Here is a 57016-nt window from a genome sequence, read left to right on the forward strand (position 1 = left end):
GGTTACGGCGGTTATGGCGGGAAGGAAACACCCGGTTACATTCCGAACCCGGAAGTTAAGCTTCTCTGCGCCGATGGTACTGCACTCGGGAGGGTGTGGGAGAGTAGGTCGCCGCCGGACAATCTTTGGAGGGGGTTCGACGCCTTGGGCGTCGGACCCCCTTTTTTTTGTGCGCGTTCCATGTCGTCACGGCCCCGGGTCGGGACCGCTTCCGGCGGTCAGTAGGGTTGTGGTGTGGATTATCGTGCGGTTGAACGCGCGATCATGGAGCGCGGCGTCGAGTGGGATTTCGAGCCGACGCTCGACAGGATCGCGGCCCTTCTCGATGTGCTCGGTTCGCCGCAAAGGGCGTACCCGGTCATACACATCGCGGGCACCAACGGAAAGACGAGCACGGCCCGGCTCACCGAGGCGTTGCTCAAGGAGCGCAATCTCAGGGTGGGGCGGTTCACCAGCCCTCATCTGGTGTCGGTGCGCGAACGGATCACCGTGGACGGCGAGCCGCTGAGCGAAGAGCGGTTCGCGGAGGTCTACGAGGAGATCATCCCGTATGTCGAGCTGACGGACACGCAGGGGCGTCGCATCCAGTTCTTCGAGCTGCTGACCGCCATGGCGTTCGCCGCCTTCGCGGACACCCCGGTCGACGTCGCCGTCATCGAGGCCGGCATGGGCGGGTCCTGGGACGCGACGAACGTGGCCGACGGCATCGTGTCCGTGATCACACCCATCTCGCTCGATCACACCGACCGTCTGGGGCCCGACATTCCCAGCATCGCCGGTGAGAAGGCCGGCATCATCAAGCCCGGCACCACCACTGTCCTCGCCCAGCAGGAGCTGGCCGCGGCCGAGGTGCTCATGCGGCGGGCCGCCGAGGTCGGCGCGGTCGTGGCCCGTGAGGGGCTCGAGTTCGGCGTGCTCAACCGGGAGGTGGCCATCGGCGGGCAGCTGCTCACCCTGCGCGGCCTCAAGGGCGTCTACGACGAGGTCTACCTGCCGCTCTACGGCGCGCACCAGGCGAGCAACGCGGCCTGCGCGCTGGCCGCCGTCGAGGCGCTGACCGGCGGCGACGACCCGCTCGACGCCGATCTCGTACGGCAGGCGTTCGCCCAGGCCGCCTCGCCGGGGCGGATGGAGGTCGTGCGGCGGACGCCGACGGTCGTGATCGACGCGGCCCACAACCCGGGCGGCATGCAGGCGACCCTGGAGGGACTGCACGAGGCGTTCGACTTCGCCAAGGTCGTCGGGGTCGTCGCGGTCATGCGGGACAAGGACGTCGACGCGCTGCTCGAGCTGCTCGAACCGATGCTCGACCAGATCATCGTCACGCGTAACTCCTCGCCCAGGTCGATGTCTCCGGAGGAGCTCGCGTCCCTGGCCGAGCCGCTGTTCGGCGAGGAGCGCGTACACGTGGTCGACCGGCTGGACGACGCCATCGACCAGGCCATCGGCGTCGCCGACGCCGAGGGCGAGTTCAGCGGCACGGGCGTGCTCATCACCGGATCCGTCGTGACGGCGGGTGACGCGCGGCAGCTGCTCAAGGCGGATGGTTCGCGATGAATTTCCAGGTGACTCCAGGTATGCGCAGGCTGGGCGCCAGCGTGCTCGGCATGGAGGCCATCGTGGCGGGGCTGATCACGCCCGTGGCGATCACCGTGGGCGGGGTGGCGCCCGCGCTCGCGGTGACCGCCGGCATCGGGCTGGCCGTGCTGTGCGTGGTGGCCGCGGGCCTGCTCAAGCGGCCTGTCGGCTACGTCCTGGGCAGCCTCGTACAGGTGCTGGCGATCGGCACGGGCTTCCTCGTGCCGATGATGTTCTTCCTCGGCGCGATCTTCACAGCACTGTGGATCACGGCGATTATCGTCGCTCGCCGTGTTGAGGGCGCTACTTCCCGCTAAAGTCGGCGCATGACCGTCCCCCCGATTCAGCGGTCGGCAGGGCCCAGGGTCCCATGGCTGCTCGACGTGACGCTCGGGCTGCTCGTCGTTGCCGCGTTGCCGCTGGCGCTCGTCACCGTTCCCAACACGCTCTCCGTCGTCGCCAAGCTGCTGCCCGGCGACATCGACCAGGTCGGGCTGATGCGCACGCACGGGCTGGCCCTGCCCGCGCTGATGCTGACCGTGCCGCTGGCGGCGGTGGTGCTGCGGCGCGTGCAGGTGGTTCACGTCGTGCTGGCGGGGCTGGCGCTGGTGGCCCTGTCCGACATCGCCGGTGGGTACGCGGGCTCGGAGCTCCTCGCCGGAGTGGTGCGGGTGCTGCGCGGCATCGGCGCGGGCCTGGTCGTGCCCGCCACGCTGGCGGCCGTCTGGGACCGCGTGCTGGTGCTGCGGGCGCTGTGGGTGGGCGTGTTCAGCCTGAGCCTGCTCGCTGCCGAGGCGCTGGCGCTGTGGCCGCTCGACAAGGCGACCAGCTGGCGGGTCACGCTGCAGCCGTACCCGATGCTGACGGGCATCGCGCTGGCCCTGGCGGGCGCGTACCTGATCGTCTGGATCCTGCTCGGGCGGCCTGCCGCGCCGATGCTCAACGACGGGGAGCGCAGCCGGCTGCTGCTGGCCGCCGTGCCGGCGGCGGGCATCGCGGTCGTGGCGATCAGCACCGCGACCGAGGGATGGCGGGCCATCCCGGTGATCGTGCTGGCGGTGGTGGCCGTGGCCGGGCTGCTGGGGCTGGCCACGATAGGGGCCGCGGAGAGCCGTACGCTGGCCTACTCCATGGTTGCGGTCGGCGTGGTGCTGCTGCCCAGCGCGGCCCAGATCACCCTGGTGGAGATGGGCGGGCTCGGCGGGCCGGGGCTGCGGGGGCTCTGGGTGCCGTACGCGGTGGCCGGGCTGCTGGCCGTCGGCGCATCCGCGGCGGTGCGGAAGTTCGCGCGGCCTTCCGGGCGGTGGCTGGCGCCTCTGGGGCTGCTCGCGATGGTCGTGGGGCTGTGCTCCGTGCGGCTCGTCGTGCCGTCGGCCGACGGGCTGGTGCTGGCGGTGCCGTTCACGCTGCTCGCGGTGGGGGCGGCGGTGGCGCTGACGTCGGCGCTGCAGGAGGTGGGGGTCGGGACGGCCGTCTTCGGGCTGTCGCTGTGCGTCGCCGGGGTGCTGGCGGGGTTCCTGCTCGGTACGGGCGTGCAGATGGCGATGCTGGACGGGGTGTCGTCGGCTCAGGAGCTGGTCGACAGCTTTGTCGGCGCGCTGCACTCGTGGGCCCTGATCGGCGGCTTCCTCGTGGTGCTGGTCATCGTGCTCTCCACCGTGATGGCCCGGCGGAGTGCCGTCAGGCCCGCGGAGGGCGCCGGCAAAGCGGAGGATGAGGAAGAACCGGCCGGTTCGGTGCCCGCCGTGCCGCCGCAGGGCCAATCGCCCGAGGACACCGCCTCTCCATGAAGCCGTTTCCGTAGGAAAAACGAGGGTGGGGGCGCGGGACGGTAAGCTGAGGCCCAAGCCACGGCGACGCGTGGGCCCGTCCCCCGCGAAGCATCCCGCGGCCGGGCCGGGCGCCCGTGATCGCGATCCTCACTCTGTTCGAAGGAGAACTCCAAGTGTCCGAGCGCACTCTTGTCCTGATCAAGCCCGACGGGGTTAAGCGCGGCCTCATCGGTGACGTGATCGCCCGTGTGGAGCGCAAGGGCCTCAAGGTCGTGGCGATGGACCTGCGCACCCTCGACGCCGACACGGCCAAGTCGCACTACGCCGAGCACTCCGAGCGGCCGTTCTTCGGTGAGCTCGTCGAGTTCATCACGTCCGGGCCGCTCGTCGCCATGGTCCTCGAGGGCCCGCGCGCCGTCGAGGCGTTCCGCGCGCTGGCCGGCGCCACCGACCCGGTCAAGTCGGCCCCCGGCACGATCCGCGGCGACCACGCTCTCGAGATCGGCGAAAACGTCGTCCACGGCTCCGACTCGCCCGAGTCCGCCGCCAGGGAGATCAAGATCTTCTTCCCTGACCGTTTCTAGGCGATTCCGTTCGCCAAAGGGCGCCCGCGCAGCCTGTCGCTGCGCGGGCGCACGTTTTTGTCGGCCGCTTGCCGTAGGGTGACGGGGTCTTGGTGTGCGGGGGCGATTCCTGGGCGAGGCGGGGGCGGGATTTTGTCGGGGCTTCCGCGTACGGTTGGCAAGGTCGATACGTGAGGCCCTGGGTGGATGGGCGTTTTGGATCGTTCCAGCAAGCGATCGGGTGTTGTGGTGCAATCCGGGCAAAATTGCGGTTGAGGTAGGGGCTGGAGATTTTTGTGGGGCGCGAGGGCTCATTGCGCCCATCGGTGGGTACGTCACGTTACGATTCGAATTCGATCCGTAATCATTCGCGAACGACGTTACGGAGGGCTCCGTTCGCCATGGGCAGCAAGCTCGCGTTTCTCGGCCGTGACATGGCGGTCGACCTGGGCACCGCCAACACGCTGGTGTACGTGCGCGGCCGAGGCATCGTGCTCAACGAGCCCTCAGTCGTAGCGATCAACACCGCCACGGGCAAGATCGTGGCGGTCGGCATCGAGGCCAAGCGGATGATTGGTCGTACGCCTGGCAACATCGTCGCCGTCCGCCCGCTCAAAGACGGCGTGATCGCCGACTTCGATGTCACTGAGCGGATGTTGCGATATTTCATCCAGAGGGTGCACCGACGTCGGCATCTCGCCAAGCCGCGCATCATCATCGCCGTGCCGAGCGGCATCACCAGCGTGGAGCAGCGCGCGGTGAAGGAAGCCGGATACCAGGCCGGCGCCAGGAAGGTCTACATCGTCGAGGAGCCCATGGCCGCCGCCATCGGGGCCGGGCTCCCGGTGCACGAGCCGACCGGAAACATGGTGGTCGACATCGGCGGGGGCACCACTGAGGTGGCGATCATCTCGATGGGCGGCGTGGTCACCAGCCAGTCGATCAGGATCGGCGGCGACGAGCTCGACCAGGCGGTGATCGCGTTCGCCAAGAAGGAATACTCGCTGATGCTCGGTGAGCGCACCGCCGAGGAGATCAAGATCGCCATCGGCTCGGCCGGCCCGACCGGTGAGGAGTCGCACGCGGAGATCCGCGGGCGCGACCTCGTCAGCGGGCTGCCCAAGACCATCGTCGTGTCGAGCGAAGAGGTCAGGAAGGCCATCGAGGAGCCGGTCAACGCCATCGTCGACGCGGTCAAGACCACGCTCGACAAGTGCCCGCCCGAGCTGTCCGGCGACATCATGGACCGCGGCATCGCGCTCACCGGCGGGGGAGCCCTGCTCAAGGGGCTGGACGAGCGGGTCAAGGCCGAGACGGGCATGCCCGTGCACCTGGTCGAAAACGCCCTCGACTCGGTCGCCATCGGCTCCGGCAAGTGCGCCGAGGAGTTCGAGGCGCTCCAGCAGGTCCTGGTGCCGGAGTCGCGGCACTGATGAGAGATTCTCGCCATGCGCGGCTGATCCTGGGCGGGCTGCTGACGGCAGCCCTGATCATCCTGACCGTCGACCATCGCACTGGCGACAGCTCACCGCTGCGGCCGCTGCGGACGGCCGCGGCTTATGTGTTCGGCACAGCGGAACAGTTCGGCGGGGGGCTGGTGCGTCCCATCGGAGGGTTCGTCCGGGCCCTCGTCAACGCGCCCAGCGCCCAGGACCGCATCAACGCGCTCAAAGCGGAGAACGCCCAGCTGCGGGCCGGTCTGGTGGCCAGCAAGCTCGACGCGACCCGCTCCAAGGAGCTCAAGCAGCTCCTCGGCCTGTCGGGGGCGGGCGGATACAAGGTCGTCCCGGCCAACGTGGTCGCCCGGCGCGGGTTGCCGGGCTTCGAGGACGCCGTGCAGATCGACGCTGGCGCGAGTGACGGCATCCGTACGGAGATGACCGTGCTCAGCGGCGAAGGCCTGGTCGGGCGTGTCGTCAACGCCGCGCCGCACAGCTCGACGGTGGTGCTCCTCAGCGACCCGGCCTCGGCCGTCGGGGCGCGGCTGGAAGGGGGCAAGGAGATCGGCGTGGTGCATGGGGTGGGGGAGAACGGGCGGCTCGTCCAGTTCCGGCTCCTCGACTCCACGGCCCCGCTGACCAGCGGCGCGCGGATCGTCAGCTTCGGCTCGCAGAACGGCAGCCCATACGTGCCCGGGGTGCCCATCGGGGTGATCGAGCGGGTGGAGTCGACGCCGGGGGAGCTGACCCGTATCGCGTACGCCCGTCCCTATGCGGATCTGTCGGCGCTGGACGTGGTCGGTGTGGTGGTGGAGGCGCCCAAGCGGGATCCGCGTGACGCGGTGCTGCCCGCCAAGGCGCTGCCCGCCGCGGAGGTATCGCGATGATCGGGCGGCGGGCGGTTCCACGGCGCCTGCCGAGCGATGGGCATGGTGATCCGGCCACTCACGGAAGCGGCGACGGCCGCCTAGCGGCGGGATGCGGTGCCGGCCGTCTGGTCGCGGGGTGGGGTGCTGGCGGCCGTGTACGCGCGTGTCAGGGCGGCAGCGGTCGTCTGGAGCGTTCCACCGAGGGTCGGCGTTGTGCGTCTCTGAGGGCGCTTCTGGCGGCATCTGGCGAGGGCTGGGCGTGGGCGGTGCGGAGACCGTCAGGATGGGCCGGCCCTCGAGCGCCTCGCGGAAATTCGGCTTCGGCTCCGGCATGGGAGCCAACGGGGGTGTCGGCGTCGAGCTGGGCGTCGGGCTCTTGCGGAATGAGATCGCCGGTAAAGGTTCGAGCGGCCGGCGGTGGCCGGTGGGCGTCAGCGGCGGCCGGACCGGATCGCCGGTGGGCGTCGGCGACGGCAGGGTCAGATTGCCGGTGGGCGTCAGGCTTGCGCGGGCTGCGGTCGCCGGTGGGGGTTCGAGAGGCGGGCGGTCGCGGGTGGGCGCTGGCTGCGGCCGGTCCAGACGGCTGGCGGGCATCGGCGGCGGCAGGGTGGGATCGCCGGTGGGCTTCGGCGGTGGGCGGGCTGGATCGCGGGTGGGTCTTCGCAGCGCGCGGGGTGAATCGCCGGTGGGGTTTGGCGGCGGATGGGGCGGGTCGTTGGTGGCGGGGTCCGCTGAAACGGGTTGACCGACTTGGCCGGGCTTCGTCCGGCAAGCCGGGAGTGGGGCGGGCATGCGGAGCGGGGCGGATTGTGAGGGATTCCCGGGAGGGGGCGCGGTGATCGGCGGGTTGTCCGTGTTGTTGGCCTTGCTGGCGCAGGTCATGCTGGTCAACCGTTTTCCTCTACCGGCCGGGGGCGCACCCGACCTGGTGCTGCTGGCCGTGATCGGGGCGGCGTTGGGGCGGGGTGCGGCGTCCGGGGCGGTGCTCGGGTTCAGCGCCGGGCTGCTCGTCGATGTCATGCCGCCGACCGCGCACCTCGTGGGGCAGTACGCGTTCGTGCTGGCGCTCGTCGGTTACGTGGCGGGGCGTGGCGCGGGTGGACCGGTCACGACCGTGGTGTTGTGCGTGCTGATGGCGCCGTTGCTGGCTGCGGTCGTGAGCGGGCTGATCGCCGACCCCCGGGTGACGATCTCCACGCTGACCGAGCAGGTGCCCGTCACCATCGTCTACACGCTGGTCGTGTCCCCCATCGTGATCTGGCTGACCACACGGGGCAGGGAGGCGGGGTTCTCAACATGATGCGGATGCGGGCCAGGCTGCTGGTGGTTCAGGTGCTCGTCGTGACCCTGCTCGTCGTACTGGCCGTGCGCCTGTGGCAGGTGCAGGTGGTGCGCGGGAACGAGTTCGTGACGCGGGCGACGGAGACTAGGACACGGGCCGTGATCGTGCCCGCCGTGCGCGGGCAGATCCTCGACTCGCACGGGCGGCCGTTGGTACGCAACAAGACCGCGTTGGTGGTGTCCGTGGACCGGACCAGCCTGACCAGGATGAAGGACGGCGGGCTCAAGGTGTTGAGCAAGCTGTCGGCGGTGCTCGGCCGGCCGGTCGCCGATCTGCAGCAGCGCATCACGCCGTGCGGGCCGGGAGTCTCCAAACCCTGCTGGACGGGGTCGCCGTACCAGCCGGTTCCGCTCGACGAGAAGGTGGACACTCGGGAGGCGCTGCAGATCCTCGAACGGCAGGAGGAGTTTCCCGGGGTGACGGCGGAGATCCACTCCGTCAGGCAGTACCCCGGCGGGCGCGACGGGGCGCAGATGCTCGGCTACCTGCAGCCGGTTACCGAGGCCGAGCTGGAGAAGCGCGAAGGCCTGAAGGCGAGCTTCTCCGGGGTGGACCTGGCTGGGCGTGACGGGCTCGAATACGTCTACGACGAGGCGTTGCGCGGCAAGTCGGGGCTGCGCCGGGTGCAGGTCGACAGGATGGGCAAGGCGCTCGGCGTCGAGGAGCAGATCACGCCGACTCCGGGCGACCACCTGGTGACCAGCATCGACTCGCGGGTCCAGACCGTGGTGGAGAGGGCGCTGGCGAAGGCGATGAAGTCCGCGCCGGGGGCCGACGGCGGCGCGGGGGTGGTGCTCGACGCGCGTACGGGATGGGTGGTGGCGCTGGCCAGCGCCCCCGGGTACGACCCGGCGATCTGGGCGGGCGGGATCTCGACGCGCGGATACCAGTGGCTGCTGTCGGAGAAGTCCGGCAAGCCGCTCGTGTCCCGGGCGATCAACGGACAGTTCGCGCCGGGTTCGACGTTCAAGATCTCGTCGGTGTCCGCGATGTTGCGGTCCGGATACCCGCTGAACGGCACGTACGGGTGCCCCGGCTCCTACATGGTCGGCGACCGGGCCTTCAGTAACTTCCGCGGCATTTCGCTCGGCTCACTCAGCCTGCACACCGCGCTGGTCAAGTCGTGCGACACGATCTTCTACAAGGCCGCGTACGAGCAGTACCTGAAGGACGGCGGGCGCAACCCGAAGAAGGCGACCAAGGAGATCTTCGCCAACACGGCCAGGGCGTTCGGGTTCGGCAGTCCGACCGGGGTGGATCTGCCGGGTGAGTCCTCCGGGCGCATCCCCGACCGGGCGTGGAAGAAGGACCTCTGGAACCGCACCAACGCCGTGAGCTGCGAGCGGTCGCGCAAGGGGTATCCGGAGGTCAAGGATCGGGCGCGGGCCGACTTCCTCAAACGGCTCGCGCTGGAGAACTGCACCGAGGGGTTCCTCCTGCGGCCGGGCGACTCGGCCAACTTCTCCATTGGCCAGGGCGACGTGCTGGTGACGCCGATGCAGCTCGCGCGGGCGTACATGGCGCTGGTGAGCGACGGGAAGGTGCGCAGCCCGCGCATCGGGTGGGCGCAGGTGCGGCCCGACGGCACGGTGGTCAGGACCATCCCGGTGCCGGTGGTGGGCAAGCTGCCGATCAGCGAGAAGGAACGGCTCTACATCAAGAACGCGCTGAGCCAGGTCCCGTCGGACGGCACCGCGGCGGGGGCCTTCGCCGGGTTCCCGATGGACAAGGTGCGCATCGGCGGCAAGACCGGTACCGCGGAGGTCTGGGGCAAGCAGGACACCTCGTGGTTCGCGTCATTCGCGCCTACGAAGAATCCGCAGTACGTGGTCGTGGTGATGGTCTCGCAGGGTGGCATGGGCGCGCAGACGGCGGCGCCTGCGGTGCGGGAGATCTACGAAGGGATCTACGGCATCAAACGGCCTCCCGCCGTGCCCGGTGGGAAGCTCACGACGAGGTTGCCCCGCTTCTCGCCTGACGGAACGGTGGCCGGAGGATGAGCGCCGAGAGCCCCGCGCCGGGTGCGGGCGGTCGGGGGGTGGGCGCCTGCGCCGATGGGTGGAAGGCTGCTGCCGGTGCGTCTGCCACTGGTGCTATCGGTGCTGTCGGTGACGATGGTGTCGGTGGTATGGCTGGTGCCGCTGCGGGTGGCGGTCGCCGGGGCGGGTCTGTGGTGGGCGGCGACCGGACGCGTTGGTCGGCGGTGGGAGATGGCCGCAGGCGTTGGCCCGGGGTGGCTGTTGGCCGGGGTGAGGCTGGACAGGGCGTTGCCGGGACGTCGGTTGGCTGGGGCGTTGCTGGGCCGGCCATTGGGCGGGCGGTTGATGGACCGGGGTTTGGTGCGAGGACGGCTGGTGGGGCTGCCGTTGGGTTGGGGGTTGGTGCGAGGACGGCTGGTGGGGCTGCCGTTGGGCTGGGGGTTGGTGGGACGGCGGCTGGTGGGACGGCCGTTGACCTGGGAGTTGGTGGGACGGGGGTTGCTGGGACGTCGGTTGGGCGGAGGGTTCCTGGGGCGGGCGTTGGGTGGGTGGTGGGCTGTGCCGCTGGGTGGGTGATCGGCTGCGTGGTCGGGTGGGTGGTCGCTGGGATGGAGGTGCGGAGGTGATCGATCGAGCGGTGGCCGTCCGGCGGCCGTCGTTGTTCCGGCGAGTCGCCGGTGAGAACTCGACGGTACGCAGGCTGGACGGCCTGATGCTGGTCGCGGTGGCCGGGCTGTGCGTGATCGGCACGCTGCTCGTCTGGTCGTCCACCAGGACCTGGGCCCCGGGTGCGACGGGGCTGGTGAAGAAGCACATCTTCAACGAGGTGATCGGGATCGTCCTGTGCGCGATCGTCGCGACGGTCGATCATCGCGCCATGCGGGCGTACGCGCCGCTGGTGTTCCTGGTGTCGCTGATAGGGCTGGGGCTGGTCATCACGCCGCTGGGCGCGACGATCAACGGGTCGCACTCGTGGATCCTGCTCGGCGGCGGGTTCGCGGTGCAGCCGTCGGAGTTCGCCAAGGTCGGGCTGTTGCTGATCATCGCGATGCTGCTGGCCCAGCCGGCCGAGGGCAGCGATCGGCCGCGCGGGCTGGACATCTGGCTGGCGCTCCTCGCCTCGGGGGTCACGATGGGGCTGGTGATGCTCCAGCCGGACCTCGGAACGGCGCTGGTGCTGGCGGTGATCACGGCCGCCGGGCTGATCGTCGCGGGGGTGCGCAAGCGGTGGATCGCGGCGCTGACGCTGGTCGCGATCGCCGGGGTGTTCTCGGTGTTCCATTTCCAGCTGCTCGAGCCGTACCAGGTGGCCCGATTCACGGCGTTCGTGGATCCGAGCGTCGATCCGCGCGGGGTGGGCTACAACAGCACGCAGTCGATGATCGCGATCGGTTCCGGGCAGCTCCTGGGAAAGGGGTTGCTGGGGGGCGGGCAGACGACCGGGCGGTTCGTGCCGGAGCAGCACACCGACTTCATCTTCACGGTGGCGGGGGAGGAGTTCGGGTTCCTCGGGTCGGTCACGGTGGTGCTGCTGCTCGGGGTGGTGCTGCTGCGCGGGCTGAAGATCGCCAGGCAGTGCGACGACAGGTTCGGGACGCTGGTCGCGGGCACGATCGTGTGCTGGTTCGCGTTCCAGACGTTCATCAATGTGGGCATGACGATCGGGATCATGCCGATCACGGGGCTGCCGCTGCCGTTCGTGTCGTACGGCGGTACGGCCACATTCGCGAATCTCATTGCGATTGGGCTTCTCCAAGCCATCAGGGTGCGAAGACAGTCGTTTAATTAGAGATATGTTCTTGGCCTATTGCGATGAGTGCGAAGAGCGCTTCCTGCTGCCCGCGAGCCACGTCGTCGGCGTGCACAATCTGTCGAGCGGCGTGATCGCCGTCGAGCTGACCTGCTACGAGGGGCACCACCTCCTGGTGCTCAGCGGAAACGACATCGACATCCCTGGACCTGCCACCGTCTGAGCGCCGCTACGCTGGACCGTATGTCTGTCGAGTCGATATTCCCCCGCCTGGAAGCGCTGCTGCCCAAGGTGCAGAAGCCCATCCAGTACGTCGGGGGTGAGCTCAACTCGACCCTCAAGGACTGGGACTCCGCCGACGTGCGGTGGGCGCTGATGTACCCGGACGCCTACGAGGTCGGGCTGCCCAACCAGGGTGTGGCGATCCTCTACGAGATCCTCAACGAGCTGCCCGGCACGCTGGCCGAGCGCACCTACGCGGTGTGGCCGGATCTCGAGGCGCTCATGCGGGCCGAGGGCGTCCCGCAGTTCACCGTCGACGCGCACCGGCCGGTGCGCGCCTTCGACGTGCTCGGCGTGTCGTTCTCGACCGAGCTGGGCTACACCAACATGCTCAACGCGCTCGACCTGGCGGGCATCCCGCTGATGGCCGTGGACCGGGGCGAGGACGACCCGATCGTGCTCGCCGGCGGCCACGCGGCCTTCAACCCGGAGCCGATCGCCGACTTCCTCGACGCGGCCGTGCTCGGCGACGGAGAGCAGATCTGCATCGCCATCTCCGAGGTCATCCGCGAGTGGAAGGCCGAGGGCAGACCCGGCGGGCGGGACGAGCTGCTCATGCGGCTCGCCGAGTCCGGCGGGGTATATGTCCCGAAATTTTACGATGTGGACTACCACCCGGACGGTCGCATCAAGCGCGTCGCCCCCAACAGGGCCGACGTGCCGTGGCGGGTGCACAAGCACACCGTGATGGACCTCGACGAGTGGCCCTACCCGAAGAAGCCACTGGTCCCGCTGGCCGAGACCGTGCACGAGCGGTTCAGCGTGGAGATCTTCCGCGGCTGCACCCGTGGCTGCAGGTTCTGCCAGGCGGGCATGATCACGCGCCCGGTGCGGGAGCGCTCGATCACCACGATCGGGGCGATGGTCGAAAACGGCATCAAGGAATCCGGCTTCAACGAGGTCGGTCTGCTGTCGCTGTCGTCGGCCGACCACTCCGAGATCGGCGACGTCGCCAAGGGCCTGGCCGACCGCTACGAGGGCACCAACACCTCGCTCTCGCTGCCGTCCACCAGGGTCGACGCGTTCAACATCGACCTGGCCAACGAGTTCTCCAGGAACGGCAGGCGCTCCGGCCTGACGTTCGCGCCGGAGGGCGGCTCCGAGCGCATGCGCAAGGTGATCAACAAGATGGTCACCGAAGAAGACCTGATCCGCACCGTCACCACGGCCTACTCGCAGGGGTGGCGGCAGGTCAAGCTCTACTTCATGTGCGGCCTGCCCACCGAGCAGGACGAGGACGTGCTGGGCATCGCCGACCTGGCCAAGAAGGTCATCCAGGCGGGCCGCGAGGCGACCGGCAGCCGCGACATCCGCTGCACGGTCTCCATCGGCGGTTTCGTGCCCAAGCCGCACACGCCCTTCCAGTGGGCCGGCCAGGCTGACCACGAGACCGTCGACCGCAGGCTCAAGGAGCTGCGCGACTCGGTCAGAGGCGACAAGCAGTACGGCAGATCCATCGGCTTCCGCTACCACGACGGCAAGCCCTCGATCGTGGAGGGCCTGCTCTCGCGCGGCGACCGCCGGGTCGGCGCCGTGATCCGCGCCGTCTGGGAGGACGGCGGCAGGTTCGACGGCTGGAGCGAGCACTTCTCCTACGAGCGCTGGATGGCGGCCGCCGAGAGAGTGGGCGTCGACGTCGACTGGTACACCACGCGCGAGCGGGAGGAGAACGAGGTCCTGCCGTGGGACCACCTCGACGCCGGGCTCGACCGTGAGTGGCTCTGGCAGGACTGGCAGGAGGCCATTTCCGGTGGCGAGGTCGAAGACTGCCGCTGGACTCCTTGCTACGACTGCGGCGTCTGCCCGACGATGGGCACGGAAATTCAGATCGGCCCCACAGGGCGGAAACTCCTTCCTCTTACGGTGGTCTAGCGCGCTCAGTGGGCAGCCGGTGTCTCGGCGTACACGTACACGCGTCGGGGCGGCTTATCCTGAGACGAAGGAACTCTTACAAGGGAAGGACGACAAGCTCTGAAACCTGTTCCCGAAGGGCCTCCGCCCGCGCCCACGGTGCAGCGACTTCGCGTGCGCTACGCCAAGCGCGGCCGCCTGCGCTTCACCAGCCACCGCGACATCTCGCGGGCCGTTGAGAGAGCGGTTCGCCGTGCCGGCATTCCGGTGGCCTACAGCGCGGGTTTCTCGCCCCACCCGAAGATCTCCTACGCGGGCGCGGCACCGACCGGTGTCGCCAGCGAAGCCGAATATCTCGAGATCGGTGTCACCACGCCGTGCGATCCCGAGCAGGTGAGACAGGACCTGGACGGGTCGCTGCCGCCGGGACTCGACGTGCTCGACGTGGTGGCGGCGGGTCCGGGTGGGCTGGCTGACCGCTTGGAGGTCTCCGACTGGGAGGTGCGACTGCCTGGTGCCGATCGCGAGCTCGCCGAGGTGGCGGCGGAGAAGTTCCTCGCGGCAGGCACTGTGGAGGTCGAGCGCCTCACCAAGAAGGGCCCCCGTCGATTTGACGCGCGGGAAGCCGTCCTGGGGCTCACGGTGTCCGAGGGAACAGACAGAACCGCAGCTCAGGTGCTCGGAGGACCGTGTGTCATACTGCGCATGGTTGTTCGGCACATGACGCCTGCCGTTCGACCCGACGATGTGCTCACAGGGCTGCGCCTTGTGGCCGACTTCGCGCCGCCGGTTCCCCCCGAGGTGACCAGGCTGGCGCAGGGGCCGCTCGACGCCAGCACTGGTGCGCTTGCCGATCCGCTCGACCTGGACCGCGATACGACGCGCGGCGGCGAGGCGGGATCGGCGAGTGAGCACGTCGCCGGTTGAGGAGGTGCCCTGCGCGAGCGGGGCACGACCGCTGACAGGACTTGGCGCCGACACCCCCTCCCGGGGGCGTTGGCGGACAACGAGACACGAGGGCTCCTGCGCGGCGCGGCGACGCGCCCGGGAGCTGACGGGAGAGCGCCCGCATGCTCGAGAACGAGCCCAACGCCGGGGCCATTGGCCCTGACGGGGAGACAATTGAACAGCCCGAGGTGACCCCACGTCGCCGCTCCGCCAGCCGTCCCGCCGGTCCGCCGCCGGAGCCGGAGGAGCCTGCCGACGTTCCGGTCACCACTGCCGCGGCGCAGACCGCGCCGTCCGTGGCTGACGTACAACCGGTGCAGAGCACCGCCGCGCAGCGTGCGGCGGGAGAGCCCGCGCCCGAGATCCTCACTGCCGCGCCCGAGCCGGCGACCGCGCCGGAGAGCCCGGTCGAGGCGGTCGTGGCCGAGGCCGTCGCCGAGGAGAAGCCCAAGAGGACCACGCGCACCCGGTCCACGGCCACGACGACGCGGCGCCGTACGACGAAGAAGGTCGCCGAGGACGAGGCAGAGGCCACCTCCCCGGTGGAGGAGCCGCCTGCCGAGGCCGCCGAGCCGGTCAAGCGGCGCAGGACGCGCAAGAAGGCCGAGCCGGAAGAGGCCGTGGCGCCCGAGCCCGTCGAGGAGGCCGTCGCAGGCGCTGTGGGGGCGGTGGCCGACTCCGAGAAGGCCGCCGCGAGCGAGGGCCCGGCCCGTGCGGCCGCGACGACGGCGCCGCAGAGCGCCGAGGCGGCGCCTGCCGGTGATGTCCGGGCGGCCGAGGATGAGGACATCCTTGAGATCCTGCCCGACAACGAGCCCCTCGACGACGAGCCCGCCGGCGAGGACCTCGACGAGGAGCCCGTACGGCCGAGCCTGCTGTCCGACCCGTTCGGGTTCGCCGCGCGCACGCCGGCCGAGCCCGGCACCGCGTTCCAGCGGCCGGCGGCCATCTTCGCGCCGCTCTTCCAGGCGCCCGACCCCAGCCAGGCCAAGCCCGCCGTCTCCCGGCGGGTCGAGGTGCCGCAGCCCGCTCCAGAGCCCGAGCCCGAGGAGATCGAGGAGCCGGTCGACGAGTCCGCGGTAGAGGACGAGACCGACCTCGACGCCTCCGACGAGCAGGAGGAGGAAGAGGGCGCGGGCCGTCGCCGCCGCCGCAGGCGGGGCGGCCGGGGCCGCGGCAAGTCGCGCGAGCGTGACGACGCCGAGGAAGGCGAGGAGCAGGACGAGGAGTCCGAGGAGGAGCAGGCCGAGGAGGGCGCCAACGAAGAGGAGGGCTCTTCCTCGCGTCGCCGCCGTCGCCGTCGCCGCCGGGGCTCCGACGAGGGCGCCGAGCCGGCCAGCGACGACCCGCCGAACACGGTGGTGCGCATCCGCGCGCCGCGTGCGGGCCGCAGCAGCACGCTGGACACCGCGACCGACGGCGTGCAGAGCGTGCGCGGCTCCACCCGGCTGGAGGCCAAGAAGCAGCGCCGCCGCGAGGGGCGCGAGCTGGGCCGCAGGCGGCCGCCGATCATCACGGAGTCGGAGTTCCTGGCTCGCCGCGAGTCCGTCGACCGGATGATGGTGGTGCGCCGTCAGGGCGACCGTACGCAGATCGCGGTCCTGGAGGACGGCGTGCTCGTCGAGCACTACGTCAACCGCGAGGCCAGCCAGTCCTACGTCGGCAACGTCTACCTCGGCAAGGTCCAGAACGTGCTGCCCTCGATGGAGGCGGCGTTCGTGGACATCGGCAAGGGCAGGAACGCCGTCCTGTACGCCGGCGAGGTCAACTTCGACACCGCCGGGCTGGAGGGCCAGCCCAAGCGCATCGAGTCGGCGCTGAAGTCGGGCCAGTCGGTGCTCGTGCAGGTCACGAAGGACCCGATCGGGCACAAGGGCGCCCGCCTCACGTCGCAGATCAGCCTGCCCGGGCGATACCTCGTCTACGTGCCGGACGGGTCGATGACCGGCATCAGCCGCAAGCTGCCCGACAAGGAGCGCACGCGGCTCAAGAGCATCCTGAAGAAGGTCATGCCGGAGAACGCCGGCGTGATCGTGCGTACCGCCGCGGAGGGCGCCTCCGAGGACGAGCTGGCGCGTGACGTGGCCCGCCTGTCCGCCCAGTGGGAGAACATCCAGAAGAAGGCCAAGTCGGCCAGCCCGCCCGAGCTGCTGTCCGCCGAGCCCGATCTCACGATCCGGGTCGTGCGCGACGTCTTCAACGAGGACTTCACCTCGCTGATCGTGCAGGGCGCCGACGCCTGGGACACGGTGGACGACTACGTCAAGTACGTCGCGCCGCACCTGGCCGAGCGTCTGGCGCGCTGGGACGGCGATCAGGGTGACGTGTTCGAGCACTACCGGATCGACGAGCAGCTCGGCAAGGCGCTCGAGCGCAAGGTGTGGCTGCCCAGCGGCGGCTCGCTGGTGATCGACCGTACCGAGGCGATGACCGTCGTCGACGTCAACACCGGCAAGTTCACCGGCCAGGGCGGCAACCTCGAGGAGACCGTCACCCGGAACAACCTCGAGGCGGCCGAGGAGATCGTGCGCCAGCTCAGGCTGCGCGACATCGGCGGCATCATCGTGATCGACTTCATCGACATGGTGCTGGAGTCCAACCGCGACCTGGTGCTGCGGCGGCTGCTGGAGTGCCTGGCCCGCGACAGGACCAAGCACCAGGTGGCCGAGGTCACCTCGCTGGGCCTGGTCCAGATGACGCGTAAGCGGGTCGGACAGGGGCTGCTGGAGGCGTTCTCCACGCCGTGCGACTGCTGCAACGGGCGTGGCCTGCTCGTCTCCACGGAGCCGGTCGAGCCCAAGCCCGAGCCGCGCGGCACGCAGGGGAAGATGGCCATCGAGAAGGCGGTCTCCGACAAGGTTTCCGCGGCCAAGGACACCGCGAGCCGTGATACGGTGACCGGTGCGCTTGAAGACGTCCCGGTTGAGGACGACCAGGCCAGCCAGACTTCCGGCAGAGGGCGGCGACGCTCGCGCCGAGCCAAGTCGGCCGAGTAGCTCCGGCAGGCTTCCGACGTTCCGTCCGGTTCGCCTAGGGGACCGTTAATCCGGTACCCTGGTGTATCGGTGCGTCAGGTGACGTGCCCTGTTGGCGCGCTTACTCGGTTCGTCGGTTTGAGACAGGCCGAATGACAGGCGCAGCATTCGGCGGCCGCCTCTCGATGAGGCGGCTGATGTACGAGACAACAGTGAGTCAGTAGAAGGGTTCCGCGGTGTACGCGATCGTTCGTTGCGGCGGCAGGCAGCAGAAGGTCTCCGTCGGTGACGTCCTCGAGGTGGACAAGGTCGCCGGCGAGGTCGGCTCTTCGGTTTCGCTGCCGACGGTGCTCGTCGTCAACGACGGCGATGTGACCACGGAGGCGGGCAAGTTCACGGTCAGCGCCGAGATCCTCGGTGAGACCAAGGGCCCGAAGATTCGGATCCTCAAGTACAAGAACAAGACCGGTTACAAGAAGCGCCAGGGTCACCGCCAGCGGTACACCCAGGTGAAGATCACCGGTATCGAGCAGGCCTGAACGGGAGTTTGAGAGATGGCACACAAGAAGGGCGCGTCGTCCACCCGGAACGGTCGTGACTCCAACGCCCAGCGCCTGGGCGTCAAGCGCTTCGGCGGCCAGCTGGTCAACGCGGGCGAGATCATCGTCCGGCAGCGTGGCACCCACTTCCACCCCGGCGACAACGTGGGGCGTGGCGGCGACGACACGCTGTTCGCGCTGGCGGCCGGGCACGTGCAGTTCGGTGTCAAGCGCGGCCGGCGGGCCGTGAGCATCGTTCCCGTCGCGGAGTAAGGGTTCTTCCTCTCCGTAGACCTTGGGTTTTCTTGCCAAAGGGGTGGATCGCGGTGTCGATCCGCCCCTTTGCTTTTGGCTGACTTCCGCCGGTGGGCGGTATGTGTGGAGGAGTACAGAGTGCCGGACTTCGTGGACCAGGTGGTCCTTCATGTCGGTGCCGGTGACGGGGGGAACGGGTGCGCCTCCATCCACCGGGAGAAGTTCAAGCCGCTCGGCGGCCCCGACGGCGGCAACGGCGGCCGGGGCGGTGACGTCATCCTCGAGGTCGACCCCAACACGGCGACGCTGCTCGAATACCACCGGCGGCCGCACCGCAAGGCCGACAACGGCAAGCAGGGGCAGGGCTCCAACCGCGACGGGGCCAACGGGGCGGACGTGATCCTGCCCGTGCCCAACGGGACCGTGGTGAAGGACGCCTCCACGGGTGAGGTGCTGGTCGACCTCGTGGGCGTCGGCACGCGCTACGTCATCGCCCAGGGCGGGCACGGCGGCCTGGGGAACGCCGCCCTCGCCACGACCAGGCGGAAGGCGCCCGGGTTCGCGCTGCTCGGAGAGCCCGGGGACGCGCTCGACGTCATGCTGGAGCTCAAGAGCGTGGCGGACGTGGCGCTGGTCGGGTTCCCGAGCGCCGGCAAGTCCTCGCTGATCGCCGCCCTGAGCGCGGCCAAGCCCAAGATCGCGGATTACCCGTTCACGACCTTGATCCCCAACCTGGGGGTGGTGACCGCGGGGGAGACCGTGTTCACCGTCGCCGACGTGCCCGGCCTGATCCCGGGGGCCTCGCAGGGGAAGGGGCTCGGACACGAGTTCCTGCGGCACGTCGAGCGGTGCGACATGCTCGTACACGTCATCGACTGCGCCACCATGGAGCCCGGGCGTGACCCGATCACCGACTACGAGGTCATCGAGGCGGAGCTGCACGCTTACGGGAAGCTGGAGGACCGGCCGCGGCTGGTCGTCCTGAACAAGGCCGACGTGCCCGACGCGCGGGAGCTGGCCGAGCTGGTCAGGCCCGAGTTCGAGGCGCGGGGGCTGCGGGTGTTCACGATCTCCGCCGCCACGCATGACGGGCTGCGGGAGCTCACGTACGCGATGGGCGAGTGGGTCGCCGCGGCCAGGGCCCAGAAGCCGGTCGAGGAGCCCACCAGGCTGGTCATCAGGCCCAAGCAGCTCGGCGACACCGGGTTCCGGGTGCGGCGGGTCAACGACAACCTGTTCCAGATCACCGGCGAGAAGCCGGAGCGGTGGATCAGGCAGACGGACTTCAGCAACGACGAGGCCGTGGGTTTCCTCGCCGACCGGCTCGAACGGCTCGGGGTGGAGGAGGAGCTGGCCAAGGCCGGCGCCACCGCCGGGGCCGAGGTGGTCATCGGGCCGATGGAGGGTGGCTACGTCTTCGACTGGCAGCCCACGCTCAGCGCCGAGTCCGTACGGCAGGGCCCGCGCGGGTCCGACAACCGCCTCGGATAGCGGCGCCACGGGCGCAGTACGGCTTCCGCGCCGCCGTCGGCGTGGATGATCTGGCCGGCCGTGAACGCGTTCTCCTCGCTCACCGTCCAGGCCGGCAGGGACGCGATCGCGTTGAGCGGGATGCCGGCGCCCGCCCACGGCGGATCCACGGCGGGCCCACGGCGGATCCACGGCGGGCCCACGGCGGGCCCACGGCGGGCCCACGGCGGAGCGGCGCAGCCACCGGTTGAGGGCGAGCTTGCCCGACGGATGGACGACGTGGCCCGCCCGGTGCGGATGGGGGCCGTGACGTCGGCCGCGGCCTACGCGTCGCGCCGGGGCGATCCGGCCGCGGAGGTGTGGCCGCCGCCGTGTGCGGGGCCGCCCGGATGGCGGGCCATACCCCGCCAGACTCCGGGAGCGAAGGGCTCTCGGAGCTCGGATAGGCTGCCAGACGTGCGGGAACAGATCAGCTCAGCGTCGAAGGTCGTTGTCAAGGTCGGCTCCTCCTCGCTCACCACCCCCCAGGGCACGATCGACGTCGATCGGGTCGACGCCCTTGTGGACGTGCTGGCGGCGCGGCGCCGTACGGGGACCCAGATCGTCCTGGTCTCCTCCGGGGCGATCGCGGCGGGCCTCGGCCCGCTCGGGCTGACCGCGCGACCACGCGACCTGGCCACCCAGCAGGCGGCGGCGTCCGTCGGGCAGGGTGTGCTCGTCGCCCGCTACACCTCCTCCTTCGCCCGCTACTCCCTGCGCGTGGGCCAGGTGCTGCTGACCGCCGACGACATGATGCGCCGCGCCCACCACGCCAACGCCCAGCGCACGCTGGCGCGCCTGCTGGAGCTGGGCATCGTGCCCATCGTCAACGAGAACGACACCGTGGCCACCGACGAGATCCGCTTCGGCGACAACGACCGGCTGGCGGCGCTGGTGGCGCACCTGATCCACGCCGACGCGCTCGTGCTGCTGTCGGACGTCGACGCCCTGTACGACGGCCCGCCGAGCCGCAGCGGCTCCCGGCGCCTGTCGGAGATCCGCGGGCCGGAAGACCTGGTCGGCGTCGAGCTCGGGAAGAACGGCGCGGCGGTGGGCACCGGCGGCATGGTGACCAAGGTGCAGGCCGCCAGGATCGCCACGGGGGCTGGTGTCCCCGTGGTGCTCACGGCGGCCGCTCACGCCGCCCAGGCGCTCGGTGGAGCCGATGTCGGCACCTACTTCCACCCGGGGGGCCGCCATCCCGGCACGCGGCTGCTGTGGCTCGCGCACGCCACCACCGGGCGTGGCCGCCTCCACCTCGATCAGGGGGCGGTGGAGGCCATCGTGGGGCGGCGCAAGTCGCTGCTGCCGGCTGGGGTGACGTCGGTGGAGGGTGAGTTCGCGGCGGGCGATCCGGTGGACCTGTGCGGGCCTCAGGGGCTTGTGGTGGCCCGCGGGCTGGTCAACTTCGACGCCACCGAGATCCCGGGCCTGCTCGGGCGCTCCACCAGGGAGCTGGCCAGCGCGCTCGGTCCGGAATATGAGCGTGAGCTGATCCACCGTGACGACATCGTCATACTGGAAGCTCACAACTAGCCTCACGGGCCCCGTCCCAGGGGGCCATGAGCGTGAGGGGCTCGCCCCGCTCTGGACTGAGGAGCGCAGGGAACGGAGCGACCGGAGTGACGAGGGAAGAGCGGGGCTCGCAGAGCCCCGGACAGCGGAGCGGAGCGTGGCCATGAGCGTGAGGGGCTCGCCCCGCTCTGGACTGAGGAGCGCAGGGAGCGGAGCGACCGGAGTGACGAGGGAAGAGCGGGGCTCGCAGAGCCCCGAACAGCGGAGCGGAGCGTAGCCATGAACACTGAGTTCGTGAAGGTCGCCCAGGCGGCGCGGGAGGCGGCCGCCGAGCTGGCCCCGCTGCCGCGGGCGCCGAAGGACCGGGCGCTGCGTGCCGTGGCCGACGCCCTGGTCGCGCATGCGGCGGAGATCGTCGAGGCCAACGCCAAGGATGTCGAGCAGGCCAGGGCGCAGGGCACGTCGGAGGCGATGGTCGACCGGCTGCGGCTCGACGAGGCCAGGGTCGCCGCCATCGCCGAGGCCGTGCGCCAGGTGGCCGACCTGCCCGACCCGGTCGGCGAGGTCGTACGCGGCACCACCCTGCCCAACGGGCTGGAGCTGCGCCAGCTCAGGGTGCCGCTCGGCGTCATCGGCATCATCTACGAGGGCCGCCCCAACGTCACCGTCGACGCCGCCGCGCTCTGCCTCAAGAGCGGCAACGCGGTGCTGCTCCGGGGCTCCTCCAGCGCCTACTCCTCCAACACGGCCCTGGTGAAGGTCATGCAGGACGCGCTGGAGGGCACCGAGGTGCCCGCCGGAGCCGTCCAGCTCGTGCCGGGGCAGACCCGCGACTCGGTCAAGGAGCTCATGCGCGCCCGCGGCCTGGTCGACGTGCTCATCCCGCGCGGCGGCGCCTCGCTGATCAACTCGGTGGTCGAGGAGTCCACGGTGCCGGTGATCGAGACCGGCGTCGGAAACTGCCACGTCTACGTGGACGCCGAGGCCGACGTCGACCTGGCTGTGCAGATCCTGGTCAACGCCAAGGCGCAGCGGCCGTCGGTGTGCAACGCGGCCGAGACGTTCCTCGTCCACGAGGACGTCGCCGACGCGTTCGTGCCCCGGGCGCTGGCGGCGCTCGCCGAGGCGGGCGTGACCGTGCACGGTGACGAGCGCATCGCCGGGTACGGCTCCGGCGTCGTTCCCGTCACCGAGGACGACTTCTACGCCGAATACCTCTCGCTCGACATCGCCGCCGCGGTCGTCGGCTCGCTGGAGGAGGCGGTGGCCCACATCAGGAAGTACGGCTCCGCCCACACCGACGCCATCGTCACCAGGTCGCAGCGGGCGGCGCGCAGGTTCGTGGCGCTGGTCGACTCGGCGGCCGTGGCGGTCAACGCCTCGACGAGGTTCACCGACGGCGGGGAGTTCGGGTTCGGGGCGGAGATCGGCATCTCCACGCAGAAGCTCCACGCGCGCGGCCCGATGGGGCTGCCCGAGCTCACCTCCACCAAGTGGGTCTACACCGGTGAGGGGCATTTGCGCACGTCAGAGGGCACGGTGGTGGCCGGTTGACCGGCGTGTCGGCCTGACCGGCGCCGTGGAGCGCAGGTTGACTGAGGGGCATGGAGATTGTCGTCGCCCTTGTCTTCTCGGCGGCCGTGCTGTTCGGCGCCGACCGGCTGCTGCTCTGGCTCGAGAGCCGCGGACACGTCCACTGGCGCAGAAAGGGACGCAGGCAGCTGTCGGACGAGCCCACGGCCCGGCTCGACAGCATGCTCTCGGATCACACTCGCCGATAATCCTTCGGCGTGCCTCAAGCGTCGACAGGCGTCCCAGCGCTAGGGTTAGGTCCCTTATGGGCGCGCCGGGCGGGGAGGGACGGTGAGCAAGCTCGGCAAGATAGGGCCGTACACCCTGGTCGAGCGGCTCGGCCGGGGCGGCATGGGCGAGGTCTACCTCGCGACCACCCGCCGGAGTGAGAGCGTCGCTCTCAAGGTCCTGCACGATCTGGCCGAGGACGAGACCTCCCGGGTCCGGCTGGAGCGCGAGGTCCGCGCGCTGCGCCGGGTCGAGAGCCCGTACGTGGCCAAGGTGCTCGACGCCGACCTGAGCTGTGCCCGCCCCTACCTGGTCATGGAGTACATCGAGGGCGCCACGCTCCTCGACCGCGTCCGCCAGAGTGGCGCGCTCGACGTCGCCGACCTCGTGGACCTGGCCCAGGGCATCGCCGCGGCCCTGGCGATCATTCACGCGGCCGGGGTCGTGCACCGGGACCTCAAACCGGGCAACATCATCATGGGCGCCGAGGGGCCCGTGCTCATCGACTTCGGCATCGCGCAGGTGCTCGACGCGACCCGGCTCACCATGACCGGCACGTTCCTCGGCACGCCCGGCTACACCGCGCCGGAGATCTTCGCCGACGAGCAGGTCGACTCGCCCGCCGACGTGCACGCCTGGGCGGCGACGGTGGCGTTCGCGGCGACGGGGCGGCCGACGTTCGGGCGGGGGACGGCCGAGGCGCAGATGTACGCGGTGCTCAACGGGCAGGCCGACCTCAAGGGCGTGCCCGTGGAGCTGCTGCCGCTGGTACGCGCCGCGCTCAACAGGGAGCCCGGCAAGCGCCCCACGGCGGCGTTGCTGGCCGATCGGCTGTCCCGGCTGGCAAAAGCCACCAGCGCGGCCGAGCCGGAGCCCGCCTTCGGGCCCTCGGAGGAGGCCAAGACGGGCCGGGCCACCCCCGAGGAGAAACCAGCGCGGAGCCGGGCAAACACGGATAGTAAGGTCCCCGCCCCGCGTACCCGTACGAACCCTGACACGAAGGGCTCCGCCGTTCGCGCCGACTGCAAGGGCGCCGCGGCGCGCAGCCGTACCGGCACGGATGGGAAGGGCGCCGCGGTGCGCAGCCGCGCCGAGGTGCCCGCGCCGCGCGGGCGCACGGGCGCGGCGGACGGGAAGTCCGCTCTCGCGCGCTCCAAGATGACCGCGCCGCGCCAGCGCGCGGCGGCGGCCGTCCGGAGCCGCCCGCAGGTGCGCAGGAAGGCCGGGCTCAGGGCGGAGTCGGCCACCACGCTGCCCGCGGGCAACGGCGCCCTGCTGATGCTCGCCGTGCTCGCCGTGCCGTGCGTGGTGACCTCGGTGATCTGGCCGATCGCCTCCATCGCCATCACGGGAGTGTTCGTGGTGCTGACCAGGACGCTCTGGATGAGCCACTGGCTGGTCAGGAACCGCAGCTCGCGGCGTACGCGGGTGGCGCTGCGCGTGCTGCTCTTCCCCGTCGCCCTGGTCGGGGCGGCCGCCACCGCCGCCGCGTGGCCGGGCGTGCCGGTCGCGCTGGCGTCGGGCGGCGCGCTCTGGGTGACCGGCGGCGGAGTGATCGACTCCGACTGGTGGCAGCAGCCCGCGCCCGTGACGGTGGCGGGCGTGGTGTTCGGGATGCTGTGCGGCGGCTTCGCCGGGCGCGAGATCGAGCGGATCGGGCATCGGCTGCCCGACCTGCGCAGGGAGGGGCTGCGCGCACTGGCCGTGCTGGGCGGGTTCGTCGCCCTGTGCGCGGCCGCCGTGCGCGCCATCGCCCTCCTGCTCTGACCTGCCGCTCTCCAAGGCAGGCCGAAGCGTCGGCCGCCGCTGCCCCTTGGCGAGGGTCGCGGCGGGTTTCGCGGCCGATCAAGCTGATCGGCCGCGTACGGCGGTGCGGCCGGTCAGCCCTGGCCGCCGTCGCGGCGCGAGAAGCGGTTGAAGATGCGCTCGCCCGCGTTGACCGCGCCCTCGGCCACGTCGCGCAGGACACCGATGAACGGGTCCTGCGACTGGGACCAGGACGCGCGGTAGGACTCGGCCGCGGCCTTGATCTCGTCGGTCACTCGTGCGTTGGGGTCGTCCTCCCTGCGCGGGTAGTCCCCGCCCAGGATGCGCTCGTACTCGCCGCTGCGCTGCCACTTGTCCAGCTCGGCCACGCGCACCACCGCGAACGGGTGGGTCGTGCCGAGCAGGTTGAGCACCTTGAGGAAGCCGTCGCGAAGGTCGCCCGCGGTGTCGTATTCCTGGTACTGCTCCAGGAACGCCTCGATGTTCATCTCGTGGGTGTAGTCGCCGCCGGCGAGCTTCATCAGCGCCCTCTTGGCCGCCTCGGGGTCCTGGCCGACGAGCAGGCCGCCGCGGTCGGAGGACAGCTCCGACTTGCGGTACCACTCCTCCAGGCCCGCGACGATCGCGCGCAGGCCGATGTAGCCGAGCGGGATCCAGGCGACGCGGGTGGCGAGTCGGGTGAGGATGTCGAGCATCGTCCGGTAGACCGCGTGCCCCGACAGGATGTGGGCGGTCTCGTGGCCGATGACGAAGCGCTGCTCCTCCTCGTTCATGAGGTTGAGCAGACCGGTGGTCACGACGATGAACGGGTCGTCGAAGCCGATGGCCTTGGCCTGGACCTGCGGATCCTGCTGGATATAGATCTCGGGGATCCGGTGCAGGTCGAGGGTGTAGGCGGCGTCGCGGCCCATGTCGTAGACGGAGCGGAACTGGGTCTCGCTCACGCGCACGGCTGACGCCAGGTACATCAGGCGCAGCCGGCGCTCGCTGATGAGGCCGGACATCTGCTTGAGAACCGTGTCGAACCCACTCAACTTACGCAGAGCGACCAGGGCGGACCGGTCTGCGGGGTGTTCGTAGGCTCGGGACGAGATGCCGGGCAGTTGGACGCGGTTGCGGTCCGGGGTGGTCGTCATGCCCGGCATGCTACGTCCGCAACGGGAGGGATGCGCGGTCATCGCCAAGGGGGGTGCCATCATGTTGTGGTACAAGGTCCGCGTAAGGTCCGTTTCATGATGAATGCGCCTGGTGTGCAGGGGAAGCGGCGAGTCGGAGTGATGGGTGGGACGTTCGATCCCATCCACCACGGCCACTTGGTGGCCGCCAGCGAGGTGGCCCACCACTTCGACCTGGACGAAGTCGTGTTCGTGCCGACCGGGCGGCCGTACCAGAAGGCCGAGCGCGAGGTGTCGGCCGCGGAGGACCGCTACCTGATGACGGTCATCGCGACCGCGTCCAATCCGCGATTCTCGGTGAGCAGGGTGGACGTGGATCGCCCGGGGCCGACATTCACGATCGATACTTTGCGCGATATTTCGGAAATTTACGGTCCTGGGGTTGAGCTGTACTTCATCACCGGCGCGGACGCGCTCGGCGCCATCCTGGACTGGCAGAACGCGGACGAGCTGTTCGAGCTGGCCCATTTCGTCGGTTGTACGCGTCCTGGGCACACGCTGCACGATCCCGGGCTGCCGGAGGGGCGGGTGACGTTGCTGGAAATTCCCGCACTGGCCATCTCGTCGTCCGAGTGCCGGCAACGTGTCGCCAAGGGAGAGCCGATTTGGTATCTGGTGCCGGACGGAATCGTCCAGTACATCAACAAGCGGGGGCTGTATCACGCGGAAGGATGACGGTCTCCGTGCCGTAGGTGAGGGGTTTCGGCCCGGAAGGGTACCCTCAACGTATAGGCATGCTGCCGACACAGGAGGACAGACCCGCATCGTGACCGCATCCGACAGATCCGTCCAGCTCGTGCGCATCGCTGCGGAAGCCGCGGCGGACAAGCTGGCCGATGACATCCTCGCATACGACGTGAGCGAACAGCTCGTCATCACCGACGCCTTCCTGCTCTGCTCCGCCACCAACGACCGCCAGGTACGCGCCATCGTCGACGAGATCGAGGACCGGCTGCGCACCGAGGCCGACGCCAAGCCCGTGCGCCGAGAGGGCGAGCGCGAGGGCCGCTGGGTGCTGCTCGACTACATCGACATCGTCGTGCACGTCCAGCACGAGGAGGACCGCACGTTCTACGCGCTCGAGCGCCTGTGGAAGGACTGCCCGGCCATCTCGCTGCCGGAGAGCGTCATGCAGGCCAACCTCCAGCGGGCACGCGCGTGAGCGGGCTCCCCCATCCCGAGTCCGAGCGTTCCGCATGAGCAAGAGGATCGTCTGCCTCCGGCACGGGCAGACCTTGTGGAACGTCGAGCAGCGATTCCAGGGGCACTCCGACATCCCCCTCGACGAGACCGGCATCGCGCAGGCCGCCAGGGCGGCGTCGTTGCTGGCCTCCCTGCGGCCCACGCTGATCGTCTCGTCCGATCTCCAGCGCGCCAATGACACGGCGCTGGCGCTCGCGCGGGTCGTCGGGCTGGACGTGAGCGTGGACAAGGACCTCCGCGAGCGCGGGGGCGGCGAATGGGAAGGGCTCACGCGCGACGAGATCGCCGCGCGCTGGCCCGAGGAATACGTGGCCTGGGAGGCGCCGGGTGGAGAGCCCGTCGCCGACGTGGCCACCAGAGTGGCCGGCGCCATGCGGCGCTGGGCGGCCAAGCTCGACGACGACGGCCTGCTGGTCGTGGCCTCCCACGGGGCCGCGCTGCGGCTCGGCATCTGCGAGCTGCTCGGGCTGCCGGAGCAGCTCTGGCCGGCGCTGGGCGGGCTGGGCAACTGCTCGTGGTCGGTGTTGCAGGAGGGGCGCAGGGGCTGGCGGTTGCTGGAGCACAACGCCGGGACGCTGCCGGAGCCCGTCCGCAGCGACGACCGGCCGGAGGCCGAGGCATAGCGAGCTCGTACGGCTCGGGGGCCGTACGACCCGCGCCGCGATTATGCGAATCGGCGCGGATGGCTATATGCTCTCGGAGCGCCGCAACGGGTGGACTCGGAGCGGTGACCAGGGGCTATAGCGCAGTTGGTAGCGCGCCTCCATGGCATGGAGGAGGTCTGGGGTTCGAATCCCCATAGCTCCACAAGCATCAAAAGCCCGGCTCCCGCGATGGAGCCGGGCTTTTTGCCGTTCGGGCTTGATCGCTGCAAGGGCCGGCTGCCGGGAGTCCTGGCCGTCGTGCTCAGGGCATCCCAAAGTTCTGACGGCTACATGCGCCTCCTGCGGACCTTCCTTACCGAACGGTAGTGTGCGGGAAAACAAGATCGAAAGGTATGAACCTTGGCCACCCCCCTCGTCGCTTTAGCGCTCGCCTCGTTGCTCACCGCTCCGTCCTCCGCGCTCCCCGCGTGCCCGCTGATCTTCGGGCACGGCGGTTACCCCACGGGCGCCAACGCCTGGGAGCGGGACCAGGTGCGCCAGCCCAACAACCCCACGGCCATCCGCCGCTACCAGTCCTGGGGCGCGTCAGGCGTCGAGGCCGACCTGCAGCTCACCAAGGACGGCACCAAGGCCGTCATGTGGCACAACACCTCTACCTGGGGCCTGACGGGCACGAAGAAGAACATCACCGACATCTGGTGGGCGGCGGGCGACACGGCGCTCAAGGGCCGGACCATCAACCGGGGCATCTTCAAGGGCGAGACCGTCTACACCTTCCGCGAATGGCTGGCCGCGATGCAGAGCGCCGGCATGATCGGGCTGGTCGAGATCAAGCCGGAGGCCCGGCAGTCGCTGCTCAGCTCCAACGCCGCGATCAAGTCGCGGGCCTGGGCGGAGGTGCTCGACCCGGTCAAGGAGCGCTACCAGTCGCAGGAGATCATTCTGTACTCCCACAACAGCGAGATCGCGGCCGAGCTCAGGAGCCGGGTGAGCGCCGCGGGCATGACCAGGGTGCTGAGCGGCGGGCCCATCTGGCCGGAGGTCACCAAGTGGGAAGAGCCGCCTCCCTCGTGGACGCTGAACGAGAGCGCCTGGCAGGGCGCGCTCGATCGCGGCGCCAAGCGGGTGGCCACCGACTACACGCCCCAGTTCAACGCGTGGCTGAAGGGGAAGTGCCAATGACCCGGTGACCGGACCGGCGGAGCCATCAGGAAAAGGCCGCGGGGCGGGCCATCGGCGTATCAGTTGAGGTCGCCGTTGCGGGCCCGCCAGCGGGCCCGGTGGCGCTCGGCGGCGCCCTCGGCCAGGGCCGTGGCCGCGGCGGGCACCGGCTCGGCGGCCCAGGAGCCGAGCCGGCTGTCCATCCGGTCCACGAAGGTCGCGCCGTGCTCCGTCAGCCGGCCGCTGCTCAGGAGGGTGCGGGTGACAAGCCGGGCGGCCGCGCGCCAGCGGGCGAACTCGGCGCTCGCGCGGATCTCGTCCTCGCCGGTCTCGTGCCGCCGCTGCCGGCGCCAGAAGTCCGTGACGCCCAGGTACGCGTACGCGCCCTGGAGCAGGCCGCCGGCGGGCCTGGGATCCTCACGCCAGGGAGCGTAGTAGCGGGAGCCGTCGTCGGGTCTGGTCAGGGGCACGATGTCCAGCAGGGCCGAGAGCTTGGCGTGCTGGGCCTCGTGGGTCAGGGTCTCCGCCAGCGTACGGGGGTCCGGCGGGTCGGAGAGGGCTATGCAGCCGTAGGCGTCGCGGGAGGAGGCGCTGGACGAGCCCGTCGAGGGGGCGGCCAGCGGCGTGAGGACCGTGATGCCGGCCGACACCTCCTCGGCGACCGGCTCGTGGTGGCTCACCAGGAGCCGCCAGGATTCGTCCAGGAGGCGCTGCCAGCGGGCCGCCTCCGCGTCCGTGAGCCGCCCGTGGAGGTCGTTGGCCCCCGGCAGCCGGTGCGGGTCCAGATCGTCGATGAGAACGTTCAGGCGCCTGCCTGCGGACTCCGCCGACAGGGCCCGCAGCCGCTGCCAGCCGGGCGCGTCGTCGCGGATCTCGACCACCAGGTCGCCAGCGCTCACCTCCGCGCCCTCCGGCCAGCAGTGCACGGTGGCCATGGTCACGCCGCCGGGGAAGGTGACCTGCCCCAGCGACGGCAGCATGGCCCGGCCGGCGATGACCGGGACGTCCACCTCGCACGTCGTACGGGCGTGGATGGCCGCGGCCGCGGCCAGGGCGGCCAGCTGCTCCGGCGAGCGCCGGGAACGGACCGCGTGGCGGGCCCAGGCGCCCACCGACGGGTGCTGCAGGACCCTGCCGACCGCCTCCGGATGGCTGCTCTGGAGCGTGGCGAGCAGGTCGTAGGCGCGGCGCGTCCGCGACCAGGAGGTGTGGTCCAGCTCGCGGGCCACGTCGAGGACGCCCCTGATGAGCAGCAGGTGCTTGCTGTATTGAGCGGCCTTGAGCCGCCGCACCGCGCCGCCGCCTCCGCCGCCGCTCGCGAGGGCGTCGAACGCGTCCGCCGGGATCCGGTGGTCAGTGAGGTTCATCGGGGATCCTTAGTACGGCGACGGACGTCGGCCTGCACGGTCCGGCCGACGTGCTTGATCAGGCGCAGCAGGTCGGCGCAGTAGACCGAGGGGTTGTGGAAGCCGCTGCCCGCTCTGTAGCGGTGGGCGAACAGGCCGCCACCGCAGATCATGCCCACCTCGCACGCGGCGCACTCCGGCGCGGGGTCGAGGCGGGCGACCTGGCGGGCGGCGGTGAAGGGGAGGTGCAGGAGGTCGTCGAAGGAGTCGCGGACCACGTGGAGCCCGGTGCTCCCGGCGCCCTCGAACGCCGACTTGAGCAGATCGGACTGCTCGATCTCGCCGTCGGTCTCGATCACGATCATGGCCGCGGGCGAGAGGCCGATCTGCTCGGTGGCCGACTCCCCGCCGAGGAGCAGGTGGATGATCTCGTCGAACAGCCGGACGCGGGTGGCGTGGGACGGGGTGGCGTACCACCGGTCGAAGACGGCCGCCAGCCAGGTCGCGTACGGGGTGTCCGGCGAGCCGGGGACCCGGCCGGGCGGCGGCTCGGACCAGTTGCCGTGGGGGAGCAGGAAGTCGATCAGCGGCGGGCCGAAGTCCAGGAGGGCGGTGTAGGTGCCCAGGGGGTCGTTGCGGAGATCGACCGTGCAGAGCAGCCCGTGGAACAGGTGCCGGAAGTCCTCGGACGTGAGGAGCTCCAGCGCGGCGGCCACCCGGCGGTAGCTGCCGCGGCCGTCGGCGGTGCGGCGGGAGCGGTCGTGGTCGGCCTGGCCGCCGTCGAGGCTGACCCCGACGCCGATCTCCAGCTCGTCGAAGAGCCGCAGGAAGCGCGTGTCGAGGAGCGTCGCGTTGGTCTGCACGCTCACGTCCACGCGGACCGGCACGGCCGACCTGACGATGCCCACGAGGTCGCGGATCTCGTCGTGACCGGCCAGGAGCGGCTCCCCGCCGTGCAGGATCACGTCGACGCTGTCGAGGTCGTGTGCCTTGGCGTGCTCGGCGATCCTGCCCGCGGTGGCCTCGACCGTTTCCCGCGACATACGTTTTGGGCGAAATCTCCAGCTTTGATCCGCCATTTCGTACATGTAGCAATATGTGCATGACAAATCACATCTGCTATGTACTTTCAGGATGAACTGCCGGAACGGCGTCGGCCGCCAGCCGCGGGCCAGCAGCGTGTCGACGTCCAATGTCGCTGGCCACTCTGACACCGCGGATCAGCCTCCACATTGAGACTTGCGAGGTGCCCAGCATATGACGTCACTCTGATAGTCGAAGCATCTCGTTCGCCCTGTCGAGCGCCTCGTCGGTGAGCAGGGGAAAGATGCCGTGAACCACGGCCGCGGCGGCCCGCGGAGTGCCCGAACGGTGAAATGCCTCAGCTAGTGCCATTTGTGCGGATATGTCATTTGGTGCGAGGGTCACTGCCGCGTTGATCTGCTCGATCGCTCTGGTGAGATCCCCGTGAGCCAGGTGCCAGCGGCCGTCGATGGTGAGCGCGCGGGCGACCCCGTCGAAGCGTCCGCGCTCGGCGTACAGGCTCACCGCCTCCTCGCAGTAGCGGCGTACCTGCTTGACGTCTCCCTGCGCGAGCGCCGCGTCGGCGTGGATCTCGGCGACCTCGGCGCGTACCCACGAGTCGTCGGGCTCGGCCGCGTGCTTGGCCTCGTCGGCGAGCCGGGCGGCGAGCGGCCAGTTCCGCTGGGACCGGGCCGTGCGGGCCGCCTCCAGGTACGTCTCGGGCGAGCCGCGGTGCGAGACCGGGCCGATGAGCCGGTCATGGGCCAGCTCGTACCAGCGGCTGCCCATGCGGTGCTCCCCGCGCAGGATGTGCCGGTCCTCCAGGGCGCGGGCCAGGGCGTTGGGCATGCCCATGGTCTGCTCGATGCCCTCGTACGCGATGTTGCGGGTGCCGTGGTCGGTGATGAACGTACGGCGCAGCCAGAGCAGCAGCTCCCCGACGGGAATGTCGAACTCGCGCGCCACCTCCCCGACCGCGCGTTTGAAGAACTCGAACAGGAACTCCTCCACCACCGCGTACACCTGCACGTGCTCCTCGCCGATCTCCCGGACCTCGTCGGGCAGCGAGTCCCAGAGCGCGGAGCAGACCACCTGGAGCTGGACGGGCTCCACCAGATCCAGCTCGACGGTGGAGACGTTGCCCCACGCGTCCTTGACGGTGGCCGAACGCAGCTCGCCGACGAGGAGCCGGGTGGCGGCGTGGGTGATGGTCCGGGAGGTGCGGTCCAGCGGCCGCTCCACGGCCTGCCTGGCCGCCTCGGGGGAGAGCGGCTGCAGGTGGAAGCGGGCCCGCGAGCCCTGGCCGAACGGGCGCTCGTAGGGCAGGACGAGGAACAGGTACTCCTCGCGGAGCGACAGCAGGAGGTGCAGGCCGGGATGGTCGCGCATGGCGCGGACGAGCTGGTCGACGAGCTCCCTGCGGTCGCGCTGGCGGGCCAGGTCGCTGTGGAACAGGGTCTCCGCCTGGTCGATCGCGGCCAGGACGGGCAGCGGGTCGCCGTACTCGTCCTCGCGCCCGGGGCGCTCGGCCAGGAACCGCGTGATGGTCATGCCCGCCAGCGAGCCCGGCGAGGCGTCCGGCGCCCAGGCCGACAGCAGCGCCATGACGTACGGGTTGCCGCCCGCGATCGGGAGCGGGGTGTGCGGCGAGATCCTGGCGATGGGCAGCACGTCGGCCCGCTCCGGGTCGATCCTGGGCAGCACGCCCGCGTTGAGCAGCGAGGTCTTGCCCACGCCGGAAGCGCCGTAGAGCACGGTCAGCCCGGCCGCCCGCCAGAGCGTGGCGATCTCTCGTGACTCCTGCTCCCTTCCGTGGAACAGGCCGCTGTCGGCCCGGCCGAAGGGGCGCAGCCCGACGTACGGCCGGCCGGCGGGATCGGTCATAGCGGCGTCCTCGCATTCCAGTCGAGCAGTTCCTTGAAGAACGCGGACGTGGTGCCGACGTAGATCGAGATCTTCAGGTCGGCGTAATAGCTCTTCAGGTATTCGCTGGCCAGATTCTCCGCGTCGGTCAGCGACGTGTTCAGCTCCGGCAGGAGTTGCACGCTGATATGCCGGCGCTGCCGGGTGGAGGGAATGGATTTGATCAGCCCGTGGAAGAGCACCCGGAAGTTCCAGTCCTGGAGGCTGTAGCCGAGGAAGAGCAGCGGGCTCGACGTCATGGCGTCGAGCACCGGATCGGGAATCGGGAGGAGCTGGCGGCCGTTCGCGTCGTCGACGTCGCGCAGATTGAGGAGATACTGCACATAATCGTTCTCGGTCAGCACGATGGACGAGGGGTCGTCCCAGTTGCCGTGCAGATGATAGATCAGCGGGTGGTCGGGATCGGGGTCGGGCACGACGGTCCGCCTCGTCGGCTCCCACCACGTCGACCTGCACACGTTCGGGGTGCGCGGACCTTTGCGGCAGTGCTGTAAAGCCTGGAGCATGAAGTCGTCGTAGTTGGTGGTGAGAAAAGTCTTGATCGGGAACTCGGCCAGCACCGTGTGCGGGTCGAGCGGATCGGTGGCGCCGGCCGCGCGCTGTTTCAGGTAGGCGCAGACTTCCACTTTGAGATCAGTGGGATCGTTATGCACGTGAGCCGCGTACTGCATCACGTGCGCGAGATTTCCGTGGTCGGCGAACGGAAAGCAGTACTCCTTCGCGAAGTGCTTGCTGAGCTCCTTACCGGTCGGAAGTCGCCCATAGCAGGCGCCCGCCCCGAGAAGCGGGGTACAGTCGCCTCTGCGGAGCTGTCTGACCAATCGCACCCAGTCCGCTTCGTTCACGCGCCACCCCACCGGCAGGACCATTCTTGTGCTGAGGAGTATATGACCCGGGACGGATGGAAATATGTGAATGTTTTCGGGCTGGCCTAAATGTGGGGGAAGTGTCGGCCCGCAGGTCAGGCGTGGCGGCCGACCCGCGGGCTGACTCAGATGGAAGACTGGAATTTGGCCACGGGCGTCACGCCGGTCTCGTCGAGAAGGCGGTCTATGGCGTCCTTCAGCCGGGAGTCGTCGATGTCTTTGAGCTCCTCCAGGGTGCGCCCGCTGACATCAATGAGCCCACCGCCGTATCCCTGCACTGCTTCCTTGTTCATCGCTCTCCCTGGACCTGATGGATCTAGCGGATCCTATCTATCTCTGGCTTCAATATGCTGTCTATGCTTGTCTCAGCTGATGTGACGACCGGCCGACTCGAGGCGATATCGTGACAAATTCGCACTCGCAACACGATTCTGGCCATGCACCATCCGTATGGGGCAAAGTCCCCCAGCGGAACAAGAACTTCACGGGTCGGGACGACCTCATCGAGAAGCTGCGTACGGGGCTCCAGTCCAAGGTCACTGCCGTCCTCCCCCAGGCACAGGACCAGTCTCAACCTGCGCCGCACGCTCTGCAAGGACTCGGCGGCGTGGGCAAGTCGCAACTCGCGATCGAGTACGCCCACCGCTTCCGGCACGCCTATGACCTGGTGTGGTGGGTGCCGTCGGCGCAGACGATGCTGGTGAAGTCATCGCTGGCCGGGTTGGCCCGCGAGCTGCATCTCAGGGTCGGCCCCCACAGCGTCGAGGACGCGGCCGAAGCGGCGCTGGACGCGCTGCGGCGCGGCGATCCGTACCGGAACTGGTTGTTGATCTTCGACAACGCGGAGAACCTGGAGATCAACGACATCGTCCCGCGCGGTCCCGGCCACGTGCTGATCACCTCCCGCAACCACAGCTGGCAGGGCGTCGTCGACACCCTGCCCGTGGACGTGTTCGAGCGCGAGGAGAGCATCGCGTTCCTGGTCAAGCGGGTGGGGCGGGCGATCGACCACGAGCAGGCCAACCGGCTGGCCGAGGCCCTCGGCGACCTGCCGCTGGCCCTGGAGCAGGCGGGCGCGCTGCAGGCCGAGTCGGGGATGTCGGCCGACGAATATCTGCGGCTGCTGAAGAGGCAGACGACCCGGCTCCTGGGCGCCAACAAGCCGTCCGACTACCCGCTGTCGATGACGGCGGCGTGGGCCACCTCGGTGTCGCAGCTCAAGGCCAGGCTGCCCGACGCGGTGGAGCTGCTGCGCTGCTTCGCGTTCTTCGGGCCCGAGCCGATCCCGCGCGACCTGCTGGACGAGCTGCCCGAGGCGTACGCGGCCGGATCCAAGATCGCCGGCCTGCTGGCCGACCCGATCCAGCTCAGCCAGGTCATCCGGGAGCTGGGCAGGTACGCCCTGGTGCGGATCGACTCGGAGAGCCGTACGGTCCAGGTGCACCGGCTGGTCCAGGCGCTGCTGCGCGACGAGCTCGACGAGGACGAGGCCGACGCCTTCCGCCGCGAGGTCCACCTCCTGCTGTCGGCCTCGGTGGCCGGTTACGAGCCCGACGACACCACGGCCTGGCCCCGCTACGCCAACCTTCTCGGCCACATCACCACGGCCGACGTCAAAGGCAGCCGCGACCCCAACGTCCGCAAGTTCGCCCTCAACATCATCCGCTACGTCTACACCTCGGGCGACTTCATGTCGGCCCGCGAGCTGGTGCAGGAGTTCCTGGAGGCCTGGCGGGAGGACAGCGGCGAGGACGACCGGCACGTGCTCACCGCCCAGCGCCACTACGCGATCATCATCCGCGAGCTGGGCAGCATCGACGAGTCGTTCGAGCTGAACAAGGCCCTCATGGAACGCATGCGGCGCGTCCTGGGGGAGGGCGACGAGGAGACCCTGCTGCTCACCAACAGCCACGGCGCCGACCTGCGTTACCGCGGCGAGTTCGCGGAGGCGCGGGAGCACGACCAGGAATCGCTGAGCAGGCACGAGGCGGTCTTCGGCCGCTCGCACCGCCGCACCCTGCGCGCCATGAACAACCTCGCCCTCGACCACCTGCTGCTCGGCGACTACAAGGAGGCGCAGTCCCTGCACGCGCGCGTGCTCAAGCTGCAGCGCCAGGCCGGGTCGGGCGCGAGCCGCGCCAACGTGCTCTCCTCGATGAACAACCTCGCCCGCGTCGTACGCCTCCAGGGCCGCTACCGTGAGGCGTGCGACCTCGGCCAGGACGCCTACGACTTCGGCCTCCAGGAGCTGGGCCAGGAGCACCCCTGGACGATGCGCAGCGCCAAGGACCTGTCGATCGCCAAACGCCGGGCGGGCCTCATCGAGGAGGCGCTCGAACTCGCCGAACGCACCTTCGAGGTGCAGAAACGCGGCACCAGCATCGACCACCCCGACACCCTCGCCGCCGCTCTCTGCCTGGCCAACGCCCAGCGGGCCGCCGACCAGGTGGACGAGTCGCTGCGGCTGCTGCGGGACATCGTCTCCAGGTTCGCCAGCATGTACGGCGACGACCACCCGTTCAAGTACGGCTGCGACAGCAACTTCGCCCTGCTGCTGCGGGTGAGCGGCAGCAAGGAGCAGGCCAAGGAGATCGACGAGGCGGCGCTGGCCGGGTTCGACCGGCGGCTCACGCGCAAGCACTACTTCTCCCTGACCTGCGCCATCAACCTCGCCAGCGACCTGGCCGAGGTGGGGCTGCACGAGGAGGCGCGGGTGCTCGGGGAGCAGACGCTGCAGGACCTGCGGGCCCTGTTCGGCGACGACCACCCGGTGACGCTGGCCGCCGGGGCCAACCTCGTCGTCGACCTGCTCGCCACGGGGGCCACGGAGGAGGCGGCGGCGCTGCGCGAGGACGTGCTGGACCGCTACGACCGGGTGCTCGGCCCCAACCACCCCGACGTGCTGGTCTCCCGCCAGGGCAACCGCCTCGACTTCGACTTCGACCCACCCGTCCTCTGACCGCCGGTCGGCAGGTGGCTAGGGGGAGGGGGCGGGGACTGCGATCGCCGTCACGATCAGGCCGCCGCTCACCAGCCAGCGACCCTCGAAGCGGGTCGGCCAGCCCGGGCCGTGGACCGCGATCTCGGCGGCGAAGGTCCCCGACCGCGCCCCGGACCCGGCCGGCAGGGGTGGTGAGGAGGTCGTGAAGGTCACTGCGGCGTCCAGGAAGCCGAGCCAGTGGCCCGTCAGCGGGTACCACGCCTTGTAGATCGCTTCTTTGGCGCTGAACAGCAGGCGGCCCGGGTCTGGGAGGTCCAGGAGGTCCAGGGCGGCGGCTTCTGCGGCGGTCGCGGTTCGCTCCAGGACGCCGTGGGGCATCGGGAGGTGGGGTTCGGCGTCGATGCCGACCGACAGGGCGCCGTGCGCCACCGCCGCTGCCCGGTAGCCCGCGCAGTGCGTGATGCTGCCGACGACCCCGGCCGGCCAGGCGGGGGCGCCGCGGTCGCCGCGGAGGACGGGGCGGGGGGCCATGCCGAGTTGCCGGAGTGCCAGGTGAGCGCAGTGGCGGGACGTACGGAACTCGCGCCGCCTCTTGTCCGCCGAGCCCGAAACGAGTGCTTCCTCTTCCGGGAAGAGCGTGATGTCCGGTGGGTCGCCGAAGAGCTCGGCGGCGGCGACCCACGGGGGCAGGATCTCAGCGAGCATGGTGAACGCATTATCGTTCACCGTCTCTCCTTCTCCGGCGAGGAGAAGTGTCCCGGTCGCCGGCCTCCGGTGACAGCCGTGGCGTCACGGCTGTCACCGGAGGCCGATCGGTGTCATCTCAGGGCGTAGGCGCGGTCGATGGTCTGGGTGGTCGAGCCGCCCGCCGTGTCCGACGCCGTGACCCGCAGCGACACGAAGCCGCTGGTCTGCGCCAGGGCGGGATGCGTCAGCTCCACCCGGAACCGCCCGTCGCCGCGCTTTTTGACCCGTGCCGCGGCCCGCCAGGTGGTCCCGTCGTCGACCGAGAACTCGACCGTGACCCGGTTGACGGCGGGCGCCCGGCGTACGGCGGAGTGCGCGCCCGCGTGCAGGTCGAACGCGAACGGCGTCCCGGCCGGGGCCCGGTTCAGCAGGTCGAGGGGCAGGTCGTAGGTGACCTGGACGGCCGGCTGGAACGCGCAGCCCGCCCCGGACGAGCACGAGTATCCCCGGGGCGCCCCCGAGGACGGCGGCGGGGAGGAGGCGAAGCGGGCGGTGGTCGTGACCTTGCCGGACAGGGTGCGTCCCGAGGTGTCCGCCGCTTCCACCCGGTAGGACCCGGGACCTGCGGGCACGGTGAAGGACCGGGGCCGCCAGCCCTGCGGGGACAGCTCCTGATCGCCCACGAGCAGCCGGGGCGCCGAGGTGACCGGGCTCAGGTCGCTGTAGTGACGGGGGTCGGAGTCCCGCCACTGTTCGAAAGGTACGAACCGCTCGGAGTCCCGGCACAGCGCGCACGGCACCTTGACCGGGTAGCCCGACGGCACGTCCGCGGCGGCAGGCACCAGCGGTGCCTTGAACCACTGCTCGGAGACCCGCCGGTCGCCACCGGTGAACCGGTCGTCGGAGTGCAGGACCAGCCCGTCGTTCGTGATCGTGCGGGACCACACCACGTCATCGGACACGGGCCCGAAGTATTCGGTCCGGGTGACGGGCATCCGCAGCGACCCGCCGTACGCCATCCGCCCCGGCTCCTCGCCGGCCGTCGACTCGCCGTACTCCCAGCCGCTGGTGTCCGGTTTGTCGGCGTGGTAGGCGGCGTCGATGCGTACCAGCCGCCCCAGGTCGACCTTGACGGGCCGCGAGGGCACCCGGCCGCGCGAGTCGAAGCGGAGGTGGTAGACCTCGCCCGGCCCCGCGTACGGCTCCAGACGCACCGACACCGGCCCCTTGGCCAGCGCGGACCGTAGCGAACGCCCTTCGGCGGCGTCCAGCCCCAGCCGCAGTGACCAGCCCTGCGGCACGCGCGCCCGCCCGCCGTCCACGTCGAGGAAGCCGATGACGCCCGCCGCGCCGCGCAGGGAGGCCTCGCGGCCGGCGTCGTCCATCTGGACGCTCGCGTTGACGTAGCCGCTCTCGACCGGGATCCCGACGAGCACGAGCTTGCCGGAGGCGTCCACACCCGAAAAATCCTCCGGCCGGCCCCTTCCGACCGAGACCACGGAGTAGGTCGTGCCGGTGGTCAGCCTGCGCATGGCCTCCACGTCGTACGCGGGATGCAGGGCCAGCCCGTCAGCGGCGGCCGAGGCGAGCACGGAGGGCTCCAGGTTCCACTGGTGCGACAGCCGCACCTTGCCCGACTTCACCGAGGACACGGGCGTGACGAACAGCTCCTGCCCGCCGCCCTGGACCCCGCCGTACAGCGAGACCGGCTGGGCGCGGTCGGTGAACGTGCGCACGTAGTACGCGTTCCCGCTCCCGTCCAGGGCCTTCGGTGTCCTCGGCCGGATCGGGGCCGTCTCGCGCGCGTCCAGGGTGACGGTCCTGTCCCCGTCGAGGCGGACGTTCTCGATCACCCAGCTCGTACGGTTGCTGATCCGGCTCTCGTTGGCGACGCCGATCAGTTCGTAGTCCCCGGCGGGCAGGGAGAACTCGCCGTTGCCCGAATAGTCGGTACGCAGGTAGTAGTACCCGTACGGGTTGAACGGGTCTTCCGGGCTGTTCGCCCGCTTCAGCGGCATCGCGTACACCAGGGGCTCGGCCTGGTAACCGGGGAAGAACTCCTTGGTCCCGTACGAGTTGACCAGCGACACCCCCAGCCGGTGCGTGGCGGGACCCGTGTAGTAGCTGAACGGCGTCACCAGCCGCACGTCGCCGCCGCTCGCCGTCACCCAGCCCCCGTAGGCGCCGATCGGGCCGGCCGAAGGGTCGGCGGTGAGGGAGACGGCGGCGGTGCCGTTCGCGGGGACGGTGACGCTCTGCGCGCCCAGCCTGACCGCCTTGCCGGGTGCCGGCCTGCCGCTCCAGCCGCGCGTGACGAGCGAGACGGCCAGCGTGACCGGCTCGGAGCCGAGGTTGCGGTACGTGACCTGCCTGGTGGCGGGCTTGCCGAGGAGCCGGAAGTCCACCACGGAGGTGGCGAAGACGCTCTGGGTGACGGCGCGGGCCACGTCCACCCGGCCGCTGCCCTGCTCGAACCAGTTGTGCCCGTCGTTGCGCACGGCCGTCGAGGTCAGCGCGTCACGCAGCTCGGCGGCCCGCCAGCCGGGATGCTGCTGGGCCAGGATCGCGGCGGCCCCGGCGACGTGCGGGGTGGCCATGGAGGTGCCGCTGAAGGCCGTGTACCTGTCGTCGCCCGGGATGCCGGGCAACGAGGAGTAGGCCGAGCGGGCGGCGACGATGTCCACGCCGGGGGCGACGATGTTCGGCTTGACGGCGGCGTCGTCCAGCCGCGGCCCCTTGCTGGAGAAATCGGCCAGCGTCGTGCCGGTCTCCTTGTCCACCGCGCCGACGGCCAGCGCCTCGTCGGCCGCGGCCGGGATGCTCACCGTGAGCGGGTCCTCCTCATTGCCGGCCGCCGTCACGAAGAGCGTCCCGTACTTCTTGGTGAGCTCGTTCAGCGCCTGGCTCATCGGGTCGGTGCCGTTGCCGCAGCAGGTGCCCAGGCTCATGTTCACCACGTCGGCGCCTTGCGCGGCGGCCCACTCCATGCCGGAGATGGCCCACGACCAGTCGCCCAGGCCGTTGTCCGCGAGGATCTTGCCGACCAGCAGGGACGCGGCCGGCGCCACGCCCTTGTACGTCGGCCCGGCGCCCGCGATCGTCGAGGCGACGTGCGTGCCGTGTCCCACCTTGTCGGCGATGCCGGCCGAGTCGGAGAAGTTCTCGCCGGCCAGGATCCGTCCGGCGAAGTCCGGGTGGCCGGCGTCGATCCCGGTGTCGAGGACGGCGACCTTGACCCCCTTGCCGTCGAACCCGCGCTCCCATCCGGCCGGTGCGCCGATCAGGGGCACGCTCTTGTCGAGCGAGGCCCGCGTCTTGCGGTCCAGCCAGATCTTGGAGATCCCGCCGCCGCTCAGCCGGCCGCCGGTACGCAGCCCGGCCCAGAAGTCGTCCGCCCGGTCGGCGCGTACCGTGAGCGCGACGCCGTTGACGCTGTCGAGCACCCGCACGTTCTCGCCGCCCGGCAGGGACCGGGCGGATCTGGCGAGCGCGGCGGGGGCGGGGTCGCCCGGGTAGGTGACGAGCAGCGGGATCGCCTCGACGCGCTGGTCCCGCGCCAGCGTCTCGACGTCGAACAGCTCCTCGTCCAGGGTCCCGGCGGCGACCATGGGGGCCGCGTCGGAGGGGAGGACCAGATATCCGCCGTCCTTGCCGGGCAGCGTGGCGAACGTGACGTCCGCGCCGTCGGTCCTGGGCGCCGGCCTGATGGCGATGGAGGGGGCGCCGCCCTGCGACGGCGCGTACTCGACGACGTCTCCGGTGATGAGGGTGAGGGTGACACGGGCCGGCTGGGTCTCAGCGGGCTCGGTGGCCGCGGCTGCCGCCTGGTGGAGCGGCGCGAGCCCGGCGGTGAGCACGAGCGCCGCGCCCGATAACACCGCCGATAACCGCGTGTGAAATTTGGACAAGATGTGCCCTTTCGGTTACAGCAGGAGCACTGTCGGGAGCGCTCCCAAATTCTCCGAGAAGGGCCAGTATCCATCAGATGATCACACCGGGCTCGGGAGGGTTCCGAGCCCGGTGGAGCGGGCCGTCAGGTGCAGGTGGCGCCGTTGAGGGTGAAGGCCGGCGGCTTGGAGGTGTTCCCCGTGTGGTTGGCCTGGAAGCCGAACGAGGCGGACGCGCCCGGGGCGACCGTGCCGTTGTAGCTGACGTTCCTGGCCGTGACCTGGCCGCTCGCGGGCGAGATCGTGGCGTTCCACGCGGAGGTGACGCTCTGGCCCGCGGGGAGCGTGAAGGTCAGCGCCCAGGAGGTGAGCTGGCTGGTGCCGGTGTTGGTGAGCGTGACCGCTGCCGTGAAGCCGGTGTTCCAGGCGTTCATCGTGTACGTGACCTGGCACGCCCCGGTCCCGGGCGTCGGGGTCGGGGTCGGCGTCGGGGTCGGCGTCGTCGTGGGCCCGCCGCCGCCCTGGTCAAGGCCGAAGAACGCGATCACGGCGGCGGCCATCCCGCTCATCGGGACGTTGTGGCCGACGCCCTGCAGGCTGATCGCCTCGACGGGGGCCATCGTGCCGGTGCCGCCGTACCGGGTCCTGGTCCAGCCGGACTGCGGCTGGTCGGTGCTGCTGGGCGTCTGGCTCAGGCCGTGGACGTTGGTCCACTGCTTGATCTCCTCCTGGAAGTTCGGGTAACGCAGCGTGGTGTCGGCGGTGCCGTGCCACACCTGCATGCGCGGGCGAGGGCCGCTGTAGCCGGGGTACGCGCCGCGTACGAGGTCGCCCCACTGCTGCGGCGTCTTGGAGATCTGGCCGTTGGCGCAGGCGCTGTTCCACATCGACCCGTCCGTGGTGGCGAAGCAGGCGAACGGCACGCCGGCGAACGCGGCTCCGGCCTTGAAGACGTCGGGGTAGTCGCCCAGCAGGACGTTCGTCATCATGGCGCCCGACGAGGCCCCGGTCACGAAGGTGCGGTCGGGGTCGGTGGCGTAGCGCTGCTGCACGTACCTGACCATCGAGACGATGCCCACCGGGTCGCTGCCGCCGTCGTGCCGCAGCGCCTGCGGCGAGGAGACGTCGAAGCAGGAACCGCTCCGGGTCGCGGACGGGTAGATCACGATGAACTTGTACCGGTCGGCCAGCGAGGCGAACTCCGTGCCGGAGTAGAAGGCCGGGCCCGATCCCGTGCAGTAGTGCACGGCGACCAGGAGAGGCGGTCGGGTCCCGACGCCGTCAGGGACGTACAGGTGCATGCGCAGGTTTGTCGGGTTAGTGCCGAAGCCGGTCACCTCCGTCAGCTGTGCCGACGAGGCCGGTGGCGCGGTGATCAGCCCCGCGACGATGAGCGTCACGGCGGCGATCAAGGCACCCACGATCCGAGCTCTCACGTTCATCGGGTTCCTCTCGTTCGCCTGAAACATTGCGAGTGTGAAGCGAAACTTTCGCCAGCGCAATCACTGCTGGTGGTGACGCATCAGGGGAGCCGGGTGACCTGCGGCTAAGAATGAGGGCAGGTTGATCGAATGTGAAAGTTTCGGATATCCAGCGCGCAAAAGAAATTTTCTGGAGGTGCGCCAACGGAGAAAATAAATTCCTGGATCGTCTTGACCTTGTCCGTTGACCGTGGGGAAGCTGGGACCGGAGATGAAAGGACCCCGATGGTCACAGTCCGCGCCTTCGCGTCCGGTGACGAGGTCTCCCTGGTGGACGCCTGGAACCGCAGCATGCCGGCCGATCCCACCACCTCCGGCTGGTTCCGCGACTGCGTGTTGCTCGATCCCAACTTCGACCCCGAGGGCCTGCGCGTGGCCGTCTCCGGCGGCCGGGTGGTGGGCTGCGCGTACGGCGTGCGCCGCCTGGCCCCCTTGGCCCCGGGCACCGACCTGGAGCCGGACACCGGCTGGATCCCGTTCTTCTTCGTGGTCCCCGAGCATCGCGGGGGCGGGCTCGGGAGGCGGCTGGTGGGCGAGGCGCTGGCGTTCCTGGAGCGAGCCGGCCGGACGAAGGTCGATTTTTCGTCCTATACGCCGAACTATGTGCTCCCTGGGGTGGACGCCGAGCTCTACCCCGACGGCTACCGGCTCCTGGGCGGGCTCGGCTTCCGGACCCTCTACTCGCCGGTCGCCATGGACCGGACGCTCGTCGGCTACGTGACCCCCGACGACGTGCGCGAGCTGCGCGCCGAGCGGGAGAGCGAGGGGTACGCCTTTCGCAGGCCCAGGGACGGCGAGCTGCCCGAGCTGATCCGCTTCGCGGCCGACGCCTTCAACCCCGACTGGGGCGAGGCGATCCGGCAGCACCGCGACCCCAAACGCGTGATCGTCGCGAAAAAAGATCAAATAGTGGGATTTGCTCTGTATGCGGCCTACCGTGGCATCCCCGAGCGCTTCGGCCCCTTCGGCGTCGACCCCGAGCAGCGCGGCACCGGCCTCGGCAAGATCCTCCTCCATCTCACCATGACCAAGATGCGCGCCGAAGGGCTCCACTCGTCGTGGTTCCTCTGGACCGGCGAGGCGAGCCCGGCCGGCCGCCTCTACACCAAGGCCGGCTACGGGATCACCCGGCGCTTCCACGTGATGAGGAGGCCGTGACGCATGTCCTGGCCGTCGGCGCGCACGCGGGCGACCTGGACCTGACGGCGGACGCCGTGCTCGCCCAGCACGCCCTGCGGGGCGACCGGGCCCTCATGCCCGCTTCGGCAGGCGACCGCCGGTGCGGGCCGTCGAGGACGTGTCGATCGCGCTGCGGGCCGGGACGGTGTCGCGGCAGCGGGTGGCCATCGCGCGGGCGCCGGCGGTGCGGCCGGTCGCGCTGATCGCCGACGAGCCCGTGCCGATGCTGGACGTGTCGATCAGGCTCTTGGGTGCTGCGGCTGCTGGAGGGGCCGGCGAAGGAGAGCGGGCCGAGCACGGTAGCGGGCGGCGAGTTCGGCGGCGGTGGCGGCCATGCGGTCGCGGAGCTCGGCGGGGGCCAGCACCTCGACGTCGGTGCCCAGCCGCAGGAACTCGGCGAGCGCGTGCTCGATCGACTCGATCGGCACCGTGACCCGCGTCCAGCCCTCCTCGTCGGGCGGCTGCGCGCTGTCCCTGGCCGCCGCCACCACGCCGGGGGTCATGAGGTCGGGCACGCGTTCGACGCCGCGCGGCGACAGCCGGACCACCGCCTCGCCCCGCCGCAGCCGGGCCTCGAACTCGGCCAGGTACTCCTGCCAGTAAGCCGCCAAGTCGAAGCCGTCCGGCCTGGTGAAGCCCTCGGGGAGCGGGTGCAGGTCGAGGATCTGCGAGACGCGGTAGGTGCGCACGTCCTCGTCCGCCCGCGCGACGAGATACCACCGCCCGGCCTTGACGACCAGCCCGTACGGGTCCAGCCGTCGCTCCACCTCCTGGGGCGCCTTCCAGCGGCGGTATCTGACCTGGATGCGGCGCTCGTTCCAGACGGCGTCGGCCACGGCGGGCAGGAAGGTCACCGGCTCCTGGTCGCGGTACCAGGTGGGCGCGTCGAGGTGGAAGCGCTCCTGGATGCGGCCGGCGCGGTCGCGGAGCTCCACGGGCAGCGCCGCCATGAGCTTGAGCTGCGCGGCCGTGACCACCGCCCCCAGCCCCAGCTCCGCCGCCGGACCCGGCAGGCCGGCCAGGAACAGCGACTCGGCCTCGTCGGCCGTCAGCCCGGTGAGCCTGGTGCGGTAGCCGTCGAGCAGCTGGTAGCCGCCCTTCGGGCCCGCGTCGCCGTACAGGGGGATGCCTGCGGCGTGGAGGGACTCGACGTCGCGGTAGATGGTGCGTACCGAGACCTCCAGCCGTTCGGCCAGATCCTGCGCGGTCATCCGGCCGCGCGTCTGCAGGAGCAGGAGGATCGAGACCAGGCGGGAGGCACGCACATTCACTGACACTACCTGTCAGTGAACACGGCCTGGCCTCGCCCGCATGAACGATTGCGACTTTCTCGCCGGCGGCCCCGTCGAAGTGCCGGGTGGTGGTCGGACGGCCGGGGAACTCGTCCCATTCGTCGCTGCCGGCTTCGACGAGATCACGTTCCCGACCAGAGGGTCCGGCGGGCTCACCTGGGAGACGAACTGGGAGATGGACTTCGGCCGGGCCTAAGCGCCGGCGCGGGCCCAGAGGACAGCCGCCACCGCGACGGCCGCGATCAGCAGCACCAGCGACCCGGCCACGATCGCCCACCACCAGGCCGATCTGGGCGGCTTGGTCTCGTAGTGGGGCACGTCGGGCAGCATGTCCGGCGTGTAGGGGAGCCGCTGCGTGGAGGGCGGGTCCTGCGGTCGCCCGGGGCGGGGCACGCGCACGGTCGGCGGGGCGGGGGGTGGCGGCACGCGCACGGTCGGGGGGTCCTGCGGGGGCGGTTGACCGTGTCGCGGCGGCGGGACCGGTCCGGAAGGTCCCTGCTGGGAGGGCTGTGTCGGGAAGGGCTGTGTCGGGAAGGGTTGGCGGTGCCTGATCGTCTGGTGGGGATCCTGGCCCTGCGGGTCAGGTTGCTCTCGAGTCATGATCTCCTCAGGAGCTGCTGCGGAGAGTGGGGGCGTGCCCTCCCATTGTCACACTTCGCCGGGGGACCCGTCCCGCGGGTCCGTCAGCTCTGGCCCTGGCCGTAGGGCGGCTGCTGCGGGTTCTGCCAGCCGGGCTGCTGCTGCGGGTACGGCTGCTGCGGATACGGGGGTTGCTGCGGCCAGCCGGGACCCTGCGGCGGCTGGGCGGGCCGGCGCGGGTTGCGCCGGGCCACCACGGCCCAGATCAGCAGGGCCGTGCCGCCCGCGTTGAAGAGCAGGGAGACCAGGTTGGTGATGGTCACGGTCTCGATGCCGAGCGACGTGCCCATCTGCGGATACAGCACGAAAGAGCGGAAGCCGTCGAACGCCAGCCCCAGCAGGAGCAGGATGCAGCCCCCCATGCCGATCAGCGCGGCCGAGCCGTGGGCGCGTCTGGCCATCGCGGTCACGACGACGCCGAGGAGAAACAGGATGCCCATCACGGCAAAGGTGAGGTAACTGCTGATATCGGCAAGCATCAGGAAGCTCCGATCGGGGACAAGCCGGACGCGACGACGCTACGGGGATTTGCGTAGATCGTCCAATGCTCTGCTGATCGACCCCTTGTCCAGGCTGCCCTGGTAGCGCACGCCGTTCAGGAAGAGCGTGGGGGTGCCGCGCACGCCGCTGTCACGGCCCGACTCCTCGTGGAGGGCGATCCGCGCGGCGTGGCCCGGCACGTCGGACCAGGGGTCGACGCCCAGCTCGGCGGCGTAGTGCTCCAGGTCGGCGTCGGTGAGGAAGCGCTGGTTGTCGTAGAGGATGTCGTGCATCTCCCAGAACCTGCCCTGGTCGGCCGCGGCCTCGGAGACGATCGCGGCCGACGCGGCCCGCGGGTGCAGCGTACGGATCGGGTAATGCCGGAAAACCATCCGTACATCGGGATTTTTCCGGCGGATCTCCTCCAGGACCGGGTGCAGCCGCCCGCAGTACGGGCACTCGAAGTCCCCGTACTCGACGATCGTGATCTTGGCGTCCTCGGGCCCGCGCACGTGGTCCGCCGGACCGACCGGCACCGTGAGCCGGTCGGGCAGCTCCTCGGGCGGCTCGGCCTCGGGCGGCGCGCACACCCCGCCCCGATCCCACGCCAACCGGAAGATCACCCACCCCAGCAGGGCGGACAGCAGCGACCCCGCCAGGATACCGATCTTCGCCTGGGCGTGGACGGGCGACCCGTCGAAGGCCAGGTCCACGATGAACAGCGCCACCGTGAACCCGATCCCGGACACGGCCGCCCCGCCCAGCAGCTGCCCCCACACGAGGTTCCCGGGCAGGATCCCCCATCCGAACCGCAGCGGGAGCCACGTGCCGAGGGAGATCCCGACGAACTTCCCGAGCACCAGCCCCAGCGCCACCCCGATGGAGACGGGCGAGGTGAGGGCGGCCCGCAGGGTCTCGCCGTCGAGCCGCACCCCGGCGTTGGCCAGGGCGAAGATCGGCACGATGACGTAGCTGCTCCACGGGTGCAGGCGCAGTTGCAGCCGCTCGTTGACGGAGACGGCCCGCTGGACCCGCCGGGTGGCCTCCCTGGCGGCCCGGGCGCTCGGCTCGCTGGTGAACTCCTGCACGGCCTCGCCGGCGAGCAGCAGCTTCTGGTCGGTAGGCGCGTAGACGAAGACCAGCAGGCCCAGCGCGATGCCGACCAGCGTCGGGTGGATCCCGCTCTCGAGGGTGGCCACCCAGAGCGCGAACCCCAGCACGACGTAGGCGGGCGCCCGCCAGATCCTCAGCCATCGCAGGGTCACGATGGCCCCGAGGAGCACGACGGCGGTGATGAGAGCGGGGATGGAGAGGCTGGCGGTGTAGAAGATCGCGATGATCATGATCGCCAGCACGTCGTCCACGATGGCCAGCGTCAGCAGGAACGCCCGCAGCGGATCCGGGCACCGGGCCCCCACGATGGCGAGCACGCCCAGCACGAAGGCGGTGTCGGTGGCGATGGGCACGCCCCACCCGCCCGCGCCCGGCCCGCCGAAGTTGAGCAGGAGGTAGACGCCGGCCGGCACCAGCATCCCGCCGAAGGCCGCGACGGCCGGGACGGCGATGAGCCGCCGGTTCCGGAGCTGCCCGAGCCGCACCTCGTAGGAGACCTCGAGGCCGATGAGGAAGAAGAAGACGGTCATCAGCCCGTCGTTGACCCAGTGCCGCAGGTCCAGCGAGAAGTCGGCGTCCCCGAAGGAGATCCCCATGGGGGTGTGCCAGAACGCCTCGTAGGTGTCACCCCATGGCGAGTTCGCCCAGAGCAGGGCGAGCACCGTGGCCACCAGCAGCACGGTCGTGCTGCCTGCCTCGGTCCGCAGGAACGCCCGCAACATCACAGATCTCCCCCCGAAGATCCAGCGGAGGCATCCGATCCTATGGGGTCTGGAAGAACAGATAAAACGCCGCATCTCGGGCAAGCAGGAATCCGACGATGGCAACCCCCCAGCTCAGGGCCGACGCCGCGTGCTTGCTCATCCAGGCCCGCAGCCGCTCCAGCTTCGGTTCCAGCCAGGCTCCCGCCACGGCCCGCAGCCCCATGAGCGCCAGCGGCGGCAGGATCATGACGAGCACGTACGCGCCCAGCACCGGCACCCACTGCCCGGTGGTCAGCTCCGCCGAGGTCATGATGCCGATCGCGGAGAGGTAGGGCACCATCGTCGCCACCTCCAGCACCCCAGCGGTCAGCCCCAGCAGCACCATCACGCGTGGACCGCCCACCCGGGGCTCGAAGCGGCGCTCGGGCTTGCCCAGCTTCGCGCGCCGCTTGGGGTCGAGCCTGAAGCTCAGCGCGAACAGCCCCACGCCCAGCACGAGCTGCACCCAGTACGCGGGAGCGCTGCGCAGCACGTCACCGAAGCGCTCCATCACCGTGGACAGTCCCAGCATGAGCGCGACCCCCACCAGGAAGTAGAAGACCGCGATGGTGGCCAGGTAGACCAGCAACCCGCCCGACCGTTTCGAGGCCAGCAGCAGGTAGACAGGGATGCCTAGGGTGCCGAAGCTGGTGCTGTCGACGAGGGCCAGGGCGGCGAGGGAGAGCAGCAGTCCGATCGTCATGCTGTCGATCGTGCCGGGTCGCGACCGGTGTCTCCTCCTCCGGCGGGCTGAAACCGGCGTACATCCTTCTGCGCATCGACAAGGCGCGCCGGAGGAGGCCGGGCCGCGAACGGGCCCGGCCCCTTCCCGGTTACAGGTTCCGCAGGTACGCCAGCGACGGCGCGAAGAAGTACTCGCCGCCCTTCATCGTGACCGTCTGGGCCACCTGAGCCTGTGGCGCCGACAGTTCGGGCTTGCCCCAGACCTTCGGGAACGCGACCTTGATGTCCCGATCGCCCTGCCCGATCACCGGGTCGTGCCCGGTGGCCGGGTTCTCGAAGTCGGGGTTGTCGGCCCACGACTGCTGCGTGAACTCGAACTGGTTCAGCAGGCTGCCGTTGAACGCCATGAACAGCAGCCCCACCTCACCGCTCGGCCGGGTCTCCGGCGGCGAGTCGTCCCACGGCTCGTCGGTCCGCTCCCCGTACGTCTGCCCGCGCCGCGCCATGATCACCTCACGCCCGAACGAGCGCGGGTTCGTCTTCCTGATGTGCCCGCTGAAGGGGCACTTGGAGCCGTCGTCGCCGTCGAAGGTGAAGTCGTTGCCCACCGGCCCGCCGCCCACCTTGGGCTTGCTGGTCAGGGGCGTGCCGTCCCTGAACCGGCCGACGAGCATGGCGCCCGCCCGGTCGCGGTCGGCGCCGACCAGGCCCAGGCCGTCGGCCAGCTCCTGCTCGATCGTCTTGAACGCCCGTACGTTCTGCTCCAGCTTCCTGAACACCAGGTAGCTGCCGTGGTGGCGGACGGGGTTCGGCGCGAAGGGGTCGGGCACGAGCACATTGCCCAGCGGGAACGCCGGGTCCCAGTGCTGCTTCGGCTCCTTGTCCACCTCGTCCTTCACGAACAGCGGCTGGCTGCGGCCGTCCACGTACCCGAAGTGCTCGATGCCGTCGCCGGCGGGATTGCGCATGCCCTGCCCGGTCTCCTCGCCGAGCAGCCGGGCGCTCTCCGGCAGCTCGCCGAGGATCTCCTCGCGCAGCGCCGCCACCGGCTCGGGCTCCGAGTCGCCGATCAGGATGACGGCGTGGATCTCCCGCTGGTACGCGCGCTCCCACGTCTCCACGGGCGGGTCGGCGACCTCGGCGACGCGCCGCTTCATGCCGTCGCGGAACACCCTGTCCCCGAACTTGCGCACGTCCTCCACCGAGTGGCCGAGGTCGCGGTAGCCGGCCTTGCTGATGCCGATGCCCACGTACGGCGTGCCGCGGGTGCCTTTCGCGTTGAAGTCACGCACCTCCTGCAGGTGCTTGCGGGCCGACTTCATCTTGGTGGTCGCGACGTGCCGGAGAAACGCCTTTCCTTCCGTTACGTCGTTGAACCTGACGAACAGCACGGACAGGTGCTCGCGCACGTGAGCGCGCAGGATGTTCGGCTGGAGATTGTCGAGCATCGCCTTGGTGTCCGCGTCGAGCGTGGCCGAGTCCCAGGCCAGAGGTTGTGCGTTGTTCAGGTCGACAGGCATTGCCGAGTCCCTTCCCCGTTTCGATGTGAAATCGGGCCCCCTAACGCGCCGAACGAGGAACGCTCTGCACGAATCCCCCGTATTCCAACGCGCCCCACCTGTACGACTCCTGGGAACGCGAGAAGGTTTCCGGGAAAACGGTCGGGTTGCTTTCCCGATCAGCCGACGGTGAGTGCGGTACGCGCCACGCCGCCGTCCTCGCAGCGCACCGTCACCCCGAACCGGCCCGCCTTGACCGCCTTCAGCGCCGATGACCAGGTGGCCGTGGGCGCGGTGGGGCGGTTCCGGACGGTGGCGAAGGCGTTGGAGGTCACGTCACGCACCTTCGACCCGCCGCAGACCGCCGTCACCCTCACCTGCCGGCCGACCTTGGCCGCGGCGGGGGCGACGCCGACGCCCGCGTTGACGGCCGGCACGTCCCCGGACGGCTGCGTGGGCCCAGAAGTGGGCCCAGAAGTGGGGGCGGACGTCGGGGTGGGCTTGGGGGTCGCGGTGGGAGTGCCGGTGGGCGTGGGGGCCGGGGCGGGGTTGGCCTGGCCGAAGACCACGTCCGAGCAGGAGTAGAACGCCTCGGGGCTGTCGCTGCGCTGCCAGATCGCGTAGATCAGGTGCCGCCCCTGCCGGGCGGGCAGCTTGGCGCTCATCGTGTAGAAGCCGTCCGTCACCACCGGGTTCTGCACGGTCTGGAACGGCTTGGCCTCCAGGTCCGACCACTTCAGCGGCCTGGCCGGGTCGTAGCCGTCCTTGGTGATGTAGAGCTCGAACGACCCCTTGTGCGGCGCGGTCGCCCGGTACCTGAACGTGTGGGAGGCGCCGCTCGCCAGGGTCGTCGCGGGCCAGTCCGCCCGCGCCTGGTCGAACCCGCGGTATTTGTCCCGCCCCGCGCTGCACAGCTTGCCGTCCGGGATGATCTGGCGGTGCCGGCCCGCCGCGTCGGCGATGTTGACCTCGTTCCAGTCGTAGAGCGGCTGGGTGCCGCCGATGGCCACGGCCTGCCTGCAGGCGGCGGACTTCGGGTTCTCCGGGCCCTCGCTGTAGCAGACCATGGTGCGGCTGGGCGGGTTGCTCATGGTGCCGTGCGCGGAGGCCGTGCCGGGGGCGACGGCGAGCACGAGCAGCGTGGGAGCGGCCAGGGTGGTGGCGACGAGCGCCTTACGGGTGATCTGCATGTGGATCACCTTGATGCACCCGAAAGCGCGAAACTTCGGGCTTAAGTGTCCTTTAAGGCTGGCTTAGCTGCTATTTCAGTACGGAGCCAAACCTGCACCTGGGCCCCGCCCATCGACGACCGGTCCAGCCGCAGCCGGCCCCCCGTCGACTCGGCGAGCCTGCGCGCGATGTCCAGCCCGAGCCCGGTGGACCCGCTGCCGCTGCTGCCCCGCTCCATCGCCGAGTCCGGGTCCGCGATGCCGGGCCCGGCGTCGGCGATCAGGATGCCGACGGTGTCCTGGCCCTCGTGCAGGGTGACGCCGAACGCCGTGCCCTCCGGCGTGTGCCTGAACACGTTCCCGAGCAGCGCGTCCACCACCGCCGTCAGCTCACCGGCCGGCACGGGCACCCGTACCGGAAGGGTGGCTCCGACCAGCTCCCATGGGCGCCGCTGATCCTCCGCCAGCGCCGACCAGAACGTCAGCCGCTCGCGCAGCACCTCGGCCGCGTCGCACGACCTGGCCGCCCGCGACGGCCGCCGGGCCGCCGCGATGATCGTGTCCACCTCGCCCTCCAGCCTGGCCAGCGCCTGCCTGCCGGGCTCCGCCTGCGGGCCGAGCTGGTCCAGGCTGAGCTTGAGCGCGGTGAGCGGGGTGCGGAGCCGGTGGGAGAGGTCGGCGGCCAGCTCCCGCTCGGCCGCCAGGAGCTGGGTGACGCGGTTGGCCATGGCGTTGAACGCGGTCGCCGCCGCCTTCAGCTCGGGCGGCCCGTCGGGGTAGACGCGTTCGTTCAGGTCACCGGCTCCCAGCGCGGTCGCGGCGGTGCCGAGGCGGCGCGCCGAGCGTACGACCCGCGCTCCGAGCCGGTCGCCGACCAGCACCGAGCCGAGCACCAGCGCCACGGCCACCCCGGTCAGCACCGCCCATGACGTGAAGACGCCCCGGTTGAGGTCGGCGGCGGGGACGAACACCTCGATCACCGCGCCCCGGTCCTCGTCCAGCGCGACCGGGCGCAGCAGCACGTATCCGCCGTCCAGCTCGACGGTGCTCGCCCTGGTCTCGCGGGCGGCCCTGGCCACCTCGGCGGCGGGCGCGCGGGAGGCGCCCTGCGTCGCGCCGCCCTTGACGTGGACGGCCAGCAGGCCGCGCCGCCCGGCCTCGGTGCGGGCCATGGCGTGCCCGAGGTCGTCGCTCCTGGTCGTCAGCGCCAGCACCGGGACCAGCGCCGACACCTGCCGCTCGGCGCCCGCCAGCGCCCTGGACTGCGCGGTCTCCTTGACGATCAGCGCGAGCGGCACGAGGAAGGCCAGCGCGACCATCGAGGTGACCGCGACCATCAGCACCGCCAGAGTGCGCCTCATCGGGATGCTCTCATCGGGCGCGCTCCCGTGGGTGTGCTCTCATCGGGGCGCCGACAACATCACGCCGACGCCCCGGACGGTGTGCAGGTAGCGCGGCTGGGAGGCGCTCTCGCCGAGCTTGCGCCGCAACCACGACAGGTGCACGTCGATCGTCTGGTCGTCGCCGTACGACTGCCGCCAGACCTCGGCCAGCAACTCCTGGCGGGTGACGACGCGGTCGGCCCGGGCGGCGAGGTAGGCGAGCAGGTCGAACTCGCGCCTGGTCAGCGAGAGCGGACCGCCGTCGAGCGCGGCCTCGCGCCGGCCCACGTCCACCTCCAGGCCGCCCACGCGGAAAAGCTGGGGCGCGGGCGCGGACCTGGCCCTGCGCAGCACGGCGTCCAGCCGGGCGCTGAGATGGTCCCCGGAGAACGGTTTGACCAGGTAGTCGTCCGCGCCCGCCCGTAACAGCCGGACGATCTCGGCCTCGTCGTCGCGGGCCGTGGCCACGATGACCGGCACGTCGGAGACGCCGCGGACCATGCGCAGCGCCTCGGACCCGTCCAGGTCGGGCAGGCCGAGGTCGAGGACGACGGCGTCCGGCGGGCGCTGCGAGATCTCCCTGAGCGCGTCGAGCGCGCACCCGGCGCTGCGGACGGCGTGCCCGCGCCGGCCGAGCTCGTGGATGATCGCTGATCTGACGAATTCATCGTCTTCCACTACGAGCACCGTCGCCATGCGCACCAACCGTACATAATTCGTCTCATGCGTCGAGCCCTTCGATACGCGGCGATCTGGTGCGGGGCCACCGCGGTCGCCGTGTCGGTCTCGTGGTTCGGCGTACGGGGCGTGTTGCGGGACGAGTTCGTGGACGACGTGGGCGTGGAGCCCTTCGTCGCCCAGACGATCGCGGCCGACGAGGCCCCGCTGACCGTCACCAGCCCCAGCCCTCGCCCCAGTCCGACGCCCAGCTTGAGTCGTGCGCCGAGAAAGCCGGAGAAGAGCCCCGAGGAGAGCCCGGTCAGGAGCCCCGCGCCGCGCACGCCGCTGAAGGTGGTGAAGGTGAAGGGCGGCGAGGTGGCGTTCACGCTCGGCCCCGAGGGCTGCCGCCTGGTATCGGCCACCCCGGTCAGCGGCTACACGGCCAAGGTCGCCCGCGCCACCGGCTGGATCAGGGTGGACCTGGTCAAGGGTGAGCACGGCACGGGGGTGTTCTGCATCAGCCACGAGCAGCGCACCGACACCTGGGAGTACTGACCAGCGGCTACGGCTGGAGTGGTATCCGCACCGCCTACCTGGGGACGATTCGCCGCCCCTTCCCGGGTGCGAGGGTGGATCCCATGGACGCACTTCGCAGGGCTCTGGGCTGGCTGTCGCTGCTCTACGCGCTGATCTTCATCTCGTTCGCGCTGCTGCACGCCGGGATCGCGTTCGGCCCGGTGCGCGAGCCCGTGATCGTGCCGGCCGCGATCGTGGAGACGCTGTGCGCCGGGGTCACGCTCGCCGGGGCGTACGGCGTGCTGGGCGGGCGCGCGTGGGCCTGGGACGGGCTCATCTACGGCCACGCGGCCGCGCTCGGCGGAGTGCTGATGGGGATCCTGGCGCTGGCACTCGGGGCGGGTCCGGCGAGCACGCTCCTGAGCTGGTATCACAGCGTGATCGCGGTCCTGCTCGCCATCGGGCTGGCGGGCTCCTTCTACGTGTCCCGGGTGCGCGGGGCTACGACTCCAGGGCCCGAAGACAGTCGGCGGCCTCGTCGACATGATCCTCGGTGAACACGCGGATGCCGTGCTGCTCGAGCAGCGCCGTCGTGACGCCCTGGCCGGGGCTGCGCCGGCCGCTGAACGTACCGTCGTAGATCGACAGCGCGCCGCACGACGGGCTGCCCTCCTTCAGCACCGCCAGCCGGATGCCGTGCGAGCGCGCCACGGCCAGCGCCGACCGCGCGCCCGCCACGAACTCGGCCGTCACGTCGGACCCGTCGGTCGCCAGCACGCGCGCGGCCCCGGACAGGACGGCCGCCCCGCCCGCGCCGCCCTCGATCTCGGCGGCGGGACGCGGGATCGGCAGCCCGCCCGAGACCTCCGGGCAGTGCGGCACCAGCCGCCCCTCCTCGCGCCATGCGGCGAGCCGGGCGTCCGAGCTGGTCTTGGCGCGACCGTCGTAGCGGACCCGGCGGCCCATCAGGCAGGCGCTGACGAGGATCCTCTCCATGTCTTCGATCCTATGAGCGCGATCGGCACCAGCGAGACGGCCGCCAGCGCGACGGCGACGCCGAAGGGCTGGCCGCGGTCTCGATCCGGCGGGTGGCAGCCGAGCTGGGAGCGCGGGCGATGACGCTGTACTCGTACATCGAGCGCAAGGAGGACCTGCTCGCGCTGATGCTCGACGAGGTCAGCGCCGAGGTGCTCGTCGAGGAGCCGCTGCCGTCCCCCTGGCGCGAGGCGCTGCTGCTGATGGCGCGGCGGGAGCGCGAGCTGGTGCTGCGCCACCCGTGGCGGGTGGAGCTGATCTCGCAGCGGGTGGCCGTGGGGCCCAACGCGCTGCGGCACGTGGAGCAGAAGCTGGCCGCCTTCGACGGGCTGGGGCTCGACCGGCTGACCCGGTGGCGGTTCCTGGCGGTGTTCAACGACTACATGACCGGGTTCGTGGTGCGGGAGGCGCAGGAGCGCGGGGCGCCTCGCTCCGAGGGCATCAACGAGGCGGAGCGGGCGGCCGTGGCGGAGCCGTACATCAAGGAGCTGGTCGAGAGCGGGGAGTTCCCGCGGCTCGGGCCGATGATCGAGGAGGGGGTGCGCGGGGCCGACGACAACTTCGAACGCGGCCTCGACTGGGTCCTCGACGGCATCGAATGCGCCATCCCGCCGCGGTAGCGCCGCCGGGCCTGCCGGGGCCCGCGAAGTGGGGACCGGCGCATCCTGGGGATAGCCTTGGCCCCGATGAACACCGTCATCTCCACGATCGTCATCGTCGTCTCGCTGCTGCTCATGCTGGCGAGCCTGATCGTCGCCGTCCGCAACCGGCCGATGGGCATGGTGCTGCTGGTCGGGTTCGCCGTGCTCGAGGTGGCCGTGCTGGTGCAGGCGGGCTTCGTGATCGCGGCGGTGGCCGGGGGGCAGGGGCCGGCCGAGAAGGTCACGGTCTTCGGCTACGTCGGGGGCCAGGTGGTGATCCCGCCGGCCGGGGTGTTCCTGGCGCTGGCGGAGCGGAGCAGGTGGGGGTCGGCGATCCTGGTCGTGGCGGGGTTCGCGATCGCGGTGATGACGGGGCGGATGCTGCAGATCTGGGCGGGTGGCGCGTGACCACCTCCATCAGCACGGGGCCCGGACGTGCCCTGATCGCGGTCTACGGGCTGTTCTCGCTGGCCGCCGGTGCTCGTGCCGCGGTGCAGATCGTGTCCAAGTTCGACCAGGCGCCGCTGGCGTACTCGCTGTCGGCCTTCGCGGCCGTCGTCTACATCGCCCTCACCGTCGCGCTCTGGCGCGGGGCGCGGCTCCTGGCGCTGGTGGGGCTGGGGATCGAGCTGGCCGGGGTGCTGGTCATCGGCACGCTCAGCCTCCTCGACCAGGCCGCCTTCCCCGACGAGACGGTGTGGTCGGCGTACGGGAAGGGGTACGCGTTCATCCCGCTCGTGCTCCCGGTGGTGGGCCTCTACTGGGTGCTGCGCCACAGGCGCTGACCCGCCCCGCTGCCCGTCCTCCGTCGCTGAGGGGCGGAGTGATGCGTCCTCACAACTCAGAGAGTCAGGAATAAATGGATATTTCGGTCCTGTTAAGATGACGATTCGTCCTATGACTTGATGAGTGGAGGACCGCCCCCGACATGAGTGTGCTGACCCAAGAGGCAC

At 70.5% G+C, this 57016-nt stretch carries 52 protein-coding genes, 1 tRNA gene and 1 rRNA gene (1 of these 54 cut by a window edge); 35 read left to right on the forward strand and 19 right to left on the reverse strand.

From position 1 onward, the window contains the following. Positions 1 to 3 precede the first annotated feature (3 nt). The 21 genes from rrf (at position 4) to ACFKCF_RS30835 (ending at position 24733) form a co-directional block, all read left to right on the forward strand. Positions 4 to 120 (forward strand): 5S ribosomal RNA (gene rrf, locus ACFKCF_RS30735). Positions 121 to 264: 144 nt separating this feature from the next. Beyond that, positions 265 to 1557: a bifunctional folylpolyglutamate synthase/dihydrofolate synthase gene (locus tag ACFKCF_RS30740; RefSeq protein WP_394498925.1), complete on the forward strand. Its 1293-nt coding sequence runs from the start codon at positions 265 to 267 to the stop codon at positions 1555 to 1557. 20 nt (positions 1558 to 1577) lie between these two features. Then, the gene (locus ACFKCF_RS30745; RefSeq protein ID WP_394498755.1) at positions 1578 to 1895 is read left to right on the forward strand and encodes a DUF4233 domain-containing protein; all 318 of its coding nucleotides are present in this window, start codon (positions 1578 to 1580) and stop codon (positions 1893 to 1895) included. Positions 1896 to 1904: 9 nt separating this feature from the next. Continuing rightward, a complete protein-coding gene (locus ACFKCF_RS30750) occupies positions 1905 to 3368 on the forward strand; it encodes a hypothetical protein (RefSeq protein WP_394498756.1) in 1464 nt (487 codons plus the stop codon). Positions 3369 to 3523: 155 nt separating this feature from the next. Continuing rightward, positions 3524 to 3934, forward strand: a complete 411-nt coding sequence (ndk, locus tag ACFKCF_RS30755; protein ID WP_138720277.1) for a nucleoside-diphosphate kinase — start codon at positions 3524 to 3526, stop codon at positions 3932 to 3934. Positions 3935 to 4314: 380 nt separating this feature from the next. Then, a complete protein-coding gene (locus ACFKCF_RS30760; RefSeq protein ID WP_185078196.1) occupies positions 4315 to 5346 on the forward strand; it encodes a rod shape-determining protein in 1032 nt (343 codons plus the stop codon). Then, a complete protein-coding gene (mreC, locus tag ACFKCF_RS30765; RefSeq protein WP_394498757.1) occupies positions 5346 to 6239 on the forward strand; it encodes a rod shape-determining protein MreC in 894 nt (297 codons plus the stop codon). Before ACFKCF_RS30760 ends, mreC begins: the two co-directional genes overlap by 1 nt. Positions 6240 to 7056: 817 nt before the next feature. Next, positions 7057 to 7521, forward strand: coding sequence for a rod shape-determining protein MreD (gene mreD, locus ACFKCF_RS30770; RefSeq protein WP_394498758.1), 465 nt, complete (start codon positions 7057 to 7059; stop codon positions 7519 to 7521). Next, positions 7518 to 9563 carry a penicillin-binding protein 2 gene (gene mrdA, locus ACFKCF_RS30775; protein WP_394498759.1) on the forward strand — a complete coding sequence of 682 codons (2046 nt, stop codon included), beginning with the start codon at positions 7518 to 7520 and terminating at the stop codon, positions 9561 to 9563. Before mreD ends, mrdA begins: the two co-directional genes overlap by 4 nt. A 601-nt stretch (positions 9564 to 10164) precedes the next feature. Further along, positions 10165 to 11331 (forward strand): rod shape-determining protein RodA, encoded by a 1167-nt coding sequence (gene rodA, locus ACFKCF_RS30780; RefSeq protein ID WP_394498760.1) that lies wholly within the window; start codon positions 10165 to 10167, stop codon positions 11329 to 11331. Positions 11332 to 11335: 4 nt separating this feature from the next. Further along, on the forward strand, positions 11336 to 11515 hold the full coding sequence (locus tag ACFKCF_RS30785) for a hypothetical protein (RefSeq protein WP_394498761.1): 180 nt from the start codon (positions 11336 to 11338) through the stop codon (positions 11513 to 11515). A gap of 20 nt (positions 11516 to 11535) precedes the next feature. Then, entirely contained in the window at positions 11536 to 13446 is a 1911-nt protein-coding gene (locus ACFKCF_RS30790; RefSeq protein WP_394498762.1) for a TIGR03960 family B12-binding radical SAM protein, read from the forward strand. A 138-nt stretch (positions 13447 to 13584) separates the two neighbouring features. Further along, a complete protein-coding gene (locus ACFKCF_RS30795; RefSeq protein WP_394498763.1) occupies positions 13585 to 14352 on the forward strand; it encodes a TIGR03936 family radical SAM-associated protein in 768 nt (255 codons plus the stop codon). A 143-nt stretch (positions 14353 to 14495) separates the two neighbouring features. Beyond that, the gene (locus ACFKCF_RS30800) at positions 14496 to 17369 is read left to right on the forward strand and encodes an Rne/Rng family ribonuclease (RefSeq protein WP_394498764.1); all 2874 of its coding nucleotides are present in this window, start codon (positions 14496 to 14498) and stop codon (positions 17367 to 17369) included. Between the two features lie 215 nt (positions 17370 to 17584). Continuing rightward, positions 17585 to 17887: a 50S ribosomal protein L21 gene (gene rplU / locus ACFKCF_RS30805; RefSeq protein WP_043634375.1), complete on the forward strand. Its 303-nt coding sequence runs from the start codon at positions 17585 to 17587 to the stop codon at positions 17885 to 17887. A 15-nt stretch (positions 17888 to 17902) separates the two neighbouring features. Continuing rightward, positions 17903 to 18160, forward strand: coding sequence for a 50S ribosomal protein L27 (rpmA, locus tag ACFKCF_RS30810; RefSeq protein WP_012893687.1), 258 nt, complete (start codon positions 17903 to 17905; stop codon positions 18158 to 18160). A gap of 120 nt (positions 18161 to 18280) precedes the next feature. Beyond that, entirely contained in the window at positions 18281 to 19633 is a 1353-nt protein-coding gene (gene obgE / locus ACFKCF_RS30815; RefSeq protein ID WP_394498765.1) for a GTPase ObgE, read from the forward strand. Between the two features lie 435 nt (positions 19634 to 20068). Next, on the forward strand, positions 20069 to 21187 hold the full coding sequence (gene proB / locus ACFKCF_RS30820) for a glutamate 5-kinase (protein WP_394498766.1): 1119 nt from the start codon (positions 20069 to 20071) through the stop codon (positions 21185 to 21187). A gap of 258 nt (positions 21188 to 21445) precedes the next feature. Further along, entirely contained in the window at positions 21446 to 22720 is a 1275-nt protein-coding gene (locus tag ACFKCF_RS30825) for a glutamate-5-semialdehyde dehydrogenase (RefSeq protein WP_394498767.1), read from the forward strand. Positions 22721 to 22770: 50 nt separating this feature from the next. Next, positions 22771 to 22947, forward strand: a complete 177-nt coding sequence (locus tag ACFKCF_RS30830; RefSeq protein ID WP_364840902.1) for a hypothetical protein — start codon at positions 22771 to 22773, stop codon at positions 22945 to 22947. Between the two features lie 82 nt (positions 22948 to 23029). Next, positions 23030 to 24733: a protein kinase gene (locus ACFKCF_RS30835; RefSeq protein WP_394498768.1), complete on the forward strand. Its 1704-nt coding sequence runs from the start codon at positions 23030 to 23032 to the stop codon at positions 24731 to 24733. Positions 24734 to 24846: 113 nt separating this feature from the next. Here ACFKCF_RS30835 and ACFKCF_RS30840 read toward each other — a convergent pair whose 3' ends face one another. Continuing rightward, the gene (locus ACFKCF_RS30840; RefSeq protein WP_394498769.1) at positions 24847 to 25878 is read right to left on the reverse strand and encodes a M48 family metallopeptidase; all 1032 of its coding nucleotides are present in this window, start codon (positions 25876 to 25878) and stop codon (positions 24847 to 24849) included. Between the two features lie 87 nt (positions 25879 to 25965). Between ACFKCF_RS30840 and nadD the strand changes: the two genes are divergently transcribed. The 5 genes from nadD to ACFKCF_RS30865 all read left to right on the forward strand — a co-directional run bounded on the left by nadD (position 25966) and on the right by ACFKCF_RS30865 (position 28898). Beyond that, the gene (gene nadD, locus ACFKCF_RS30845; RefSeq protein ID WP_192793669.1) at positions 25966 to 26583 is read left to right on the forward strand and encodes a nicotinate-nucleotide adenylyltransferase; all 618 of its coding nucleotides are present in this window, start codon (positions 25966 to 25968) and stop codon (positions 26581 to 26583) included. Positions 26584 to 26674: 91 nt separating this feature from the next. After that, positions 26675 to 27070: a ribosome silencing factor gene (gene rsfS / locus ACFKCF_RS30850; protein WP_305925448.1), complete on the forward strand. Its 396-nt coding sequence runs from the start codon at positions 26675 to 26677 to the stop codon at positions 27068 to 27070. Positions 27071 to 27104: 34 nt separating this feature from the next. Continuing rightward, positions 27105 to 27734: a histidine phosphatase family protein gene (locus tag ACFKCF_RS30855; RefSeq protein WP_394498770.1), complete on the forward strand. Its 630-nt coding sequence runs from the start codon at positions 27105 to 27107 to the stop codon at positions 27732 to 27734. Between the two features lie 111 nt (positions 27735 to 27845). Then, positions 27846 to 27918 (forward strand) — tRNA-Ala (locus ACFKCF_RS30860). 197 nt (positions 27919 to 28115) lie between these two features. Next, the gene (locus tag ACFKCF_RS30865; protein ID WP_394498771.1) at positions 28116 to 28898 is read left to right on the forward strand and encodes a glycerophosphodiester phosphodiesterase; all 783 of its coding nucleotides are present in this window, start codon (positions 28116 to 28118) and stop codon (positions 28896 to 28898) included. Positions 28899 to 28957: 59 nt separating this feature from the next. On the opposite strand, the gene ACFKCF_RS30870 is transcribed toward ACFKCF_RS30865, so the two are convergent. The 5 genes from ACFKCF_RS30870 to ACFKCF_RS30890 form a co-directional block, all read right to left on the reverse strand. Then, complete coding sequence (locus ACFKCF_RS30870; protein WP_394498772.1) at positions 28958 to 30244, reverse strand: HEXXH motif domain-containing protein; 1287 nt, start codon at positions 30242 to 30244, stop codon at positions 28958 to 28960. Continuing rightward, the gene (locus ACFKCF_RS30875; RefSeq protein WP_394498773.1) at positions 30241 to 31437 is read right to left on the reverse strand and encodes an FxsB family cyclophane-forming radical SAM/SPASM peptide maturase; all 1197 of its coding nucleotides are present in this window, start codon (positions 31435 to 31437) and stop codon (positions 30241 to 30243) included. Before ACFKCF_RS30875 ends, ACFKCF_RS30870 begins: the two co-directional genes overlap by 4 nt. A gap of 49 nt (positions 31438 to 31486) precedes the next feature. Beyond that, positions 31487 to 33130 (reverse strand): hypothetical protein, encoded by a 1644-nt coding sequence (locus ACFKCF_RS30880; RefSeq protein ID WP_394498774.1) that lies wholly within the window; start codon positions 33128 to 33130, stop codon positions 31487 to 31489. After that, on the reverse strand, positions 33127 to 34014 hold the full coding sequence (locus ACFKCF_RS30885) for an SIR2 family protein (RefSeq protein ID WP_394498775.1): 888 nt from the start codon (positions 34012 to 34014) through the stop codon (positions 33127 to 33129). Before ACFKCF_RS30885 ends, ACFKCF_RS30880 begins: the two co-directional genes overlap by 4 nt. Positions 34015 to 34160: 146 nt before the next feature. Beyond that, on the reverse strand, positions 34161 to 34328 hold the full coding sequence (locus tag ACFKCF_RS30890) for a hypothetical protein (protein WP_185078173.1): 168 nt from the start codon (positions 34326 to 34328) through the stop codon (positions 34161 to 34163). Between the two features lie 110 nt (positions 34329 to 34438). Here ACFKCF_RS30890 and fxsT point away from each other — a divergent pair, with 110 nt between their 5' ends. Continuing rightward, positions 34439 to 36994: an FxSxx-COOH system tetratricopeptide repeat protein gene (gene fxsT / locus ACFKCF_RS30895; RefSeq protein ID WP_394498776.1), complete on the forward strand. Its 2556-nt coding sequence runs from the start codon at positions 34439 to 34441 to the stop codon at positions 36992 to 36994. A gap of 18 nt (positions 36995 to 37012) precedes the next feature. On the opposite strand, the gene ACFKCF_RS30900 is transcribed toward fxsT, so the two are convergent. The 3 genes from ACFKCF_RS30900 to ACFKCF_RS30910 all read right to left on the reverse strand — a co-directional run bounded on the left by ACFKCF_RS30900 (position 37013) and on the right by ACFKCF_RS30910 (position 42992). Beyond that, the gene (locus tag ACFKCF_RS30900; protein ID WP_394498777.1) at positions 37013 to 37702 is read right to left on the reverse strand and encodes a 4'-phosphopantetheinyl transferase; all 690 of its coding nucleotides are present in this window, start codon (positions 37700 to 37702) and stop codon (positions 37013 to 37015) included. Between the two features lie 92 nt (positions 37703 to 37794). After that, a complete protein-coding gene (locus ACFKCF_RS30905) occupies positions 37795 to 41541 on the reverse strand; it encodes a S8 family peptidase (RefSeq protein ID WP_394498778.1) in 3747 nt (1248 codons plus the stop codon). 155 nt (positions 41542 to 41696) lie between these two features. After that, positions 41697 to 42992, reverse strand: coding sequence for a PHB depolymerase family esterase (locus ACFKCF_RS30910; RefSeq protein WP_394498779.1), 1296 nt, complete (start codon positions 42990 to 42992; stop codon positions 41697 to 41699). A 264-nt stretch (positions 42993 to 43256) separates the two neighbouring features. On the opposite strand from ACFKCF_RS30910, the gene ACFKCF_RS30915 reads away from it, so the two are divergent. Beyond that, positions 43257 to 44189, forward strand: coding sequence for a GNAT family N-acetyltransferase (locus ACFKCF_RS30915; RefSeq protein ID WP_394498780.1), 933 nt, complete (start codon positions 43257 to 43259; stop codon positions 44187 to 44189). A 260-nt stretch (positions 44190 to 44449) separates the two neighbouring features. Here the strand turns inward: ACFKCF_RS30915 and ACFKCF_RS30920 are convergent, their stop codons facing one another. Continuing rightward, on the reverse strand, positions 44450 to 45475 hold the full coding sequence (locus tag ACFKCF_RS30920; protein ID WP_394498781.1) for a helix-turn-helix transcriptional regulator: 1026 nt from the start codon (positions 45473 to 45475) through the stop codon (positions 44450 to 44452). A 46-nt stretch (positions 45476 to 45521) separates the two neighbouring features. On the opposite strand from ACFKCF_RS30920, the gene ACFKCF_RS30925 reads away from it, so the two are divergent. After that, complete coding sequence (locus ACFKCF_RS30925) at positions 45522 to 45698, forward strand: hypothetical protein (RefSeq protein ID WP_394498782.1); 177 nt, start codon at positions 45522 to 45524, stop codon at positions 45696 to 45698. On the opposite strand, the gene ACFKCF_RS30930 is transcribed toward ACFKCF_RS30925, so the two are convergent. The 8 genes from ACFKCF_RS30930 to ACFKCF_RS30965 form a co-directional block, all read right to left on the reverse strand. Beyond that, a complete protein-coding gene (locus tag ACFKCF_RS30930; RefSeq protein ID WP_394498783.1) occupies positions 45695 to 45934 on the reverse strand; it encodes a hypothetical protein in 240 nt (79 codons plus the stop codon). The two genes, ACFKCF_RS30925 and ACFKCF_RS30930, sit on opposite strands and share 4 nt — an antisense overlap. Positions 45935 to 46185: 251 nt before the next feature. Further along, a complete protein-coding gene (locus ACFKCF_RS30935; RefSeq protein WP_394498784.1) occupies positions 46186 to 46581 on the reverse strand; it encodes a hypothetical protein in 396 nt (131 codons plus the stop codon). A gap of 78 nt (positions 46582 to 46659) precedes the next feature. Next, a complete protein-coding gene (nhaA, locus tag ACFKCF_RS30940; protein ID WP_394498785.1) occupies positions 46660 to 48456 on the reverse strand; it encodes a Na+/H+ antiporter NhaA in 1797 nt (598 codons plus the stop codon). A 40-nt stretch (positions 48457 to 48496) separates the two neighbouring features. Next, the gene (locus ACFKCF_RS30945) at positions 48497 to 49180 is read right to left on the reverse strand and encodes a GAP family protein (RefSeq protein ID WP_394498786.1); all 684 of its coding nucleotides are present in this window, start codon (positions 49178 to 49180) and stop codon (positions 48497 to 48499) included. A 130-nt stretch (positions 49181 to 49310) separates the two neighbouring features. Beyond that, positions 49311 to 50681 (reverse strand): Dyp-type peroxidase, encoded by a 1371-nt coding sequence (locus tag ACFKCF_RS30950; protein WP_394498787.1) that lies wholly within the window; start codon positions 50679 to 50681, stop codon positions 49311 to 49313. A gap of 158 nt (positions 50682 to 50839) precedes the next feature. Further along, a complete protein-coding gene (locus tag ACFKCF_RS30955) occupies positions 50840 to 51850 on the reverse strand; it encodes a lytic polysaccharide monooxygenase (RefSeq protein WP_394498788.1) in 1011 nt (336 codons plus the stop codon). 41 nt (positions 51851 to 51891) lie between these two features. After that, positions 51892 to 53190, reverse strand: coding sequence for a sensor histidine kinase (locus tag ACFKCF_RS30960; RefSeq protein WP_394498789.1), 1299 nt, complete (start codon positions 53188 to 53190; stop codon positions 51892 to 51894). Positions 53191 to 53229: 39 nt separating this feature from the next. After that, the gene (locus ACFKCF_RS30965; RefSeq protein ID WP_394498790.1) at positions 53230 to 53907 is read right to left on the reverse strand and encodes a response regulator transcription factor; all 678 of its coding nucleotides are present in this window, start codon (positions 53905 to 53907) and stop codon (positions 53230 to 53232) included. 27 nt (positions 53908 to 53934) lie between these two features. On the opposite strand from ACFKCF_RS30965, the gene ACFKCF_RS30970 reads away from it, so the two are divergent. Together ACFKCF_RS30970 and ACFKCF_RS30975 are read left to right on the forward strand one after the other, a co-directional pair. After that, positions 53935 to 54426, forward strand: a complete 492-nt coding sequence (locus tag ACFKCF_RS30970; RefSeq protein ID WP_394498791.1) for a hypothetical protein — start codon at positions 53935 to 53937, stop codon at positions 54424 to 54426. Positions 54427 to 54509: 83 nt separating this feature from the next. After that, complete coding sequence (locus ACFKCF_RS30975) at positions 54510 to 54944, forward strand: hypothetical protein (protein ID WP_394498792.1); 435 nt, start codon at positions 54510 to 54512, stop codon at positions 54942 to 54944. Here ACFKCF_RS30975 and ACFKCF_RS30980 read toward each other — a convergent pair. After that, positions 54889 to 55383 (reverse strand): DUF523 domain-containing protein, encoded by a 495-nt coding sequence (locus ACFKCF_RS30980; RefSeq protein ID WP_394498793.1) that lies wholly within the window; start codon positions 55381 to 55383, stop codon positions 54889 to 54891. The genes ACFKCF_RS30975 and ACFKCF_RS30980 overlap by 56 nt on opposite strands. A gap of 119 nt (positions 55384 to 55502) precedes the next feature. Here ACFKCF_RS30980 and ACFKCF_RS30985 point away from each other — a divergent pair, with 119 nt between their 5' ends. The 4 genes from ACFKCF_RS30985 to ACFKCF_RS31000 form a co-directional block, all read left to right on the forward strand. Then, a complete protein-coding gene (locus ACFKCF_RS30985) occupies positions 55503 to 56042 on the forward strand; it encodes a TetR/AcrR family transcriptional regulator C-terminal domain-containing protein (RefSeq protein ID WP_394498794.1) in 540 nt (179 codons plus the stop codon). A gap of 66 nt (positions 56043 to 56108) precedes the next feature. Beyond that, positions 56109 to 56471, forward strand: coding sequence for a hypothetical protein (locus ACFKCF_RS30990; RefSeq protein WP_394498795.1), 363 nt, complete (start codon positions 56109 to 56111; stop codon positions 56469 to 56471). After that, on the forward strand, positions 56468 to 56848 hold the full coding sequence (locus ACFKCF_RS30995; protein ID WP_394498796.1) for a hypothetical protein: 381 nt from the start codon (positions 56468 to 56470) through the stop codon (positions 56846 to 56848). Before ACFKCF_RS30990 ends, ACFKCF_RS30995 begins: the two co-directional genes overlap by 4 nt. A gap of 143 nt (positions 56849 to 56991) precedes the next feature. Continuing rightward, a protein-coding gene (locus tag ACFKCF_RS31000; protein ID WP_394498797.1) for a CynX/NimT family MFS transporter crosses the window boundary here: on the forward strand, positions 56992 to 57016 show its 5' portion. 1205 nt of this gene lie beyond the right edge of the window; only the first 25 of its 1230 coding nucleotides appear in the window; its start codon is at positions 56992 to 56994; its stop codon lies off the right edge, out of view.

The sequence above is a fragment of the Nonomuraea sp. JJY05 genome (assembly GCF_043496855.1).
Taxonomy (GTDB): Bacteria; Actinomycetota; Actinomycetes; order Streptosporangiales; family Streptosporangiaceae; genus Nonomuraea.

Bases quoted from the DNA above. Each gene is read 5' to 3' on its own strand.
- ACFKCF_RS30740 (WP_394498925.1), top strand. From the start codon at position 265: ATGGAGCGCGGCGTCGAGTGGGATTTCGAGCCGACGCTCGACAGGATC.
- ACFKCF_RS30745 (WP_394498755.1), top strand. From the start codon at position 1,578: ATGCGCAGGCTGGGCGCCAGCGTGCTCGGCATGGAGGCCATCGTGGCG.
- ACFKCF_RS30750 (WP_394498756.1), top strand. From the start codon at position 1,905: ATGACCGTCCCCCCGATTCAGCGGTCGGCAGGGCCCAGGGTCCCATGG.
- ACFKCF_RS30760 (WP_185078196.1), top strand. From the start codon at position 4,315: ATGGGCAGCAAGCTCGCGTTTCTCGGCCGTGACATGGCGGTCGACCTG.
- mreC (WP_394498757.1), top strand. From the start codon at position 5,346: ATGAGAGATTCTCGCCATGCGCGGCTGATCCTGGGCGGGCTGCTGACG.
- mrdA (WP_394498759.1), top strand. From the start codon at position 7,518: ATGATGCGGATGCGGGCCAGGCTGCTGGTGGTTCAGGTGCTCGTCGTG.
- ACFKCF_RS30785 (WP_394498761.1), top strand. From the start codon at position 11,336: ATGTTCTTGGCCTATTGCGATGAGTGCGAAGAGCGCTTCCTGCTGCCC.
- ACFKCF_RS30790 (WP_394498762.1), top strand. From the start codon at position 11,536: ATGTCTGTCGAGTCGATATTCCCCCGCCTGGAAGCGCTGCTGCCCAAG.
- ACFKCF_RS30800 (WP_394498764.1), top strand. From the start codon at position 14,496: ATGCTCGAGAACGAGCCCAACGCCGGGGCCATTGGCCCTGACGGGGAG.
- rpmA (WP_012893687.1), top strand. From the start codon at position 17,903: ATGGCACACAAGAAGGGCGCGTCGTCCACCCGGAACGGTCGTGACTCC.
- ACFKCF_RS30825 (WP_394498767.1), top strand. From the start codon at position 21,446: ATGAACACTGAGTTCGTGAAGGTCGCCCAGGCGGCGCGGGAGGCGGCC.
- ACFKCF_RS30830 (WP_364840902.1), top strand. From the start codon at position 22,771: ATGGAGATTGTCGTCGCCCTTGTCTTCTCGGCGGCCGTGCTGTTCGGC.
- ACFKCF_RS30840 (WP_394498769.1), bottom strand. From the start codon at position 25,878: ATGCCGGGCATGACGACCACCCCGGACCGCAACCGCGTCCAACTGCCC.
- nadD (WP_192793669.1), top strand. From the start codon at position 25,966: ATGATGAATGCGCCTGGTGTGCAGGGGAAGCGGCGAGTCGGAGTGATG.
- ACFKCF_RS30855 (WP_394498770.1), top strand. From the start codon at position 27,105: ATGAGCAAGAGGATCGTCTGCCTCCGGCACGGGCAGACCTTGTGGAAC.
- ACFKCF_RS30870 (WP_394498772.1), bottom strand. From the start codon at position 30,244: ATGAACCTCACTGACCACCGGATCCCGGCGGACGCGTTCGACGCCCTC.
- ACFKCF_RS30880 (WP_394498774.1), bottom strand. From the start codon at position 33,130: ATGACCGATCCCGCCGGCCGGCCGTACGTCGGGCTGCGCCCCTTCGGC.
- ACFKCF_RS30890 (WP_185078173.1), bottom strand. From the start codon at position 34,328: ATGAACAAGGAAGCAGTGCAGGGATACGGCGGTGGGCTCATTGATGTC.
- ACFKCF_RS30910 (WP_394498779.1), bottom strand. From the start codon at position 42,992: ATGAACGTGAGAGCTCGGATCGTGGGTGCCTTGATCGCCGCCGTGACG.
- ACFKCF_RS30915 (WP_394498780.1), top strand. From the start codon at position 43,257: ATGGTCACAGTCCGCGCCTTCGCGTCCGGTGACGAGGTCTCCCTGGTG.
- ACFKCF_RS30925 (WP_394498782.1), top strand. From the start codon at position 45,522: ATGAACGATTGCGACTTTCTCGCCGGCGGCCCCGTCGAAGTGCCGGGT.
- ACFKCF_RS30935 (WP_394498784.1), bottom strand. From the start codon at position 46,581: ATGGGCATCCTGTTTCTCCTCGGCGTCGTCGTGACCGCGATGGCCAGA.
- nhaA (WP_394498785.1), bottom strand. From the start codon at position 48,456: ATGTTGCGGGCGTTCCTGCGGACCGAGGCAGGCAGCACGACCGTGCTG.
- ACFKCF_RS30945 (WP_394498786.1), bottom strand. From the start codon at position 49,180: ATGACGATCGGACTGCTGCTCTCCCTCGCCGCCCTGGCCCTCGTCGAC.
- ACFKCF_RS30950 (WP_394498787.1), bottom strand. From the start codon at position 50,681: ATGCCTGTCGACCTGAACAACGCACAACCTCTGGCCTGGGACTCGGCC.
- ACFKCF_RS30955 (WP_394498788.1), bottom strand. From the start codon at position 51,850: ATGCAGATCACCCGTAAGGCGCTCGTCGCCACCACCCTGGCCGCTCCC.
- ACFKCF_RS30960 (WP_394498789.1), bottom strand. From the start codon at position 53,190: ATGAGGCGCACTCTGGCGGTGCTGATGGTCGCGGTCACCTCGATGGTC.
- ACFKCF_RS30965 (WP_394498790.1), bottom strand. From the start codon at position 53,907: ATGGCGACGGTGCTCGTAGTGGAAGACGATGAATTCGTCAGATCAGCG.
- ACFKCF_RS30970 (WP_394498791.1), top strand. From the start codon at position 53,935: ATGCGTCGAGCCCTTCGATACGCGGCGATCTGGTGCGGGGCCACCGCG.
- ACFKCF_RS30975 (WP_394498792.1), top strand. From the start codon at position 54,510: ATGGACGCACTTCGCAGGGCTCTGGGCTGGCTGTCGCTGCTCTACGCG.
- ACFKCF_RS30980 (WP_394498793.1), bottom strand. From the start codon at position 55,383: ATGGAGAGGATCCTCGTCAGCGCCTGCCTGATGGGCCGCCGGGTCCGC.
- ACFKCF_RS30985 (WP_394498794.1), top strand. From the start codon at position 55,503: ATGACGCTGTACTCGTACATCGAGCGCAAGGAGGACCTGCTCGCGCTG.
- ACFKCF_RS30990 (WP_394498795.1), top strand. From the start codon at position 56,109: ATGAACACCGTCATCTCCACGATCGTCATCGTCGTCTCGCTGCTGCTC.